Annotated in this window: 50 protein-coding genes (1 of these 50 running past the window's edge); 29 read left to right on the top strand and 21 right to left on the bottom strand. The window is 39.8% G+C overall.

What is annotated here, in order from left to right; translation table 11 throughout:
• From cysD to rpoS, 13 genes are all read left to right on the top strand, one after another.
• Positions 1-867: the 3' portion of a sulfate adenylyltransferase subunit CysD gene (cysD, locus tag ACPEH5_RS20290; RefSeq protein WP_042848936.1), read on the top strand. Its footprint begins 42 nt before the window's first position; only the last 867 of its 909 coding nucleotides appear in the window; the start codon falls outside the window, past its left edge; the stop codon is at positions 865-867.
• 61 nt (positions 868-928) lie between these two features.
• On the top strand, positions 929-2,371 hold the full coding sequence (gene cysN, locus ACPEH5_RS20285; RefSeq protein ID WP_042848935.1) for a sulfate adenylyltransferase subunit CysN: 1,443 nt from the start codon (positions 929-931) through the stop codon (positions 2,369-2,371).
• A 5-nt stretch (positions 2,372-2,376) separates the two neighbouring features.
• The gene (cysC, locus tag ACPEH5_RS20280; RefSeq protein WP_094301238.1) at positions 2,377-2,985 is read left to right on the top strand and encodes an adenylyl-sulfate kinase; all 609 of its coding nucleotides are present in this window, start codon (positions 2,377-2,379) and stop codon (positions 2,983-2,985) included.
• A 161-nt stretch (positions 2,986-3,146) separates the two neighbouring features.
• Positions 3,147-3,443: a cell division protein FtsB gene (gene ftsB / locus ACPEH5_RS20275; RefSeq protein WP_042848932.1), complete on the top strand. Its 297-nt coding sequence runs from the start codon at positions 3,147-3,149 to the stop codon at positions 3,441-3,443.
• Between the two features lie 59 nt (positions 3,444-3,502).
• The gene (gene ispD, locus ACPEH5_RS20270) at positions 3,503-4,255 is read left to right on the top strand and encodes a 2-C-methyl-D-erythritol 4-phosphate cytidylyltransferase (RefSeq protein ID WP_240133599.1); all 753 of its coding nucleotides are present in this window, start codon (positions 3,503-3,505) and stop codon (positions 4,253-4,255) included.
• 9 nt (positions 4,256-4,264) lie between these two features.
• A complete protein-coding gene (ispF, locus tag ACPEH5_RS20265; RefSeq protein WP_042848930.1) occupies positions 4,265-4,777 on the top strand; it encodes a 2-C-methyl-D-erythritol 2,4-cyclodiphosphate synthase in 513 nt (170 codons plus the stop codon).
• On the top strand, positions 4,743-5,801 hold the full coding sequence (gene truD / locus ACPEH5_RS20260) for a tRNA pseudouridine(13) synthase TruD (protein ID WP_071548560.1): 1,059 nt from the start codon (positions 4,743-4,745) through the stop codon (positions 5,799-5,801). The genes ispF and truD overlap by 35 nt, the downstream gene beginning before the upstream one ends.
• A 390-nt stretch (positions 5,802-6,191) precedes the next feature.
• Positions 6,192-6,530 carry a DUF1778 domain-containing protein gene (locus tag ACPEH5_RS20255; RefSeq protein WP_226619145.1) on the top strand — a complete coding sequence of 113 codons (339 nt, stop codon included), beginning with the start codon at positions 6,192-6,194 and terminating at the stop codon, positions 6,528-6,530.
• On the top strand, positions 6,511-7,014 hold the full coding sequence (locus tag ACPEH5_RS20250; RefSeq protein ID WP_166687241.1) for a GNAT family N-acetyltransferase: 504 nt from the start codon (positions 6,511-6,513) through the stop codon (positions 7,012-7,014). The genes ACPEH5_RS20255 and ACPEH5_RS20250 overlap by 20 nt, the downstream gene beginning before the upstream one ends.
• 548 nt (positions 7,015-7,562) lie before the next feature.
• Positions 7,563-8,324 (top strand): 5'/3'-nucleotidase SurE, encoded by a 762-nt coding sequence (surE, locus tag ACPEH5_RS20245; RefSeq protein WP_042848928.1) that lies wholly within the window; start codon positions 7,563-7,565, stop codon positions 8,322-8,324.
• Positions 8,321-8,947 (top strand): protein-L-isoaspartate(D-aspartate) O-methyltransferase, encoded by a 627-nt coding sequence (locus tag ACPEH5_RS20240; RefSeq protein WP_042848927.1) that lies wholly within the window; start codon positions 8,321-8,323, stop codon positions 8,945-8,947. The genes surE and ACPEH5_RS20240 overlap by 4 nt, the downstream gene beginning before the upstream one ends.
• 312 nt (positions 8,948-9,259) lie before the next feature.
• Positions 9,260-10,339, top strand: a complete 1,080-nt coding sequence (nlpD, locus tag ACPEH5_RS20235) for a murein hydrolase activator NlpD (protein WP_048608194.1) — start codon at positions 9,260-9,262, stop codon at positions 10,337-10,339.
• Between the two features lie 54 nt (positions 10,340-10,393).
• A complete protein-coding gene (rpoS, locus tag ACPEH5_RS20230) occupies positions 10,394-11,380 on the top strand; it encodes an RNA polymerase sigma factor RpoS (protein ID WP_129467095.1) in 987 nt (328 codons plus the stop codon).
• A 63-nt stretch (positions 11,381-11,443) separates the two neighbouring features.
• Here rpoS and miaE read toward each other — a convergent pair whose 3' ends face one another.
• On the bottom strand, positions 11,444-12,223 hold the full coding sequence (gene miaE / locus ACPEH5_RS20225) for a tRNA isopentenyl-2-thiomethyl-A-37 hydroxylase MiaE (RefSeq protein WP_042848923.1): 780 nt from the start codon (positions 12,221-12,223) through the stop codon (positions 11,444-11,446).
• Position 12,224: 1 nt separating this feature from the next.
• A complete protein-coding gene (gene mutS / locus ACPEH5_RS20220) occupies positions 12,225-14,792 on the bottom strand; it encodes a DNA mismatch repair protein MutS (protein ID WP_042848921.1) in 2,568 nt (855 codons plus the stop codon).
• Positions 14,793-15,332: 540 nt separating this feature from the next.
• Between mutS and umoC the strand changes: the two genes are divergently transcribed.
• Complete coding sequence (gene umoC, locus ACPEH5_RS20215; RefSeq protein WP_048608137.1) at positions 15,333-15,758, top strand: lysozyme inhibitor LprI family protein; 426 nt, start codon at positions 15,333-15,335, stop codon at positions 15,756-15,758.
• Between the two features lie 162 nt (positions 15,759-15,920).
• Here the strand turns inward: umoC and ACPEH5_RS20210 are convergent, their stop codons facing one another.
• The 6 genes from ACPEH5_RS20210 to ACPEH5_RS20185 form a co-directional block, all read right to left on the bottom strand.
• Positions 15,921-17,240, bottom strand: coding sequence for a cytochrome c (locus ACPEH5_RS20210; RefSeq protein ID WP_247603821.1), 1,320 nt, complete (start codon positions 17,238-17,240; stop codon positions 15,921-15,923).
• 11 nt (positions 17,241-17,251) lie between these two features.
• Complete coding sequence (locus tag ACPEH5_RS20205; RefSeq protein ID WP_042848919.1) at positions 17,252-17,818, bottom strand: (2Fe-2S)-binding protein; 567 nt, start codon at positions 17,816-17,818, stop codon at positions 17,252-17,254.
• Positions 17,815-20,733 carry a xanthine dehydrogenase family protein molybdopterin-binding subunit gene (locus ACPEH5_RS20200; protein ID WP_210814507.1) on the bottom strand — a complete coding sequence of 973 codons (2,919 nt, stop codon included), beginning with the start codon at positions 20,731-20,733 and terminating at the stop codon, positions 17,815-17,817. The genes ACPEH5_RS20205 and ACPEH5_RS20200 overlap by 4 nt, the downstream gene beginning before the upstream one ends.
• 438 nt (positions 20,734-21,171) lie before the next feature.
• Positions 21,172-22,407, bottom strand: coding sequence for a cytochrome c (locus tag ACPEH5_RS20195; protein WP_042848917.1), 1,236 nt, complete (start codon positions 22,405-22,407; stop codon positions 21,172-21,174).
• Entirely contained in the window at positions 22,404-22,955 is a 552-nt protein-coding gene (locus ACPEH5_RS20190) for a (2Fe-2S)-binding protein (protein ID WP_129467145.1), read from the bottom strand. Before ACPEH5_RS20190 ends, ACPEH5_RS20195 begins: the two co-directional genes overlap by 4 nt.
• Positions 22,952-25,747: a xanthine dehydrogenase family protein molybdopterin-binding subunit gene (locus tag ACPEH5_RS20185; protein ID WP_048608130.1), complete on the bottom strand. Its 2,796-nt coding sequence runs from the start codon at positions 25,745-25,747 to the stop codon at positions 22,952-22,954. Before ACPEH5_RS20185 ends, ACPEH5_RS20190 begins: the two co-directional genes overlap by 4 nt.
• Before the next feature lie 195 nt (positions 25,748-25,942).
• On the opposite strand from ACPEH5_RS20185, the gene ACPEH5_RS20180 reads away from it, so the two are divergent.
• Positions 25,943-26,506 (top strand): nucleotidyltransferase family protein, encoded by a 564-nt coding sequence (locus ACPEH5_RS20180; RefSeq protein ID WP_042848914.1) that lies wholly within the window; start codon positions 25,943-25,945, stop codon positions 26,504-26,506.
• Between the two features lie 9 nt (positions 26,507-26,515).
• Positions 26,516-27,526, top strand: coding sequence for an XdhC family protein (locus ACPEH5_RS20175; protein WP_206227348.1), 1,011 nt, complete (start codon positions 26,516-26,518; stop codon positions 27,524-27,526).
• A gap of 118 nt (positions 27,527-27,644) precedes the next feature.
• On the opposite strand, the gene ACPEH5_RS20170 is transcribed toward ACPEH5_RS20175, so the two are convergent.
• The 4 genes from ACPEH5_RS20170 to gltS all read right to left on the bottom strand — a co-directional run bounded on the left by ACPEH5_RS20170 (position 27,645) and on the right by gltS (position 31,660).
• The gene (locus tag ACPEH5_RS20170; RefSeq protein ID WP_042848912.1) at positions 27,645-27,998 is read right to left on the bottom strand and encodes a RidA family protein; all 354 of its coding nucleotides are present in this window, start codon (positions 27,996-27,998) and stop codon (positions 27,645-27,647) included.
• Between the two features lie 2 nt (positions 27,999-28,000).
• Entirely contained in the window at positions 28,001-29,242 is a 1,242-nt protein-coding gene (locus ACPEH5_RS20165; protein ID WP_042848911.1) for a D-amino acid dehydrogenase, read from the bottom strand.
• Positions 29,243-29,298: 56 nt separating this feature from the next.
• The gene (locus ACPEH5_RS20160; protein WP_129467147.1) at positions 29,299-30,207 is read right to left on the bottom strand and encodes a LysR family transcriptional regulator; all 909 of its coding nucleotides are present in this window, start codon (positions 30,205-30,207) and stop codon (positions 29,299-29,301) included.
• 247 nt (positions 30,208-30,454) lie between these two features.
• Positions 30,455-31,660 carry a sodium/glutamate symporter gene (gene gltS / locus ACPEH5_RS20155; RefSeq protein ID WP_042848909.1) on the bottom strand — a complete coding sequence of 402 codons (1,206 nt, stop codon included), beginning with the start codon at positions 31,658-31,660 and terminating at the stop codon, positions 30,455-30,457.
• A gap of 775 nt (positions 31,661-32,435) precedes the next feature.
• On the opposite strand from gltS, the gene mdlC reads away from it, so the two are divergent.
• The 3 genes from mdlC (at position 32,436) to ACPEH5_RS20140 (ending at position 35,478) form a co-directional block, all read left to right on the top strand.
• Positions 32,436-34,061 carry a benzoylformate decarboxylase gene (gene mdlC, locus ACPEH5_RS20150; RefSeq protein ID WP_071548554.1) on the top strand — a complete coding sequence of 542 codons (1,626 nt, stop codon included), beginning with the start codon at positions 32,436-32,438 and terminating at the stop codon, positions 34,059-34,061.
• A 118-nt stretch (positions 34,062-34,179) separates the two neighbouring features.
• Entirely contained in the window at positions 34,180-34,944 is a 765-nt protein-coding gene (locus ACPEH5_RS20145) for an aminoglycoside adenylyltransferase family protein (RefSeq protein WP_129467149.1), read from the top strand.
• A gap of 129 nt (positions 34,945-35,073) precedes the next feature.
• The gene (locus ACPEH5_RS20140; RefSeq protein ID WP_042848906.1) at positions 35,074-35,478 is read left to right on the top strand and encodes a RidA family protein; all 405 of its coding nucleotides are present in this window, start codon (positions 35,074-35,076) and stop codon (positions 35,476-35,478) included.
• A 115-nt stretch (positions 35,479-35,593) separates the two neighbouring features.
• Here ACPEH5_RS20140 and ACPEH5_RS20135 read toward each other — a convergent pair whose 3' ends face one another.
• Together ACPEH5_RS20135 and ACPEH5_RS20130 are read right to left on the bottom strand one after the other, a co-directional pair.
• A complete protein-coding gene (locus ACPEH5_RS20135; protein ID WP_042848905.1) occupies positions 35,594-36,937 on the bottom strand; it encodes an NCS2 family permease in 1,344 nt (447 codons plus the stop codon).
• A gap of 48 nt (positions 36,938-36,985) precedes the next feature.
• Positions 36,986-38,758 carry an adenine deaminase gene (locus ACPEH5_RS20130; protein ID WP_105880874.1) on the bottom strand — a complete coding sequence of 591 codons (1,773 nt, stop codon included), beginning with the start codon at positions 38,756-38,758 and terminating at the stop codon, positions 36,986-36,988.
• 145 nt (positions 38,759-38,903) lie between these two features.
• Between ACPEH5_RS20130 and ACPEH5_RS20125 the strand changes: the two genes are divergently transcribed.
• The 3 genes from ACPEH5_RS20125 (at position 38,904) to ACPEH5_RS20115 (ending at position 41,865) form a co-directional block, all read left to right on the top strand.
• Positions 38,904-39,830 (top strand): LysR family transcriptional regulator, encoded by a 927-nt coding sequence (locus tag ACPEH5_RS20125; protein WP_129467151.1) that lies wholly within the window; start codon positions 38,904-38,906, stop codon positions 39,828-39,830.
• 220 nt (positions 39,831-40,050) lie between these two features.
• The gene (locus ACPEH5_RS20120; RefSeq protein ID WP_166685847.1) at positions 40,051-40,944 is read left to right on the top strand and encodes a hypothetical protein; all 894 of its coding nucleotides are present in this window, start codon (positions 40,051-40,053) and stop codon (positions 40,942-40,944) included.
• A gap of 186 nt (positions 40,945-41,130) precedes the next feature.
• Positions 41,131-41,865: a vWA domain-containing protein gene (locus ACPEH5_RS20115; protein WP_131680838.1), complete on the top strand. Its 735-nt coding sequence runs from the start codon at positions 41,131-41,133 to the stop codon at positions 41,863-41,865.
• A gap of 163 nt (positions 41,866-42,028) precedes the next feature.
• On the opposite strand, the gene efeB is transcribed toward ACPEH5_RS20115, so the two are convergent.
• From efeB to ACPEH5_RS20090, 5 genes are all read right to left on the bottom strand, one after another.
• Positions 42,029-43,303, bottom strand: coding sequence for an iron uptake transporter deferrochelatase/peroxidase subunit (gene efeB, locus ACPEH5_RS20110; RefSeq protein WP_129467153.1), 1,275 nt, complete (start codon positions 43,301-43,303; stop codon positions 42,029-42,031).
• Between the two features lie 11 nt (positions 43,304-43,314).
• The gene (locus ACPEH5_RS20105; RefSeq protein ID WP_166696563.1) at positions 43,315-44,217 is read right to left on the bottom strand and encodes an EfeM/EfeO family lipoprotein; all 903 of its coding nucleotides are present in this window, start codon (positions 44,215-44,217) and stop codon (positions 43,315-43,317) included.
• Positions 44,195-45,043: an FTR1 family iron permease gene (locus ACPEH5_RS20100; RefSeq protein WP_042848952.1), complete on the bottom strand. Its 849-nt coding sequence runs from the start codon at positions 45,041-45,043 to the stop codon at positions 44,195-44,197. The genes ACPEH5_RS20105 and ACPEH5_RS20100 overlap by 23 nt, the downstream gene beginning before the upstream one ends.
• An 11-nt stretch (positions 45,044-45,054) precedes the next feature.
• Entirely contained in the window at positions 45,055-45,390 is a 336-nt protein-coding gene (locus tag ACPEH5_RS20095) for a cupredoxin domain-containing protein (RefSeq protein WP_042848900.1), read from the bottom strand.
• Between the two features lie 86 nt (positions 45,391-45,476).
• The gene (locus ACPEH5_RS20090) at positions 45,477-46,034 is read right to left on the bottom strand and encodes an iron transporter (protein WP_042848899.1); all 558 of its coding nucleotides are present in this window, start codon (positions 46,032-46,034) and stop codon (positions 45,477-45,479) included.
• Between the two features lie 287 nt (positions 46,035-46,321).
• On the opposite strand from ACPEH5_RS20090, the gene ACPEH5_RS20085 reads away from it, so the two are divergent.
• From ACPEH5_RS20085 to ACPEH5_RS20075, 3 genes are all read left to right on the top strand, one after another.
• Positions 46,322-47,251: a haloacid dehalogenase-like hydrolase gene (locus tag ACPEH5_RS20085; RefSeq protein ID WP_166696564.1), complete on the top strand. Its 930-nt coding sequence runs from the start codon at positions 46,322-46,324 to the stop codon at positions 47,249-47,251.
• 147 nt (positions 47,252-47,398) lie between these two features.
• Positions 47,399-48,733, top strand: coding sequence for a 30S ribosomal protein S12 methylthiotransferase RimO (gene rimO, locus ACPEH5_RS20080; protein ID WP_042848896.1), 1,335 nt, complete (start codon positions 47,399-47,401; stop codon positions 48,731-48,733).
• 211 nt (positions 48,734-48,944) lie between these two features.
• Positions 48,945-49,586, top strand: coding sequence for a helix-turn-helix domain-containing protein (locus ACPEH5_RS20075; RefSeq protein ID WP_166696565.1), 642 nt, complete (start codon positions 48,945-48,947; stop codon positions 49,584-49,586).
• A gap of 620 nt (positions 49,587-50,206) precedes the next feature.
• On the opposite strand, the gene ACPEH5_RS20070 is transcribed toward ACPEH5_RS20075, so the two are convergent.
• Positions 50,207-50,836 carry a response regulator transcription factor gene (locus tag ACPEH5_RS20070; protein ID WP_129467158.1) on the bottom strand — a complete coding sequence of 210 codons (630 nt, stop codon included), beginning with the start codon at positions 50,834-50,836 and terminating at the stop codon, positions 50,207-50,209.
• 469 nt (positions 50,837-51,305) lie between these two features.
• Between ACPEH5_RS20070 and ACPEH5_RS20065 the strand changes: the two genes are divergently transcribed.
• Positions 51,306-52,301 (top strand): LacI family DNA-binding transcriptional regulator, encoded by a 996-nt coding sequence (locus ACPEH5_RS20065; protein WP_042848894.1) that lies wholly within the window; start codon positions 51,306-51,308, stop codon positions 52,299-52,301.
• An 84-nt stretch (positions 52,302-52,385) separates the two neighbouring features.
• On the opposite strand, the gene ACPEH5_RS20060 is transcribed toward ACPEH5_RS20065, so the two are convergent.
• Entirely contained in the window at positions 52,386-53,840 is a 1,455-nt protein-coding gene (locus tag ACPEH5_RS20060) for a glycoside hydrolase family 32 protein (protein WP_071548548.1), read from the bottom strand.
• A 185-nt stretch (positions 53,841-54,025) separates the two neighbouring features.
• Here ACPEH5_RS20060 and ACPEH5_RS20055 point away from each other — a divergent pair, with 185 nt between their 5' ends.
• The 3 genes from ACPEH5_RS20055 to purT all read left to right on the top strand — a co-directional run bounded on the left by ACPEH5_RS20055 (position 54,026) and on the right by purT (position 57,351).
• The gene (locus ACPEH5_RS20055) at positions 54,026-54,973 is read left to right on the top strand and encodes an aminoimidazole riboside kinase (RefSeq protein WP_042848892.1); all 948 of its coding nucleotides are present in this window, start codon (positions 54,026-54,028) and stop codon (positions 54,971-54,973) included.
• Positions 54,974-55,143: 170 nt separating this feature from the next.
• Positions 55,144-56,070: an EamA family transporter RarD gene (gene rarD / locus ACPEH5_RS20050; RefSeq protein WP_042848890.1), complete on the top strand. Its 927-nt coding sequence runs from the start codon at positions 55,144-55,146 to the stop codon at positions 56,068-56,070.
• A gap of 102 nt (positions 56,071-56,172) precedes the next feature.
• Positions 56,173-57,351, top strand: a complete 1,179-nt coding sequence (gene purT, locus ACPEH5_RS20045; RefSeq protein WP_129467161.1) for a formate-dependent phosphoribosylglycinamide formyltransferase — start codon at positions 56,173-56,175, stop codon at positions 57,349-57,351.
• Positions 57,352-57,671 lie beyond the last annotated feature (320 nt).

Here is a 57,671-nt window from a genome sequence, read left to right as displayed (position 1 = left end):
GAAAGTATTCATATTATTCGAGAGGTTGCCGCCGAATTTGCTAACCCAGTGATGCTGTATTCTATTGGAAAAGATTCGTCTGTCATGCTGCATTTAGCTCGGAAAGCTTTTTACCCTGGGAAATTACCTTTTCCTTTGTTGCATGTAGATACAGGATGGAAATTTCGCGAAATGTATGAGTTTCGTGATGCAACAGCACAGAAATATGGTTTTGAATTATTGGTGTATCGTAACCCTGAAGGGGAAAGATTAGGGATTAACCCATTTGTACATGGCAGTGCAAAACATACCGATATCATGAAAACCGAGGGGCTAAAGCAGGCTTTAGATAAATATGGCTTTGATGCGGCATTTGGAGGGGCACGACGAGACGAGGAAAAATCCCGAGCAAAAGAGCGGATCTATTCTTTTCGTGACCGATCTCACCGTTGGGACCCGAAAAACCAACGCCCAGAACTTTGGCATAATTACAATGGGCAAATAAACAAAGGTGAAAGTATCCGTGTATTTCCACTGTCAAATTGGACTGAACTCGATATTTGGCAATATATCTATTTGGAAAATATCGATATTGTTCCATTGTATTTTGCAAAAGAGCGGCCTGTTATTCAACGAGAAGGGGCCTTGTTGATGGTTGATGATGACCGTATTGATTTACAAACGGGGGAAGTTATTCGCCAGCAAACAGTACGTTTTCGAACTCTTGGCTGCTGGCCTCTTACGGGAGCCGTACCATCAAATGCGCAAACCCTGCCTGAAATTATTGAAGAAATGTTGGTTTCTACTACCAGTGAACGGCAAGGGCGGTTAATCGATAGCGACCAGTCAGCATCGATGGAACTGAAAAAACGCCAAGGCTATTTTTAAGGCCTGTGGGGAAGGTTAATACATAACGTCAGGGTCAATACGCAAGGTCAGGAGAAAAATCATGGCACAGGCCGTTTATAACGAATCAATTGCACATCAAATTGAGCAGCAAGGTGGTGTGGAACCTTATTTACTGGCTCAGCAGCAAAAAGGGTTATTACGTTTTTTAACTTGTGGCAATGTAGATGATGGCAAAAGTACTTTAATTGGCCGTTTACTACATGATACCCGCCAAATTTATCAAGATCAGCTCTCAACACTGCAAAGTGATAGTAAGCGTATAGGTACGCAAGGCGAAAAACTGGATCTTGCGTTATTGGTTGATGGGCTCGCAGCAGAGCGTGAGCAAGGGATCACCATCGACGTTGCTTATCGCTATTTTTCTACGGAAAAACGCAAATTTATTATTGCCGATACACCTGGTCATGAGCAATACACGCGTAATATGGCGACAGGCGCATCAACATGTTCACTTTCTATTTTGTTGATCGATGCGAGAAAAGGGGTACAAGAGCAAACTCGACGCCATAGCTTTATCAGTACTTTGTTGGGGATACGCCATCTTGTTGTCGCCGTAAATAAAATGGATCTGGTGGGTTACAGCGAAGCTGTATTTGAGAAGATCAAACAGGATTATCAACAGTTTGCAACAGAATTACCCGTTGAATTGAATGTATGGTTTGTGCCAATTTCAGCGCTTGATGGCGACAATATTGTGAATAGCAGCCATCACTTACCTTGGTATCAAGGCGAAACACTATTATCGATTTTAGAAAATGTTCAAGTGGAACAAAAGGCCGTAGAACAGGCAATGCGTTTTCCAGTGCAGTATGTTAATCGTCCAAACTTAGATTTTCGAGGCTACAGTGGAACGTTATCGTCAGGTATTGTACGGGTAGGGCAAAACATTAAAGTCTTACCGTCGGGGGCGACATCTCAAATTAAACAGATTGTGACTTTTTCTGGTCCACAAGAGTTTGCTATTCCGGGGGAAGCTATCACGCTCGTTTTAGCGGACGAAATTGATATTAGCCGCGGTGATTTATTGGTTGCAGAAAATGAAACCTTACAAGCGACACAACATGCGTCAGTTGATGTTGTGTGGATGTCTGAGCAGCCTTTAGTCCAAGGGCAGCAACTCGATATAAAAGTGGCTGGTAAGCGTAGTCGAGCCAAGGTTGAAAATATTCAATATCAAGTTGATGTGAATAATTTAACGCAAAAAGTTGCCACAGAGTTACCTCTAAATGGAATAGGTTTAGTGGAGTTTTCTTTTGATGAGCCGCTATTGTTAGAAAATTATCAGCGTAATGCGGATACTGGCGGTATGATCCTGATTGACCGGTTAACTAATGTCACCGTAGGAGCAGGGCTAGTTCGCGAGACACAAGCCCCTATTTTTGAGCCAACTAGTGAATTTAGTGAATTTGAAATTGAATTAAATAAATTAGTTCGTCGTCATTTTCCGCATTGGGGCGCTCGTGATGTTCTTGGTGGAAAATAACTATGATGACAAAAGCAAATAATATAGTTTGGCATCAACATGCTGTGACTCGACAGCTACGGGAAAGCAATAATGGGCACAAAGGTGCAGTATTGTGGTTTACAGGGTTATCGGGTTCAGGGAAATCTACCCTTGCAGGGGCGATAGAACATCAATTAGCTTCAATGGGGAATAAAACCTATTTATTGGACGGTGATAATGTTCGCCACGGGTTATGTCGTGATTTAGGTTTTAGCGAAGCGGATCGGCAAGAAAATATCCGGCGGATCGGGGAAGTGGCTAAATTAATGGTAGATGCAGGCTTAATTGTTGCTACTGCATTTATTTCCCCGTTTCAACATGATCGGCAAAAGGTGCGCGATTTATTTGAGCCGAACCAATTTTTTGAATTGTATGTGGATACTCCTGTCAGTATTTGTGAACAGCGCGACCCAAAAGGTTTATATCAACAAGCCCGAGAAGGTAAAATCAAGCAGTTTACAGGGGTTGACTCCCCCTATGAAGCCCCGCAATATCCGGAGCTACAGCTTAATGGTCAACAACCGATTTCAGACTCCCTTTCTCAAATTATTGCGTTATTATTGCGCAATCAAATCATTCAAGTGGATTATTAATTGCCTTTAAATATCCCTCTTTTTTATTAAATGGTAAAATAAGAGGGAATATTTAGTGCATTTAAACCAGACTTATTCTGACTTTTTATCACTATTTTAGTATCACAGTAGCGTCATTCGTTGAGTTATGGGATGATTAGCAAATCATTTCAGGGGGCAAGATGGGTAAATTAACGCTACTATTAATCGCGATATTAGCATGGTTACAATATTCCTTATGGTTAGGTAAGAACGGCATACATGATTACGTACAGGTCAAAGATGATGTTGCTGCTCAGGAAATTGTTAACTCGCGCTTGAAAATGCGTAATGAACAGCTATTTGCGGAAATTAATGATTTAAATGATGGGCAGGATGCGATTGAAGAACGAGCTCGTAGTGAGCTTGGGATGATCAAGCCTGGGGAATCTTTTTATCGGGTGGTTAAAGAAAGTAATAACCAAAAATCCACACAATAATAACGATGCAAAAATGGTATGCCCATTAGCCTGATTATTTCTGATGTAAGAATCTAATAATGATAAATCCAGACAATACCCCACAAACCCGAGCCCTACAAAACAATGACCCTCAAATTGTTGCGCTAATTCCTGCGGCAGGGATAGGGAGCCGCATGAATGCCGATTGCCCCAAACAATATCTACGGGTGGCTGGCAAAACGATCATTGAACATACACTGAGTGCATTGCTAGCAAATAATAATGTTAAACATATTATCATTGCACTAAGCTCAGAAGATGAATATTTTCAGCAGCTAGCTATTTCAACAAACCCTCGAATTACTGCGGTTATTGGTGGAAAGGAACGTGCAGATTCGGTCCTTGCCGGTGTCAATTTTTTAGCGGCGCAACCTGAACTCTCAAATTGTTGGGTGTTAGTCCATGATGCTGCTCGTCCTTGCCTCCACCAGTCAGATTTAAATAAAATTATTCAATTAACAACAGAACAAAACTGCTGTGGTGGGATACTCGCGGCGCCTGTTCGTGACACCATGAAACGCAGTTTAAAAGCCAGCCAGTTAATCGACCATACTGTTGAACGTGAGGCTCTATGGCATGCGCTGACACCACAATTTTTCCCGCTATTATTATTACGGGAGTGTCTAAGTAAAGCCTTGAAAGAAAATGCAGTGATCACAGACGAAGCCTCTGCACTTGAATATTGCGGTTATCAACCGGTATTAGTTCCGGGGCGCGCAGATAATCTAAAAGTGACACGCCCAGAAGATCTCACCTTGGCGGAGTTTTATCTTTCAAGAATGAACAATTAAGGAAAAAAAATGAGAATCGGACACGGTTTTGACGTACACAAATTTGGTGGTGAAGGCCCTATCATCATTGGTGGCGTGCGCATCCCTTACGAGCAAGGCCTACTCGCGCACTCAGATGGTGATGTTGTATTGCATGCACTAACTGACGCAGTACTCGGTGCTGCTGCGTTAGGAGATATCGGTAAATTATTTCCAGATACTGACCCTGCATTTAAAGGGGCTGATAGCCGCGTGTTACTAAGGGAAGCCTTTTGTCATGTACGTGCTAAAGGTTATCGTATTGGTAATATTGATATTACCATTATGGCTCAAGCGCCTAAAATGTTGCCGCATATTGCTCAAATGCGGGTCAATATTGCTGAAGACCTTGAGTGTCATATGGATGATGTTAATGCGAAAGCCACGACGACGGAGCAGTTGGGGTTTGTGGGGCGTAAAGAAGGCATTGCCTGCGCCGCGGTTGTTCTTTTAGTCAAAGATAATAGTAATGAAAGCAATGAATGTTCAGTACCTGCATGGTAAGCCGTTGTCTTCTGGCACGCTAAAAAGTGTTCCTGAAGATTTTATTGTCAAAGAAGATTTAGGCTTTGAGCTCGATGGTGAAGGCGAACATGTCATGGTTCGTGTCGAAAAAACAGGGTGTAATACGCTGTTTGTTGCTGAGCAATTAGCAAAGTTTGCTAAAATTTCAGCTAGAGCTGTCAGCTATGCAGGTTTAAAAGATAGGCATGCGGTGACTGAGCAGTGGTTTTGCTTACAAATGCCGGGTAAGGAAACGCCAGATTTTTCTGCATGGCAGCTTGAAGGATGCCGCGTGCTTGCCACTACACGGCAAAAACGGAAATTACGTATTGGTTCCTTGAAAGGAAATCAATTTGAAATCACTTTGCGTGATATTTCAGATGCGAAAGATGTTGAACAACGCTTAGAAAAAGTCGCATTATCTGGAGTACCTAATTATTTTGGTGAGCAACGCTTTGGTCGTGGTGGGCAGAATCTGACCCAAGCATTACGTTGGGCAAACCAAGAGATTCATGTTCGTGAGCGGAATAAACGCAGTTTTTATCTTTCTGCGGCTCGCAGTGCAATGTTTAACCATATCGCGAGTGAACGTATTGCGAATAATACGGTACATCAAGTGCTATTAGGGGATGCATTACAACTAACGGGTCGGGGGAGTTGGTTTGTTGCAACTTCGGATGAGTTATTAACACTGCAAGAACGTGTGTTATCAACAGAGTTAAGTATTACTGCCCCTCTTCCTGGTGATGGCGAGTTAGGTTCGCAAGATGACGCATTAGGGTTTGAAATTCATTGCTTAGAAGATTATCAGCCATTTATGGCTTTAATGAAAAGTGAACGCGCATCTTTGGTGAGAAGAGCCGTTATTATCAAGCCTCAGGGATTGCAGTGGCAATGGTTAGATAACACGACAGTAAAGCTAACATTTTTCTTAAACTCAGGTAGTTTTGCGACAAGTGTAGTAAGAGAAATTATCAATCAAAATGGGCAGGATAATGCCGATGCTAAAGATTTTATTGAGTAATCTTTATCCATAGGTATCCATTGATAGCCATAAAAAACAGGACAACCTTAAGTTGTCCTGTTTTTTTATGGCTCGTACTGATATCTCATACGGATATAAAAATAAAATCCCACAAACCAAAAGACAAAGCGTATAACGTCACTGATAGCGATGGCCGCCTTGTATTTTATTGGTAATTTAGATTAGGGCGTATTGTAGGGTAAATTTAATTGTTATTTATTTGGGGGGCTCGCGTTTTTTAATTAAGTGATCGGCTTACTTTTTTGATGGCGTCATTTTGACGCCGGTAATTATTTGTGCTAATTTTAACCTATGAAGTGAATAAGACCGAAAAGGAAGGTGACAACGACTAATCGAAAAAAAATTTCTAATCCTACTGGAGTTAAAATAATGAATACTAAGGTAATGAAAAATCGAACTAATAAAATGATAAGTAAAGAAAAAATCGAAAACGAAAGAATCACAATAAGAATGCCTAAAGAAAATAAAGAGCTTTTAGATACGGCGTTAGCCCTATCTGGTTTTAGTTCGTTAAGCAGTTTTATAGCGATGGCCGCCGCTAATGAGGCCAAGAAACTAATAGCTGAAAATGCGCTATTAAAGTTGTGTCAACGCGATGCTATAGCATTCGTTGAATTACTTGATAAGCCAACAGAAATGAATGAGAAATTCATAAGGGCGGCTAAAAGACATAAGGAATTAATTAGTAATGGAAATAGTAAAGCTTGATAAGAACATTCATAATAGAGCTGCGTTTGATTGCGGAGAGTCTGACCTAAATAATTATTTAGGTCAGACGGCAAATCAACATGCTAAAAAAGAGGTGGCTCGAACTTTTGTGTTGAGTGACCCAACTCTACCAAACAAAGTAGTTGGGTTTTACGCTTTGGCTATCACCAAAGTTTCATTAACTGAATTGCCGCCTAAGCTTGCATCTTTATACCCAAATGAAGTTTATTGTGCTTTGATATCCCGTTTAGCGGTAGACTTAACTGAGCAAAATAAGGGGTATGGAGGAGTCGTCCTTATTGATGCTGTTAAAAGAATAATAGCGGCAGCTGAGGACATGCCTGTGCCGATGATCATCGTTGATGCAAAAAATACTAAAGCGAAAAAGTGGTACGAAGGGTATGGTTTTAAATCGTTGCCGAATCAGCCTAATCGACTGTTTATGCCTGTAAAGGCAGCGCGTGATATGTTAGGGGCTGGATAGCCCCGAGTATCAATATGTTGATGAGTTTTGGCCTGCTGCATTTTCTTTCCAGAACGTGTACATTTCCCTTATTCCTTCCGAAAAAGAGTAGTTCCCCGCCTTATTTACGCCATTTAATCAGTTCTAACGATTTAGCGTTAAAGTTTTTTGAAGCGCATTCAAATAGTATTTCCCCCTCTGCCCAATATCGTCATTTTAGATGCTAGGGTGCTGAGCAATTCACGCTGATTAATCAGATTATTTAGTTCTTGAATGACCTTATTTTTTCGTTAGGTCTGCAATAGTCACGTTAACAAAAACAGATACTGGCTGGTATTTGGATAGAGTCGCCAATACTAACTAATAACTGTGCCGAAATTGTGACGCAAAAATGAGAGGGGCTGATAAAATAGCAAACTAGCCTAATCACATAATAGTGTTATATCATAAACGTGATGCTGATGCTTTTCAGTGTCATTTTATTGGTCACTAAAAATTTTTAGGACAACAGGCAGGACAATATCCTTGACCTTAAAAATAAACTTCAATTACATCAAAGGATAATGTCGATGCTAAAGATTTTATTGAGTAATGACGATGGCGTAAATGCACCGGGTATCCAAACCCTAGCGGCTGCGCTACGCCAATATTATCATGTTCAAGTGATTGCCCCAGACCGCAATCGCAGTGGTGCGTCGAATGCACTAACATTAGATAAGCCTTTGAGAATTCAAACGTTAAGTAATGGTGACCTTTCGGTACAAGAAGGCACGCCAACAGATTGTGTGTATATCGGGGTAAATAAAGTGGTGCGCCCACGGCCTGATATTGTGGTCTCAGGTATCAATTGTGGGCCGAACTTGGGGGATGACGTGATTTACTCAGGTACAGTCGCTGCGGCTACTGAGGGGCGTCACTTAGGCTTACCGTCGATTGCCGTGTCATTAGATGGAGATACTCATTATGAAAGTGCGGCAAGGGTAACATGTGATATCTTGATGTTGCTGCAAAAGAGCCCTCTGCGTGCGGGTAATATTTTAAATATCAACGTACCTGATATTCCTTATGAGGATATTAAAGGTATCAAAGTGACTCGCTGTGGAAGCCGGCATGCTGCATCTGAGGTATATAGCTTAGAAGACCCGAAAGGTAATATGTTGTATTGGCTAGGCCCTGTTGGTGAAATTCGAGATGCTGGTCCGGGGACCGATTTTGAAGCTGTACAACATGGCTATGTTTCGATAACCCCATTGCAAGTTGACTTAACAGCCTATAAAACGCACACGTTAGTGGAAGAATGGCTAGAAAAATCAGGAGTGCTAGTAAAATGATAACAGGGCTCATGAAAGATCTTTTGGCTCAATTACGCCAACAGGGAATTCACGATGAGCGCCTATTAGACGCAATTTCACTCGTGCCTCGAGAACGCTTTGTGGATGAAGCTCTTTCACATAAAGCCTACGATAATATTCCATTGCCGATAGGCTATGGTCAGACTATTTCGCAACCATACATAGTGGCTAAAATGACCGCCTTGCTGTCTTTGTCACCGAATGACAAGGTGCTTGAAATAGGGACAGGGTCTGGCTATCAAACGGCAGTACTTGCTCATTTAGTTGAGCATGTTTTCTCTGTTGAACGAGTGAAAAGTTTGCAATGGTCCGCAAAGCGGCGTTTAAAACAGCTTGATTTACATAATGTGTCAACTCGCCATGGTGATGGTTGGGAAGGGTGGCAATCAAAGGGCCCTTTCGATGCTATCATTGTGACAGCTGCGCCGACTGAAGTGCCAACCATGTTACTGGAGCAATTGAAAGATGGTGGGCGGATGGTTTTACCTGTTGGAGATAAAGAACAATCTTTAAAGCTCATTACCCGTCGTGGTAATGATTACCATGCTAATGTCATCGAGAAAGTGCGTTTTGTTCCATTAGTTGCGGGTGACCTTCTTTAATCTATTTGCAATGGTATTTATCCATCACCGCACTGGGTAATTTTGTATCATTAGTCTACATAAATACTATTGCGAATACTTCATTAACTCAAATAGCAGTAAAACTATTCTAAATATGATAGTTTAACCCTCTTAAATTGGATAATAGGCTCAAACTATTGAGTCATAATCTCAAATTGTTATATTTTTGATATATTTAACTTGTTCACTATTTTGTATTTCTGTTTTAATAAGTGAAATATTTTATGGTATCTCTATTACTGACATTATTTTGCATTGTCACGTCAGATTTTTCTTCACGGGAGAAGAAGCATGAAAATTGTTAGCCCTATAAGCAGAATTCGATGGGCAGTCATCTTTTCATTTAGCGGAGCACTATTGGCAGGCTGTTCCACGCCTTATCATACGGCAGCACCTATTTCCAGTGTGAATGATAGCCAATCTCGCCAGCCAACGACGCAAAGAGTGGCACCCGTATCGTCATCAAATACGGGGGTGAGTACGGCAATGCCGTCTGCACGCCCAAATTTATCAAGTAATACCAATACACAACCGGTTAGTCGTACTTCATCTTCAGGGCCTGTTACGACCAATGGAGAAGGGCGTATTGTGTATAACCGTGACTACGGCAATATACCAAAAGGCAGTTATAGCGGTAATAGTTATACTGTTCAGCGCGGTGATACGCTATTTTACATTGCTTATATAACGGGTAATGATTTCCGTGAGTTAGCATCTCGAAACAATATTCCTGAGCCATACAGCTTAAATGTAGGGCAAGTTATTAATATTGGTAACACAAATGTGAACTCGAGCACTCAATTAGCCTCAAATTCATCAAATAGTCATCAGCAACCGGTTGATCTTCGAACAACTAATGCGTATCCTGAAAATAGTGGTGGTCAAACTACAGGTAAGATGTTGCCTAATAATAAGAAACCTGCAACGCAAGTTTCAACGACGACAACAGCTCCGACGACCACAACTGCTTCAACCGCAGCTAGTAGTACAAATAATTCGTCAATAAAATGGCGTTGGCCGGCAGATGGGAAAATGATTGAAAGTTTCTCAGATGCTCAAGGCGGGAACAAAGGGATAGATATTGCAGGTTCTCGTGGTCAAGCTGTACTTGCTGCTGCTCCAGGAAAAGTCGTTTACGCAGGTAATGCTTTGCGTGGATATGGAAATCTAATAATTATAAAACATAACGATGACTACTTGAGTGCCTATGCACACAACGATACGTTGCTTGTGCGTGATCAACAGGATGTCACTGAAGGTCAAAAAATAGCCACCATGGGTAGTACTGGAACAAGTTCGGTTAGATTACACTTTGAAATTCGTTACAAGGGAAAATCAGTAAACCCGTTGCGCTATTTGCCGCAGCGATAAACTGGGCGGAATGCTTTGACATTCTGTCCGCATTATCAAGGGTAGGAGTCACTGATGAGCCAAAGTTCGCTGAAAGTTAACGAGTTATATAATGACCTCGACGAAAGCAATTTAGATGATGCATTTGATGAGAGTCAGTTTAAAGAAGAGGATCTAGTTTCAGAGCAGGATGAAGAAATGGATTTACTCCAGAACACAAACCAACGTGTTCTGGATGCCACCCAAATTTATCTCAGTGAAATTGGATTCTCACCGCTCCTTACAGCTGAAGAAGAAGTCTTTTATGCAAGGCGTGCATTGCGCGGTGATGTTGCGTCGCGTCAACGCATGATTGAAAGTAATCTTCGTTTAGTTGTAAAAATATCTCGCCGTTATAATAATCGAGGTCTTGCTTTACTCGACTTGATCGAGGAAGGGAATCTTGGGTTGATCCGTGCTGTTGAGAAATTCGATCCTGAAAAAGGGTTTCGATTTTCGACGTATGCAACATGGTGGATACGTCAAACGATAGAACGTGCTATCATGAACCAAACTCGTACAATTCGCCTTCCTATTCATATCGTTAAAGAACTCAATATTTACCTTCGTACTGCACGTGAATTAGCCCAAAAGCTGGACCATGAGCCAAGCCCTGAAGAAATCGCTGAACAGTTAGATAAACCTGTCGAAGATGTCAGCCGGATGTTGCGCTTAAATGAACGTATTACGTCTGTTGACACTCCAATTGCAGGGGATTCAGAAAAATCTTTGCTTGAGGTATTGTCTGATGATAATGATTCAGGTCCAGAAAATACAATTCAAGATAATGATTTAAAAGAGAATATTGTTAAATGGTTATTTGAATTGAACCCAAAACAAAGGGAGGTTTTAGCACGACGTTTTGGGCTTTTAGGTTATGAAGCAGAAACTCTGGAAGAGGTTGGGCGCGAAATTGGGCTCACTCGAGAAAGGGTTCGTCAGATCCAAGTCGAAGGTTTAAGGCGGTTAAAAGATATTTTACATGGTGAAGAGCTGACATTAGAAGCATTATTCAACATGTAGAGCACTAACTAGGTTAGTTATTCAAAATCCCTATAGATGAAAGTTTATAGGGATTTTTTTATATCAATATGCACGAGTTAAAGTGATTGGTACACCACTATGAAACTTAAAATCATCATCAGGGGTAGAAATTAGTTCAGCTTCAATAATACCAAAGTAATTAATACGTTCAGTGATATCCTGTTTGCTAATTAATTGCGCTAAGTGTAAATAATCTTGGTAATGACGTGCCTCAGAACGCAATAATGAAATATAAAAGTTAGCCAGTTGCTCATCTAAATAAGGTGCCAGTTTCGCAAAGCGTTCACATGAACGGGCTTCAATATAAGCACCAATAATGAGTTTATCAACCAAGGTTTTAGGGTCATGAGGGCTAATATAGCTAAATAAGCTTTTTGCATAACGCCCTGCGGTTATCCCATCATAGGGAATATTCCTTTGGTGCATAATTTCAAGAACTTGATAAAAATGGTGAAGCTCTTCTTTGATAAGCAATACCATTTTATCAATTAAGTCTTGGCTATAAGGCGATTGTTTTTTCGCGAGTATTTGCTTGGAAATTTGGTTTTTATTTTTTAACGTATATATATCGCCAATTCGATCATAAGCGAATGCTTCATAGGGTTTAAACCATTCAAGTAATACAGTAGCACTTTGCTTATCTACCGCATATTTGCGAATTAAAAACATGGCACTTTGCGCGGCTTTTAGTTCGCATAATAGGTGGTCTTTTAAAATAATGGGTAAGCTTTCAGGTAAACATGCTTTTTGCACCCAAGCATCGGGTGTTTCACATTGCAAAAACTGGCGGATTGGCGCCAGTAATTGTTGATACTCATTCATGTTATATATTCATGTCCTTTAAACGATAAATCCAATCAAGGGCTTGGCGAGGTGTGAGTTTATCCGGGTCAATACTGTCTAATGCCGCTAGTGCGGGTGAGGGCTCGGCTTCTTCTGTGGTTAAGAAGCTAAGTTGCGCACTATCAACATGGCTGGTATTGGCATTATTGGAGATAACCTCAAGTTCTTTCAATTTCTGTTTAGCTCGCTTGATGACATCCTTAGGGACACCAGCAAGAGAGGCTACTGCTAGGCCATAACTTTTACTGGCGGCACCATCTTGGACATTATGCATAAAGGCAATAGTATCACCGTGTTCAATGGCATCAAGGTGGATGTTGACAGCACCTTCGAGCTTTTCTGGCAGTGTAGTTAACTCAAAATAGTGGGTAGCAAATAATGTCATTGCTTTGATTTTATTCACTAAGTTTTCAGCACAAGCCCAAGCGAGTGAAAGCCCATCATAGGTGGAAGTCCCTCGTCCTATTTCATCCATTAATACTAAACTATGTTCAGTTGCATTATGGAGAATATTCGCTGTTTCAGTCATTTCAACCATGAAGGTTGAGCGGCCAGAAGCAAGGTCATCAGAAGCCCCAACACGGGTAAAGATCCGGTCAATTGGACCAATAACCGCTTTACTCGCAGGCACAAAGCTACCGATATAGGCTAGCAATGTGATCAATGCAGTTTGGCGCATATAAGTACTTTTACCACCCATATTTGGCCCTGTGATGATCAGTAGGCGACGCTGCGGTGACAGTGATAGAGGGTTAGATATAAAGGGTTCACTCAGTACTTGCTCAACAACTGGGTGGCGGCCTTCAGTAATCTGAATACCTGCTTTTTCAGTGAGTTGTGGGCAAGCATAGCCTAAAGTATCTGCGCGTTCAGCAAGGTTTGCTAATACGTCTAGCTCAGCTAGTGCTTCTGCACTGGTTTGTAATTCAGCAAGATGAGGAAGTAACATATCAAATAGCTCATCATATAATGCTTTTTCAATTGCTAACGCTTTCCCTTTTGATGTCAGTACTTTATCTTCATATTCTTTTAATTCAGGAATAATATAGCGTTCTGCATTTTTTAGGGTTTGACGACGAACATAGTGGATTGGAGTTAGGTGGCTTTGACCTCGGCTGACTTGGATATAGTACCCGTGCACCGCGTTATAACCAACTTTAAGTGTGTCTATCCCCAGTTTTTCCCTTTCGCGAATTTCCAGTTTATCTAGGTAATCTGTAGCACCATCTGCGAGTGCACGCCATTCATCGAGTTCACTGTTATACCCTGGGGCGATGACGCCGCCATCACGAACTAAGACTGGCGGAGCATCGATAATGGCTCTTTCAAGTAACGCTTGTAGTTCGTCAAATTGGCCAATCCGTTGTTGTAAATCTTGCAAGTAGGCGCTATTGGATTGCCCCAAGATTTGATGAATATCTTGGTATTGTTGGAAAGCATGGCGCATGCGCGTTAAGTCACGAGGCCGTGCAGAACGTAACGCAAGACGGGCCAATACACGTTCTAAATCCCCAATTTGACGTAAAAAAGGTTGCAGTTCAAAACCACATTCCTGTAGAGCCCCAATAGCTTGCTGGCGGTTATTCAAGACTTGAATGTTTCTTAAAGGTGTATGCAGCCAGCGTTTTAACATGCGGCTACCCATTGGGGTGACACACATATCTAAAATTGCGGCAAGGGTATTTTCTGTACCGCCGGCTAGGTTTTGTGTGATCTCTAAATTTCGACGAGTTGCTGCATCCAAAATGACATTATCATTTTGTTTTTCCATCACAATACTGCGAATGTGGGGTAACGAAGTACGTTGTGTATCTTTCACATATTGCAGTAAACAGCCTGCTGCACGAAGGGCTTTGTGGGCATTTTCGACGCCAAACCCGACTAAGTCTTTGGTACCAAACTGTAAGCCAAGCTGCTGTTTTGCCGTATCGAGTTCATATTCCCATAATGGGCGACGACGTAACCCTTTATTATGTTCAATAAGTGACATGCTAGCGAAGTCTTCTGGGTACAGTAACTCAGCAGGGCGAGTGCGCTGAAGTTCAGCTTGCAGTGCTTCTTCGTCGGCAATTTCGCTAATAATAAAACGCCCAGAGGTAATATCTAAAGTGGCATAACCAAAACCTTGTGGGTCTTGCCAAACCGCGGCCAGTAAGTTGTCTTGCCGCTCATTTAAAAGAGCTTCATCAGTAATGGTGCCGGGGGTGACAATGCGTACGACTTGGCGCTCTACCGGCCCTTTGCTTGTTGCTGGGTCGCCAATTTGTTCGCAAATTGCGACAGACTCACCCATTTGCACCAATTTGGCTAAGTAGCCTTCGGCGGCATGGTGAGGAACCCCAGCCATTGGTATAGGTTGCCCCGCAGATTGCCCGCGTTTAGTGAGCGAGATGTCCAATAATTGAGAGGCTTTTTTTGCATCATCGAAGAAGAGTTCGTAAAAATCACCCATACGATAAAACAGCAGTATGTCTGAATGTTGTGCTTTTAGTTTTAAATACTGCTGCATCATGGGGGTGTGGGATTCGAAACTTTGCTTATCAGTCATAATATTGTCTGTTCTAACGTATTGAGTTAACTAAATTCTGTGAGTTTATTCGAAGATTGTATTCAGGTAATAAAATACCACAGATCGTAATAAATGAGTGTAGATAAAAGTACATGTCGCATAATTCGCTATAGTATGACGTGGTTATGAGCAGGGGCAACAGTATTGGGAAATAAAAGCTCTGAAATGTGTGTATTCTCTCGGGATGTTGAGCCGGTGAATATCTTATGATTGTTTTATATTCAAGAACAATTTAGTTTAGAATTATATTAGAGGAAGGAGTTAGCTTTGCTAGCTAAATTAATTTAATGTATATGGTTATTTGTAGACGATAAATCTCAGCTAATATTTTTTTATTAATGTTAATCAACTGGTTATGGATGGGCGCTGACCTTTATCCAGAATGGATTTATTACGAAGAATCGCTTAAATATAGGTTCACAAAAATAACTAAGACTAATCCATAAATCAGGTACTTGTGTAGACCTTAATATTAGAATGGGTTAAAAAGTTAATTCATATACGAATTGAGAGGTTTTCATGAAATTTAGCACATCAAAAGCGCTAATTATCGCTACGGCAATTGCTATACCGGCATTCTCTTATGCTGATGCTACCCCAGATACTAAAGTCACAGAGGGCCCTCTCAAAGAATGCTATGAGCAAATTGCAGATGCTCCACGAACTGCGGTTCAAGCTTGTTTGCAAAGTAAATTAGATAAAGCCGATGAGCTAATGAAGCAAGCACTTACCGACAATGAAACACATCTAAAACAGTTGAATTCATCTGCGACGACACAGGCGATTACATCATTAAAAAAATCGCAGGATGATTTCCTTGCATTTAGAGTTAGTGAGTGCCAACGTCAGGCAGATGCATTACTCGGTGGAACCGGAATGGGGGATGTAATGCTAGCGTGTAAAGTGCAGCTAACTTACTCACGAATTGAAGCGCTTAACCCATAAAAGTTGTTCTTATCGGGGTGCCTTAAGTTTTTTATGCATATGGCAGTAAATTGCTTTCGTCATGGTTGCGATAAACAAGATAAGAAATGTATCCAATATGGGAATTCACCCTTATGACTGGCAATTTGAGCCCCTTAAGTTCGTATTAAGGGGCTTTGTTGGTTATTGCGCTGCCTTTTTCAGCTTTTCAACTTGCTCAACGGTAACAGGGGTACTTTGTCCTCCCCATTCGGCTCGCGCCCATGAAATTAAATCGGCTATCTCTTGTGATGTTAAATCATCTGCAAAACTTGGCATGGCGTACATACGTTGGCCATTAGGGAACGTTGTTGTCGGGATACCGGTTAATACCACACTTATAAAAGTCTCGGGGCTATCCATTGCTAAAATAGCGTTACCTTTTAAGGCTGGAATGCCATTAGGAACGCCTTCCCCTGTGATGCCGTGACAGCCTGCGCAGCTCGACATATACATCAGACGCCCTTGCTCCATAGTCCCTGCGGTATCAGCCATTTGTTGGCTATTAGCTTCAGGAAGTGGAGCTGGCGGCTCTTTTTTGCCAAGTACTTTTCCTTGTTTATCGGTCATTAAATAAATAGCCATATCATCGACATCACTTTTTTTCATCTGACTAGTGGAAAAGTGTGTGACAGTGCTCATATCTGCAAAAGCAGAGCCTTGTGGTGCGTTACCTGTGAGTAAAAATTGGCTTAGTGAGGCAGTATCATAACCATGCTTAGACAGTGCTGCGGCAGTAATATTAGGAATTGCCAAACCTGCTTCCTCTCCACCTTGAAGTGAACGTGAAAACTCTACGCCCATCATAAGGTTACGTGGTGAATGACAGGCGCCACAGTGAGCTAACCCTTCGACAAGATAAGCACCGCGGTTCCATTCGGCAGAACGTTGCGGGTCATGTGGTGCATTTCGTTTCGGGAAGTTCAGTAGTGTCCAAAAGTTCATAAACGGACGAACTGGGAGGACAAAAACCCCCGTATTTTCTTTGTTTGGCACCGCCATGGGAGGAAGTGACATCACATAAGCATATAAGGCATCAATATCTTCTGATGTTGTCATATGTGTAAAGACAAAAGGCATCGCAGGATAGAGGTTCCCTCTTTCTTTGCCAATACCGTCTTTTAATGCTCGATGGAAATCGGCACGCGTATAGTTACCGATGCCGAATTGTTTGTCGGGGGTGATATTGGTGGAATAAATGGTCCCAAATGGCGTTTCAATGGCTCGTCCTCCTGCCGCTAGCGGCCCCTCAGGCAAAGAATGACAACCAAAACAGTCTCCTGCTGTTGCCAATTCTTGGCCTCTAGGCAGTAATTTTGCGATTTCTTCTGAGGTCAGTGGTTTATCGATATTAGTTGCGATACTTGAGGTTCGAAATGCACCGAATAGGATAGCAAGCATAAGCGCTATGAATATTACGATGATGATATAGAACGTTTTACGTATGGAGCTAGATTTAGTCATTGTCTTTCCCCTTAGTCTATTACACAGCCGGGGGTGTCGAGAGCAACTTTTCTCACCGCTTCATAATAACGTACATAGCCGGTACAACGGCAAATATGTTCGTTGAGAGCTTCTTCTATTGCATGTTCTAGCTCTGCGCGTTTAATTGGGTGTTTCTTGAGCTTATCAAGAAATACCGTCGCGCCAGTGACAAAACCAGGGGCACAATACCCACATTGGAAAGAGAAGTTTTCGATAAAGGCTTGCTGGATTGGTGTTAATTCAATGACGTTGCCTTGTTCATCAAGTTTAGCTTGCCCCTCGATGGTGACAATATTTTTATGATTAAAGTAATGAGCACCAAAGATGCAGGTGCGGCTTTCAATCGTTGAGCCATCGGGTTGAATTTCCATGATGGTGCAAGCGTGGCAGATCCCTTGCCCACAGCCGAAGTGAGTACCAGTGAGGTCTAAATATTCATGTAAAAATTCAATCATTGGCATACCAACAGGGACATCAATAGGACCAATTTTTTTGCCGTTAATGGTCAGTGTTAATGGCTTGCGCTCAATAATCGGAACGGCATTTTTGATATTCATGAGAGGGCCTTTTTAATTTTATCAACCGTAATCGGGAATTCGTAGAAACGCTTGCCTGTAGCGTGGGTTAATGCATTACTAGTCGCTGGTAAGATGGGGATCATTCCAAGTTCAGCCATACCTTTTGGTGGTGAGGTCTCAGAAAGGGGCGGTAAGTAATCAATGGTTTGCTGCCATACGGCGACATCTTTAGCTCGAGGCAGAACATAGCGGTTAAAATTCCATGTTCCATTACCGGGGCCATCTTCATATAACGGGAGCTCTTCCATTAATGCGTGACCAATCCCCATTGCGGTGCCACCTTGGATTTGCCCAGATACTAATTCAGGTACAATCATAGTGCCGGGGTCCATAATCATATGGTGACGCATGATCTCGACTTCGCCAGTCATGGTATTGACATTGAGCTCAACTAAACAGGATGCGGGCGTCACTGTAGTCGGGTCGGCTTTTGCGCGCTGTGTCGGCGGGTAGTAGGCAATATTACGTTTAATGAAATGATAACCGCCTGTTGTCATTTGTTTTTTCAATTTTTGTGATGCACCATCACCATAACGTACAGATATCGCATCAAGAGGGAGGTTTTTTAAGCCAACAGTAGGAATATCAAATTCTGCACGAGCCCATTGCCAGCTTGAGTATCCATGTACGGCGACGCCTGTAATTAACCCCATTTCATGAGCTCTTTTTGCAAGTTTGTCGAAGGGAATTGGTTTCATGCCTCCGCCGCCAATACCTTCAGGCCCTACTCGGATATCTGCGAATTCGACATTTAAGCCATTGAAAGCTCCACCACCAGGACCTTCACTCCAAATACTTTTTGCGGCAGGCCAGAGTGTGTTTTCCAATAGAAAATGCCCGGCTTGGCGAGTACCGAAACCAATGTAGTAAACGCCACTAGATGAGCTCATATCAGGGATAAGAGCGGGCGTCCAATAAGGATCAGTTTTAGATAACTCATCTTGTTTTTTCTGGTCTGCCCAACTGGTTTTAAGGGGTAACTCCTCAAATTCAGTGACGCCAAACTCGACAACATCAGGGGCTTTACTCAGCGCCTGCCATACCATCACTTGTTGTGCGGTTGTGCCGCCAGTACCAATTTCTTGCATACAATGGCGCATGGTGAGTTTGCCATTGGCGTCAAATTCTAGGGAGAGGATAGTAGGAACGCCACTTGAGCCGTAAACTTGTTGTACTTGAGCAAAACCAACACCGTAGAGTTTCCCCGGGTTTTTTGCTTCATATTCTGCTTTATTTTTATTACGTTCGACCCAAATTGGGTGGTTTTCTGCTAGGTTTAACATTTCTACATTGCGAGGATCGCCTGCAATAACACCACCTTGAGTATTTGGATAACCTTCTAAAATAGCGTTACGGCGGCGTAACTCGATAGGGTCAATGTTAAGATCATGGGCGATTTCATCGACCATTAACTCGGTGACCGCCATAGATTGTAATGACCCAAAACCACGCATAGAGCCGGCTTCAACTGCAGGGGTCGCCATTGCTAAGGCTGTTAAGTCCGATTTAGGGAAATAATAAATCGATTGGGCTCCACGGACAGCAACGTGAGATACGGCAACGGAAAGGTTTTCACGACCTCCGCCATTACAGTTATAAGTACCTTTTAATACATCAAATTTACCCGTTTTTTTATCACCCACAATGGTGACATCCATTTCAATGGAATGGCGTTTCATCCCCATTTGAAATTGTTCATAGCGGTCGTTTGCCATACGTACTGGTAGCCCATCGGCATAGAAACTTGCCACCATAGAATAGAACGGGAAAACCGAATAGTCTTTTGAGCCATAACCTACCGTAGAGCCAGTTAATAGCACAATATTCTCGACTGAAAAGTGTTTATTGTATTTAGATAACTCTGCTGCTGCATTTACTACACCAGCAGGTGATTGTGTCGCGGTTAAAATATGCAGTGTTTTGGTTTGTGCATCATACCAAGTGTTACAGTTATCTGGCTCCATAGCACAGGGGTCGATAGACTGAGAAAAACCGTGGCGTTCAATGACAAATTTATTGGGGTCCTGTTTTGCAGCTTCGACCTCTTGCTCAATTTGCCGTGCGTAATCCATGGCTTTTTCTTGTTTATCGGGGTGTTTTTCTGCTTGGTGTAAGGCTTGAATAAAACCACCCCCGCGATCTTTTCGAATGACAGGTGGAATGGTTAGTGCATGTTTAGGGTCATAAGGGGGCCAAATGGGGGTATTACCATCAAAACCGCCTTTAATTCCTGAATCTTGGTAAGGAGAAAAAATGGAAGGGGAAAGTGGTGTTTCACCCCCAATGCGAACGTAACGGGCTGCTCCATAGTTAGCTGGCGGTTTGGGGCCGGTGACGGCACCGTATTTTACCGTGTTCGTTGCAAACCGTAGCATTCGTTGTGCAGCACTAAAATGATCAAAATCCTGATAAATTAAGATGGCAACAGGGTGGCCGATAATAGGGGGCGTCTCACCAAGAGGGACTAAAATATTGGTGCCATAGAACCCTTTTCCCATACTAGTATCTTGAGGAATATTTAAACCATCTCGTATAAGGTCTTCTTGCAAAACAATTTTATCGGGTTGTAGATTTGGCCCTAGCATTGAAATGTCGATGCCTTCAAAGGTTTTATTCGCTTCTGTTGCTTTTAACATAAAGGCATAACTTTGTTTTTTAGGCCAGCCAGGAATATCTTTTGCTCGGTAATCGCGTGCAAAGTTTTTGCGTCCTGTTACCTTCTCCACACCGTCCCAACGAAAACGAGCTTTACCATTTTGACCGATCCAATCTGTTGGGGGTGAATCTGAATCAAGCTCCATTGCACTAGCAAAAGGTAATTTACCGACCATAACAGCAATACCTGCAATGGTTCCGAGTTTGATAAAATTGCGTCTAGAAATTTGTCCCGACATTTAGTGCTCCCTGATTATATTCTTAGGAGATTTTATTAGTGATGGAGATAAATAATTCATCTTAATTGTTAATAGTAATATTATTTTGTTTCGATGATATCTATTCTAAAATTGATGATTAATATCAGATTGCTCAGTAAGTTAGATAAGAAATTATGTAAATAGTAAGGTTATCTATAGAGGTATATCAAGAATGAGTAAAGGGATTTATTCAAGAAAGTGAATAATATTGTTAGAGTCATCTTAATATGACAGTGTTGAATAAAGTCACTGAGTTTTATCGGGGTATGATTTAATTAAATCAAATGAAATATTATTAATAAATACATAAAATCAACATGTATTTAATGATATAGAATCGGTTGTTATGCGCTGATTTGGTGGCGAACTATCGAGCTTGTTAATATTGCTACAAGCTCGATAGCTGCTTTTTAGTTGTTACTGACGTAATGCTTTAATTTTATCTGGGGTGACATCTGCGGGTTGTCCCCCCCATTGGACCCGAAGGAAATTTACCAAATCACTGATTTGCTCATCTGTAAGTTGGCCTGCAAATCCAGGCATACTTTGCATGTTTTGGTTATTTGGGAATGGTTGTTCAGGTAAACCATCCAAAATGGTATTAATTAAATTAGTACTATCTACATCACGAAGCGTTGAATTACCTTTTAGCGCAACAGCGACATTAGGTTTTCCTTCCCCATCGTATGAATGGCAGCCAGAGCAAGTTTCCAAGTAAATTTGGTGGCCCTGTGGAGAACCCTCACCTATATTTAATGGTGAAGTTGCGGGTGGGTTGTCGCCCATTAAATAGGTCGCAATGGCTTTGTTATCTTCAGGTGTGAGATGTTGTGAGCTAAGATAAATCACCGGGTGCATATCACTGAAAGCAGACCCTTGCGGAGCGATACCGGTCATAAAAAATTGTTGCAAGTCCTTTGTTGTCCAACCGCGAGCTGCGAGAGCTTCAGGTGTAATATCTGGCGCCATAAAACGGCCTAAAGACCCACCTTTCATAAAGTTATCTAAATCCATTTCACCAAGTTTTCCTCTTGGAGTATGACATTCAGCGCAGTGCTCTAACACATTGACTAAATACTTTCCTCGCAACCATTCAGGAGAGCTACCTTGTGAACTATTTGGTAGGGGCTTATCGTTAAAAAACAATAAATTCCAGCCAATCATTGCCATACGTTGGTTTAGTGGAAAGGGCAGTTCGTTCTCAGGAGGGGCGACATCGACAGCAGGTTGGCTCATGAGGTAGCTGTAAATAGCATCAGAATCTTCACGCGTTATTCCTTTATAAGAGGTATAAGGCATGGCCGGATAAAGGTGCTTGCTAGGGGGAGAAATACCCTGAGTCAAAGCGGTATAGAACTCGTCTTTTGTCCAACGACCAATACCGAAATCAGCGGATGGCGTTAAGTTACTGCTGTAAATTGTCCCGAATGGCGTATCCAGAGGGAAACCGCCTGCCAGTGGTGCGCCATTGGCACTTGTATGGCATGCAGCGCAGTCACTCGCAAGGGTAAGGTAATGGCCTCGTTCGATTTCTTGTGCTGTCGCGGTAACTTTTTGCACTGGGCCATCTAATGTACGGCTTTCGTACCAATACAGCACAGCCCAAACGATAACAATGATGGCTATAAGCCATAATAGAATGCGTTTAATCATTTTATGGCCTCCTTGAGTAACCCTGGAGTACTGAGGACCACATCGCGTACGGCTTCGTAATAACGCACATAACCGGTACAGCGGCAGATATGATTATTAAGGGCTTGTTTAATCGCTTCTTCTAAATCTTCTTCGGCAATTGGGTTTTTCTGCAGTTGCTCAATAAAAATAGTTGCAGCATTAACAAAGCCGGGGGTGCAATAACCGCATTGAAAACTAAAGTGTTCAACAAAAGCTTGTTGCACTGGGGATAAAGTAATGTCGCCGTTTTCTTCTTTAGTTGCAGCGCCTTCAATAGTGCGAATACTTTTATTATTAAAAAAATGAGCCCCTGTGATGCAGGTTCGTATTTCTTCACTTGTACCGGATGGGTTGTCTAATATCACGACACAAGCGTGACAAATACCTTGCCCACAGCCGAGCCTTGAGCCCGTTAGGTCTAGGTATTCATGTAAGAAATCAATCATCATTAGGCCAGCAGGGACATCTATCGGTCCATAGGATTGGCCATTGATAGTTAGGGTGAGAGGAAGGAAATTTATGCTCATGATATTACCTCTATGATGTCTTCAGGGCGAACTGGCAGGCGCAGGAAGTGATGTCCTGTTGCGTCAGCAATGGCGTTAACGATGGATGAAACGACAGGGATCATTACGACCTCTGCGACACCTTTAGGGGGATCTGTTTCTGAAAGCCCCGGTAGGATTTCATTTGTCTGCTTCCAGACGGCAACATCACTGGCTAACGGCATATGATAACGGTTGAAATTCCATGTTCCGTTACCCGGTCCATCTTCATAGAGAGGTAAATATTCGTGTAATGCGTGGCCTATCCCCATCGCGAGTCCACCTTGGATCTGCCCTGAGACAAGCTGAGGTACAATAAGGTTGCCACATTCAACAACAGTATGATGATCTAGAAGTTCAACATGTCCCGTTGCCTTATCAATTGAGAGCTCAGAAAGTGTAGCAACAGCACTGTAGTAGGTGACACCTGCATTATTACGTTGTGTGTCAGGATAATAGGCTTTTTCACGATGCCAAACTTGGTAATCTTGATCTGCAAAGCGTAAAGAAAGACCATCAATGTATAAACGACGTGTCTCACCATTAATTTTGAAGTCAGCTTCAGCCCATTGCCAGCGGTTAAATACGTGGCAAACGGCGCCTGTAACCCCACCCATTTGGAAAGTTCGTTCAACTAAGCGAGATAAACTCAGTACTTCTAATCCATTAGCGGTTAAGCCATTTTCAACCCAACGCGCATCTTCACGTCGAACAACGAGAGGAGCGGCTTGTCCATTACCAATACCTTCTTGCCAAATAGACATCGCAGCAGGCCATAAACCATATTCGAATATTAATCGAGCGGCTTCATTCGTACTTTGAGTGAAGTAATAAGCGGAATTACTCGCACTTGCTGGTGAACAATAATTAGGTGTCCAAAGAGGGTTCTGTGCTAAGCGTTCCTGTTCTTCTTGTGACATAGCGAATGGATTACCACTCGAAACCATCGGCAATACAGACCAATCAACGACAGAAAAATGAGCTTCTTCTGCAGGTTTACCTAGCCATTTAGCGCAAACCACCGACTGAGAGGTTGACATACCTGTGCCAATTTCCGCTCCACTGTGATAGATAGCAATTTTACCTTCAGGAGTTAGCTCGACGCGGGCAAATGAAGATTCAGCTCCTGTACCAAAGTCTTTTTGTACGCATGAAATACCTGTGCCAAATAGTTTTCCACTATTTTTTGCTTCAAAGTCGGCTTTACGTTTGGCTCTTTCTAGCCACATGGGGTGCTCAGCGCAACGGGATAGCACTTCATCGGCACGAATTGCGCCGCCAGGGATAGCGCCTTGGGTATTTTTCATACCTGATTTAATCAGGTTTTTCATTCGAAACTCTATAGGGTCTGCATTCAGTAATTTTGCGGCTTCTTCCATCAACATATCGGTGGCAGCCATTGCTTGCAAAGTCCCATAGCCACGAGCTGAGCCAGCATCTACAGCCCTTGACGCAATCCCGACTGCTGAGAGATCACTACGAGGGACGTAGTAGATTGCTTGGGCGCCAGTTGCCCCGACCATAACAACCGAAGGGGTAAAGTTACAGCGCCCGCCACCATCGCCAATGAATGATGCAGAAAGCGCTTCGATTTTGTGGGTTTTTTTATTAACGGCTAACGTGTAATCCATATCAAAAGCATGGCGTTTAATACTGGATTGAAATTGCTCATAGCGGTCATTGGCTAACCGAATTGGTACACCATCACCATAGAGTGTTGCCATAGCACCATAGTATGGAAATGGTGCATGGTCTTTGGAACCATAACCCACGGTAAAACAAGGATGTAAGAAAATTTGTTTAATCGGAAATTTTGATTTTGCCAACATCTCAGGTAGCGAAGCTGCGACTTCTTGAGGAGATTGAGTTGGAATAACTAAATGGAATGATTGGTTTTTTGCATCATACCAACCATTAGCATTATCAGGCTCAAGTGCTGCGGTATCAATAGATTGTGAGAAATAGTTACGTTTAATAATTAGCCAATCTTCAGGTGGGTTTTCTAACTGCTTGGCGAGTTCATCAGCATAAAACATGCCTTCTTCGTCCAGTTTTCCGCCTTCACGCCCTTCGGGCCAAACTGGTAGATGTTTTTTCATCCCGATAGGGGAAATTGGCATGTCTTTTAGACTAGAGTATACATCTGGTGAATAAGGCGTTTCTCCGCCAATTCTTACACCGCGGTAAGTTCCCCAAGGATTGCGTTCGAGAGGGCCAGTATAAGCGCCATATTGAATGATATCATCACGGAATTTTAGCGTTTCTTTCGCGAAGTTAAATCTAGCGAAGTCATGATAAATCAATAAAGCGACCGCTTGACCTAGATATGCGGGGGTTTTCCCTGTAGGTAACAACATGTCATCACCATAAAAGTCAGGGAAGGCGACACCATCTTTTTCTAAATCTGCTGCCGTCACAAGGCGATCAGGCATTAACCCATCTTTAAGACGACTGAGGTCAAAACCTTGATAGATTTTATCGGCTTGAGTAACTCGAAGTAGAAATGCATGACCCTGTTTTTTGGGCCAGTGAGGGATATCGCGAGCGCGTATATCTCGAGCAAATACTTTTTCTCCTTGAACTTTGGAAAAGCCATCAATTCGAAATTTTATTTGCTTATCTACGGGATTCCAATCTGGAGATTGAAGGATTTTTTCCTCGAATAGCACGTCAAAGGCACGGCTATACAAAGGCGCTAAATAAACAGATATCCCAGCAATAACGGCACATTTTAGAAAGTGTCTGCGGGAGAGTTCGACATTGCTTTTGCTCATAATACACCCTTACACTTATTTTTACTGTATCAGTGTTTTTATTTTTATAATTGCATTGATATTTATTCTATATCCATTTAACTATTGTTCAACTACTAATAATTAGCAAATTAATGAAAACTAAAGCTTGTTATCTTATTGAATATACCTTATCTATGAGATACGCAATAAATATATATACACATAACGTAACCTATGAATATTGGTATTTTAATATTAGCAGCAGGAAAAAGTGAACGTTTTCAAAAGGCTGGAGGTAAAGGAAGTAAATTAAATCTCGTGCTTGATAAGCAAACAGTTTTTGAGAAAACTTTATATAATTCAATGGGTAGTGGGCTTCCGATTCATGTGGTTACTCGCCCAAATAATGTTGATGTTATTAATAATTGCTTACAATTTAACATTTCATTTTCATTGTTAAATAGTGATGGGCTGGGTGATTCTATCGCATTAGGTGTTAAAGAAACATGGCACTTAGATGGGTGGTTGATTCATTTGGCGGATATGCCATATATAAATAGTGAGTTATTTGTATGTGTAGCTAATGAATTAAAATATCATTCATTAGTAAGACCTATATATCAGGGGTGCCCTGGTCATCCTGTGGGGATATCTGCTAAATACTATTTAGATTTAATTAGATTGACGGGGGATGAAGGTGCAAAATCGCTATTACACCATAATGTTGTTTATGAAATGGATATAAATGATAAAAATGTTATTAAGGACATTGACTATCCAAGTTTTGATAACAAATAGGGAGCAAATATGTTGCGTGAAGATGTTTCTGTTATCTCTCAAGCGGTTGTTTGGATAAAAGAAGGGCCTATCTGGCTATGTACCGTATTGAATACTTATGGCTCTTCACCTAGAAGCCCTGGCTCTCTTTTGGTTGCAAGAAGTGATGGTCAGTATTTAGGCTCGCTTTCTGGAGGTTGTATTGAGGAAGACTTTATTCAACGAATTAAACAGACTGAATATACGGATAGCAGCCAAGTCGTACGTTATGGGCGAGGTGGCATCGAAGCCAAAGTAAATTTACCCTGTGAGGGGAGTTTAGATGTTTTAATAGAATATTTACCAAATAATGAAAAATCACTTAATTATCTAATCGAAATTCAAAATGCATTATTGGGTTATTCTGCAATTATCAAAAAAGTGACATTGCCGCAGCCCGGAATGATTAATACGGTAAAGGATATTGAGTTTTCAACACAGATAGAACGAGATGGTCACGATATTCAATTATACATTGCAGCTCCCCCAAAACTGATTATTGCTGGCATTTCAACAGTTGGCGCTTATTGTGCTAATTTTGCACTCACTTTAGGCTTTGAAGTGATTATTTGTGATCATAGAAATGATGAGTTATCACGTTTTTCGCAGCAGATTCCCTCTCAGATAGAAATCATACCTGTATTTCCTGCCCGTTATTTAGAAGAAAAGGGGTGTTCCCCTAATAGTGCAATAGTTTCATTAACTCATGACCCGCGGATCGATGATTTGACATTAATGGAAGCGGTAAATACAGATGCATTCTATATTGGTGCAATGGGCTCTGTAAGAACAAGCGCTCGTCGAAGAGAGCGTTTAGTTGAGACGGGCGGTATGTCAGTCGATGAAATTAAGCGTATTCATGCACCTATTGGTATTCCTATTGGGAGCAAAACCCCCCCTGAGATAGCATTAGCTATTATGGCGGATATTGTTGCTTATAAAAATGGGGTGAATTTGTCTAATCAGGTATGTGATAAGAAAAAGTTGATGACGACAGCTTAAATAGCATGTGATATTGAAAACTAAAGTTTCCTAACCATGGCTTGGATGAAAAAACAGTGAGCCTTTAATTTTAGGCCTCACTGTTTTTATTGATAGCGAGGTATACAGTTAAAGTATATTAGGACTGGGAAGCAATAACCATAATCTCAACAAGTACTTGGTCACGAGCCATATTAGCTTCAACCGCTGCACGCGCAGGGCTATTTTCTACAGGCATCCAATTTTCCCATGCTGCATTAAAGGCGGAAAAGTCTCTCGCCATATTTTTAATCCAAACTTGAGCAGATAAAATACGGGTTTTATCACTGTTGCTTGCTGCTAATAAAGCATCTATTTTCGCAAAAACTTCTTCAGTTTGTTGCGTAATATCGCCAGTTAAATCATTCGGTACCTGCCCTGATAAATAAACAATGCCTGCATGTTCAACACTATCAGCTAAGCGTGGTTTTGGGTTATTACGTTTAATGGGCATAGTTACCTCGTGAATCCAGTTAAAGAAATAGGTGATTTTTGTTCTGTAATAAGTTTAGTTAATATTTCTGCACTACCAGCAGCGAGTGTGAAACCTAAACTGCCGTGACCAATATTTAGCCACAAATTGTGGTATGCAGTTTTTCCTAAAATTGGGGGTCCTTTAGGTGTTGATGGACGTAAACCAAACCAACTTTCGGCGCTATCAACTTGTGGTAGCTCAGGAAAGGTTTTTTTTATGATTTTTTTGAGCGCTTTTATTCTATTTTCGCGTAAGCCAGCCGTGTCATATCCAATATCGACCATGGCAGCAATACGGAGTTGGTCATTAAGTTTGGCATAGACAATCTTATTTCCGTAATCAGTCACGTTAATTTTAGGTACTGTATTTTCTGTTTGTGGATATTTCACACTTAAGCTATACCCTTTAAGACCTAATATTGGCACATTAATTTTGAGCGACTTCAATAATTCACGACTGCCGTTACCTGCACAAACAATAAAATCATCGGCTTGAATTATTCCCTGGTGTGTCGCTACGCCTGTAATACGGTTATCTTGTTTAATGAAATATTGGACTGATTGTTGTAAACAAAGATTAAATTGCGGTTGAGTTTGCAAATATTGCAAGAGATTTTTACAGAACAAATAACAATCAGCACTTTCATCATCAGGGGCATAGATGGCACCGACTAATTGGGACTGTATATGTTTTAAAGAGGGTTCCAGTTCGATGATTTCAGCGGGTGTTAATGTTTTTTGGAATTGTTTATCGGCGGTTTCGCTGGCTTTTAGAAAGCTTTTCGAATCACGGTGGATAATCAGTTTGCCTGATTTTTCCCACGCAAAATCGCCTAAATCACCTTTTTGACGCCATAAATTCATCATATTTTGGCTTAATAATGATAAGCGTAAAAGATGGTCTCCGTTGATTCTATTGGTTTTTCGGTTACAAGCTAATGTGAATTGTGCTAACCAAGACCATTGGTGCACAGACGGGGTTATCTTTAAATTTAAAGGCGAGTCGTTTTTCCCCATCCAACGCAAACCTTGTAAAGGCACACCAGCATCGGCGAGTGGGGACACATAGCGATAACTAAGCTGACCACCATTTGCAAAACTGGTGTGCATTCCAACATCTGTTTCAGACTCAATTAACGTGACAGTTTGCCCCGCTTTAATTAATGCATATGCGGTACTTAGTCCAATCACACCGGCACCGATAATCACCACATGTTTAGCCATAATATTCTATAACCAATAATCACTAAGGAGTTATTATTTAACGGTGAATAGGTTAACTAAACAATTGAGTTTTCATTACCAGAGTATAACTTTTGGTTAACTGTTTTATTCCTTTTTTCCAAAGTTAACGCCAATGTATTGACGTAATTTTGTGCCGCTTTCGTTAATGGTCTATCCGCACGATGAAAGACGGAGACTGCGAGCTGTAAATCTTCTTTGAGAGGGTAAATCATTGATTCGGGTAAGGTATGCTCAGCTGAAAAAATATCGGTGATGCTACACCCCAACCCAGCTTGGACGAATTCAGCTGCCATATGATAAGTATGAACGCTAATGTTTGACTCTAAAAACTCATGGCGTTCTTGTAATAATTGGGCCAATGAATCTGAGCCAGGGTGTATCCAACGCTGTTGATCAATATCGATAAGAGAAACAGGTGAGTGTGATGGTGGTTTACTGTCTACATAGACCAACGGAATATTAGCAATCGGCAGCATTGTGATCCCACCTTCAATACTTAGGTTGAAGCCTATGCCAATATCTAAGTCTTGCTGAGTTAATAACTGCATAATATCTGTTGTGTGATGTGTTCCTATGGTCAGTTTAATATTGGGATGTTTTTTTATAAACAGAGCCGTTACTTCGGGAACGAGGTTTAACCCCAAGCTGGGGAGACACCCTACAGCAAGTTTACCTTGAGGGTTACGTGATAAGTTTTGTGCTAAAATTCTTAGCTTTTCTAAGTTGTGATAAACTTCTTTGGCTTCTTCAAACAGCAAATTGGCTTCATCAGTAGGGAGCAATTTCCCTCTTATCCGCTGAAATAACACTAGCCCAAGTTGTTGCTCTGCATGTTTTAAGGCTTTACTGGCTGCTGGTTGTGAAATATGTAAAACTTCTGCTGCACGAGTTAAAGACCCACAGGTCATGACTGCATAAAAAATATCAAGATGCCTTAATTTCATTGTATAAAACCTACTATTTTTCGCTATATCACTATGTTAGCGAAATCATTTAAATTAATCCGGATAAGTCATCACGTTGTTACGATGAATGTGAGCGATTACTCTGTTTTTCGCTAATCAAGTTTTTCTTAGCGCAAAGGAACCAGTAAAGTTCAATAGTCTTTGAGGGGAAACGTGGGTAACTGAAAAGAAACAGAGAAGCGAGCCTATAGCTTTTTGTTATAGGCTCGCAAGTTATACTATCGTGTTAAGTAAAGTAAGTACCGATTTCAATAAAGATCTTAATTATGATGCTATTTGCAATATCAACAATAAAGGCTCCAACCATTGGAACAACTAAAAAGGCTTTATGTGATGGGCTAAAAGCTTTGGTAACTGTTTGCATATTGGCAATAGCTGTAGGGGTTGCCCCCATACCAAAGCCACAATGCCCTGCACTAATAACGACAGCATCATAATCTTTACCCATCATCTTAAAGGTAACAAAACAAGCGAATAGCACCATAACCATAGTTTGTACGGCAACGATGATTAAAACAGGCCCAGCCATACTCGCTAATTGACCAAATTTGAGTGACATTAATGCCATGGCTAAAAATAGTGATAATGCGACACTGCCTAATACATCAACGGTTGGCTCAAAAACCTCATGCTTAAATACATGGGTTAATACATTACGGATAATAATACCAACAAATAAACACCACACAAAAGTAGGTAAATGCAACACGGTATCTTTAAATAATTCACTGATATATCCACCAGCGACGATGCAGATAATTAACATCGAAATGGTCTCAATCACATTATTTGCATTAATTTTCCGCTTAACGCTAGGTTGTTCAAAAGCCTCAATAATTGTTTCTTTTTCAAGTTCAGTGGCTTTTGGAATAGTGACTTTTTTCAATAAGTGACGAGCAACAGGACCACCAATTAACCCACCTAAGACTAAACCGAGGGTAGCGCAAGCCATCGCTAATTCAACTGCACCTGTGACACCGTATTTATCAGCCAGTATTGGCCCCCAAGCTCCTGCATTACCATGCCCACCGGTTAACGTCACTGACCCCGCAATTAAACCAATAAATGGGCTTTCATTTAATAAAACCGCCATTCCCATTCCTACTGTATTTTGAATGGTAATCAAAATGGTTACTGCGATGGTTAATAAAACGAGAGGTTTCCCTCCTTTTATTAATCGAGAAAAATCTGAACTTAACCCAATTGATGAGAAGAAGGTGATCATTAGAATGCTTTGTAGTGAAGCATCGAAAGTAAATGAATAACCTACTGTTTTATCAACGATTAATAAAATTATGGCAACAATAAACCCACCGACAACGGCTTCAGGAATATGGTTTTTTTGAAGAAATGGTGTGTATTTAACGACAAACATACCAATCAATAGCGCCAAACAAGCGACTAATAAAGTGTAGCTGGCATCTAGGATCATTATTTTACCTCAAGTTAGTTTACCAGAACTTTCACTGTTGTTATTTAACATTAGCGACAAATTAAATTACTTTGCTTAACTTTTGTTTAACAATGAGTTTTGTTTGGGTATCTATAACTTTTAGTTAACCATGATCTATAACACTATTTAGATATTGTTTTTTTCGTCGTTGAGTATTTTTGTGAGAATATCACTAATTATTTGTTTTTATGGTTTTTTTTGTTTTTGTGCCGTTTTTATATCGTAATGATAATGGTGTAAATGAGGTGTTTTTTTATCTGAGAAAGGTAAAGAGATAATCGAAAGGAATGATAAGAAGTGTGATGTGTGACATAAAAGAAAACCGCCACTAGTAAGAAAACAAAATAGTAATCTGTATGAATAATATAAGGTTTGTATCAAAAAATTAGCATTTTAAATAGTGACAATACCGATTTTAAATTTATGGCTTAGAATTAAATAAATAACATTATTATTAACAAAAATCACAGTTTAATTTTGTTTGTATATTGTTATTTAGTGTTTTTCAGCATCTTTTTATTATTATCATAATAGGTTAATAATTTAACTATTTGTTTTTTTAAGGTTAATAAGAGATTATTGACACTCATTTTTATTTTAAAGTCTTATTTTTCCTTAATATAGTGAGAATAAAATTTTTGCTATGATGTATTACTATAGCTTATGTAAATCAATGGGGAATGTAGTTTGATCAAGGCTTATAAGATTACTCGGTAGCCCACTTAGTTATGATGATTTTTATGGAGTGTTTTAAATGAAAAAAACTATTCGGCAAGTAACATTCGAATTATTACGTAAATTAGGTGTAACAACCGTTTTTGGTAATCCAGGCTCAACAGAAGAAACATTTTTAAAAGATTTCCCGAGTGATTTTCGTTACATCCAAACTTTACATGAGTCTTCGGCTGTTGCCGCAGCTGATGGTTATGCTCAAGGTATGCGTAAGGTTGCTATGGTGAATGTACATACATCAGCAGGTTTAAGTAATGCGATGAGTAATATATTAACCGCCTATATGAACCGGACACCATTGATTATTACTGCCGGCAACCAAACGAGAGAAATGTTATTAATGGAACCTTGGCTGACAAATATCGAACCCGAAACACTTCCGAAACCGTGGGTGAAATGGAGCTATCAGCCTGTACGTGCTGAAGATGTCCCTGCTGCATTTATGCGGGCTTATGCTATGGCGTTGCAACCACCCGCAGGGCCTGTGTTTTTATCAATTCCGCTGGATGACTGGGATAAAGAGACACAAATGACCATGCCAACTGTTCGTTCAGTTTCGGAGCGTATTGGTTATGATCCTCTTCGTTTACAGGAATTTGCAACTGCTTTATCTAACGCTGAAAACCCCGTTTTGATTTACGGTTCAGCAATTGCAAGGGGACAAGGGTGGGATGTGGCTATTCAATTGGCTGAAAAAATCAATGTACCAGTCTGGTCTGCTCCTGCATCCGAACGGCCTCCATTTCCTGAGGATCATCCTTTATATGCTGGTGGATTGCCTTTTGCGACAAAGCCATTATCAGAAAAACTGAAAGGTCATGATTTAGCTATTGTGGTCGGTGCACCCGTTTTTCGCTACTACCCTTATGTTGCGGGAAGCTATATCCCTGATGGTATGCGCTTATTGCATATTACAGATGACCCTATTGAGGCGGGGAGAGCCCCTGTTGGTGATAGTTTATTAAGTGATGCCGTTTTAGCGCTGGAAGGGTTGCACCAATTGGTGATGCCAAGAAAAATGGCTAAAACAGTGGTTAAGCAACCGCATGGTATGGCTCCTCATTCTACAGCAGAGACTCAGAACACTTCGGAAATATTAAGTGCCTCTCAGTTATTCCGCGCTCTGAGAGAGGTTTCCCCAGAAGATACTGTACTTGTTGAAGAATCCCCGTCTAATTTAGGCGAGTTACACCAAGAATGGCCGATAACGTTACCCGACTCTTTTTATACATTTGCGAGTGGTTCGTTAGGTTGGAATTTACCCGCGAGTGTTGGTATTGCACTAGCAGAGAGAGACAGTGGGCGGCATCGTCCTGTGATGGCAATTATTGGTGATGGTTCAATGCAATATTCTATTCAGGGTTTATGGAGCGCAGCTCAACATAATTTACCGATTGTTTTTGTGATACCTAAAAATAATGAGTATGCGATTTTAAAATCATTTGCGGTACTCGAGAAAACACCGGGGGTACCGGGGCTTGATATTCCAAACCTGGATATAGTTGCATTGGGTAAAGGATACGGTTGCAGCGCGGTAAGGGCTCAAACCGTTGATGAAGTCAAAAAAGCCTGCCAAGAAGCATTCAATCGTAATGGACCCACGGTGATTGAAGTTCCTATTTTACCGTCTATTCCTCCACTTATCTAATTAACAAAAATAGTCCCTAGAATGGGGCTATTTTTGCCTATCTTTTATTGCAATAATAGCTAAATTAGCGTCACTCATGTGGAGTTAGAAAACATTATAAAAAGGTTTTTAGAGCGTTATGAAAAATTCATATCAGGTAGCGCAAACATTGTCGATTTTACAACGGCATCTTTGCGATTCATTGATTGCCGTTTATCTTCATGGTTCAGGCGTGTCTGGCGGTTTAAAGCCAGCAAGTGATATTGATATATTAGTTGTCATTGATAAAGAAATGACTCATGACCAGAGAACGCTACTGGTTTCTGATTTTATGGTAATTTCTGGGCTTTATCCTAGCGATCCTCAAGGGCGTCGGCCATTAGAAATAGCTGTTTTTGTTTCAGGCGAGTTAGCCTCTCTTTCATACCCAGCAAAATGTGAACTAATGTATGGGGAATGGTTACGGCAAAGTATTGAGCAAGGGCAGTTGGAAGGTCAAGTTTACGATCCTGAATTTACTTTGATGTTAGCGCAAGCACAGCAAGAAGCTGTTAGTTTATGGCAATCAAAAGAATATCAACTCCCTGTTGTTAATGAACAGCAAATAAAGCAAGCGATGTTAGATTCTCTCCCTAATTTATTGTCATCTTTAGACAGTGATGAGAGAAATGTTTTACTGACATTGGCTAGAATGTGGAAAACCATGGAAACTGGGCAGTTTGTGACAAAAGATAAAGCCGTTGATTGGGTCATAAACCGGGTTCCGGATGAACTACAACCCATCCTAATAGGTGCCAAAATGGCTTACTTAAATGGCATCCCAACTGATTGGATAAAGAAAAAAATTGAAATACAGAAGCTAGCAAAGTTTATGGAACTCGGTGTCATGAATAGTTTTAAATAAACTTTATCAATATATGTAGCTTTAAATGCGTTATTTGTTTCAACAGATAGAATTTGTCTGATACTTAGATACTTCAATAGAATTTTCTTTATAATTTACAGTTGGTTGATATTTTAAAACGGATAAAAAATGACAAAAAAATTAATTAACCCTAAAACGGTATTTAACTCTTTGCAGTATGGCTTTAGCCAAGCAATAGAAACGAGTGGAACACGCCAATTATTTTTATCGGGGCAGGTTGGTGTAAATGCTGAACAAGAGACTGTAACTGGTGGGATGTATGAACAAACAGTTCAGTCACTGATTAATATTGAGCATGTATTACGTGAAGCGGGTGGGGATTTATCCCATGTCGTGATGTTACGTATCTATATTAAAGCAGGTTATGATAGTGACGAAGAGCAGCTTGCTATTACAAATGCATTAAAAGAAAAGTTTGGTGAAATGCCTCCCGCCTCTTCTTGGATTATTGTGACAGGCCTTTCATTGCCAGAATGGCTAATAGAAATAGAAGCACAAGCGGTATTAAATTAGTGTTAGCTTAATTAAAAAAGGCCGCTGATTATGAGCTGACCCCAGTCATTGGGTAACCAATTTCTGGGGGGCACGTCATTATTTAAACTCTGGCCTTTTTATCATTCAGTGAGTATTAGTGTTTTACTAGTGTTGAGAAATAATACACGAGAGGGACTGCTAGAATCCATAAACTGATAGGGATCTCGCGCCATTTACCAGCAACAGCTTTAATTAAAATATAGAATAACAACCCGCCAGCAATCCCTGTTCCAAAGCTATTGGCAATTAAGGTGATCATCACCATCATTAAAACAGGTAACCCATCAGTAAAGTTGCCTAAATCAACTTTACGTAGACCACTAAACATATTTAGACCAATCAAAATTAATGCGGGCGCGGTGGCTTGTGCTGGGATCATTAATGCAATAGGGGTAAATAATAACATTAATAAAAACATAAATGCTGCGGCAAGAGCTGTCATTCCTGTTTTACCACCCGCTTCAGCGGCTGCCGACGACTCTATTAATGCTGTTGCAGCTGGAATGCCGACCATTGGTCCTAATGCTGCTGCGATTGAGTCAACGATAAATGGGCGGTTTATATTCGGCATATTACCTTCTTTATCTAATAGACCTGCTTCGCCGCCAACGGCTAATGTTGTTCCCATGGTAGAGAAAAATTCAGCAGCAAAAAAGACAAATAAGAAGGGTAAAAATGCAATATTCAACGCACCAATTAAATCAACTTGCCCAAGAACTGGTGCGATAGAATGAGGAACACCAATAAAACTTTCAGGTAGTTTTGTGACACCAAATGGAATACCTAAAATAGTCGCAAATAAAATGGCCCATAATATTCCACCGGGAATTTTACGCGCTTGTAATGCGATAGCGACAAAAAAACCTGCAAGGGCAACTAAAGCACCCGGTGAAAGGAAATCACCTAACATTAATGCATTAGTTTTTGGATTGGCTAATACTAGCCCAGCATTGCGAAAGCCTAATACAGCAACAAAAAGCCCAATTGATGCAGTTAATCCGAGTTTAATTGATTGGGGTACTGAACGAGTTACTACTTCACGTAAGCCGAATTTGGTTAACAGAAAAAATAAAATACCAGACCAGCACGCAATACCTAACCCTATTTGCCAATCTATTCCTTCGCTGCCCGCTAGGGTAATACCAACGAGTACCGACCCGCCAATTCCAGGACCCACAATAAAAGGTAAATTTGCATAAAAAGCCATTAATAAGCTGGCAAGCACAAAGACAATAATGGTCCCTGTTGTTGCAGCGCCTTTATCCATTCCACCCGCGGCTAATAAACCAGGAATTACCACCAATAGATAAGCGGCAGCTAAAAAGCCCGTGATACCCGATAAACACTCAGTTTTAATTGAACTTCCGCGTTCTTTTAATGCGAAGCGTTTTTCTAACCAACTCCCTGATGTTGGCGTATTTATTGAATTTTCAGCCATTAATAGGCTCTCCTGTCATTATTTTTGGTATATTCGTATTTTTAGTCATTAGTGCTCGGAAAAATGAAGAACGGCATCAACAAGTTGACGTGTTGTTCCATCTGTTAATCCTAAGTCGGTTAAATGAGGCCCTGCATTACAGGCTAGACAAGTTCCTTCTATCGCTTTGAAAACACGATAAGGCGGTTCCCAGTCAGCAATTTTATGGCTTAACTCACGTAATTGACGGAACTGCTCGGCGAGTTCTGAGGCGGGTAAATCCGATAACATGCCCGCAATTGGCATAGCTACATGGGCTAAAATTTGTCCATTTTGGACTAAGGCCATGCCTCCACCGCTTTCTATCAATAAATTGGCGGCAATCGCCATATCCTGTGGGTCACGACCGAGCACGACAAGGTTATGAGAGTCATGTGAATAGCTAGTAGCGATGGCGCCGCGTAATTCACCCCAACCTTCGAGCAGGGCAATCTGTGGTCGTGCATCATGACGCCCATGGCGGTGCTGAACGCGAATAAAACTAAAATTATCAGGAAGTTGTACTATGCCATTAGTAACTTGCACATCAACTTCTCCCCATTGAGTAAAGCGGGCGCCATGGATATGCCGCAATCTAGCTATTCCATTATTCACTCCATCAATTTTAAGTTGGCAATCATCCGCGGTAATTGGGGAAAGATGCATAGTATCTCGAGGTGGTAAAATATCTGATGGAGAACTAATGGCATGTATTAATTTGCCTTTTTCTGCAATTTTTTTACCTGCTACATAAACGGCTTGTGCTTTTAACGTTGTCAGTGAGTCAAAGAGTACGAAGTTAGCTTTTCTGCCTGCGGCAATTAAACCAAGGTCATTACGTTGTAAGCGAATAGCCGCATTGAGTGTTGCAAAGCGCAGTGCATCAGTTGCTGGCATGCCATATTCAATCAATAGGTTGAGTAAAGCGATAATACCACCTTTTTCTATCAGCATATCGGGTGGAACATCGTCGGTACAGACTGTGATTTGCGATGATAAATGGGGCAATGATCTCAGTGCATTCACAATGTCAGGGAGTAAGTAGGGATGGGAGCCTCGAATTTCTAAAGTAAGGCCCGCTCTGAGTTTTTCCAGCGCGTCATCTGCGGAAGTTAACTCATGGTCTGAAGTAACGCCTGCCGCGAGGTAAGCCTGTAATTCGGCACCTTTTAACCCTCGAGCATGCCCTTCTATTAATTTACCGGATTGGAGCCCTGCATTCAGCACTTCCTCCATTTTTTCGCTGCCATTGAGTACGCCATGCATATCCATAACCTCGGCGACCCCCCGCACTTCAGGCCAACTAAGCATAGTTGACATTTCTTTGCCTGCGAAATCTGCCCCCGACATTTCCAACCCTGGCGTAGATGGGACGGATGATGGTGCAGCAACCATAACGTCTAAAGGTAAATTACGACTAGAGTCAATTGCATAGCGGACTCCCTCTAATCCTAATACATTAGCAAGTTCATGGGGGTCCCAAAAGACGGCAGTTGTCCCTTGAGTTAGAACGATTTCTGCATAACGAGCTGGTGGAAGGTGAGAACTTTCTAAATGGACGTGAGTGTCAATTAACCCAGGTGAAATAAAATAACCCGATAAATCATGAACTTCTTTTGCATCAGTGCGTGAACCTGTTGGGTGGACACTTGCAATCAAATTATCTACGATACCGATATCTGCGGAGCGTATCTCGCCTGTTACCATATCAACGATATTGGCTTGTGTGAGTAAAAGGTCAAAAGGAATATTGCCTTTTGCGGCTTGAATAGCATTACGCCGAGTTTGCTCTGTTATGTTCATAAAAATACCATTTATATGATTTATGGTTGCTACTTTATGAGCAAGGCAAACGTTTGCCAAGATGATAAAATTTATCAGGCTATAAGAGAAGGTTATGATAGGATGAATATTCCATGATTATTCAATCTGCAGACAATTAACGATTATGACAGAACCTTGGCAACGGCTGCCGGCACTGACGCTCAAACAATTACAGTATTTTGTCACTTTGGCAAAGCTGCGTCATTTTACTGAAACAGCTAATCGTTTAGCTGTAAGTCAGCCTGCACTTAGTAGTGCTTTACGGCAAATTGAATCTGTTTTAGGTGGAAAGCTAATTAATCGAACGGCATCATCAGTCACATTAACGGAACTAGGTGCTGCTATTTTACCTCATGCACAGCAAATCCTCAGTGTGTCGCATCGTGCATTTAGTGATATTCAAAAAATCATCGAGGATGGTGGTGATGGTATAGTGCGTATAGGGCTTGTTCCTTCTGTGAGTTCATTAGTATTTCCATCTGTTCCTGAACAATTAAACCAATTATTTCCTAGATTAAAAACCGAGTTTTATGATCAAACTAATGACTCACTCGTGAACCAGATAATTAATCATGAAGTTGATTTTGGCATAGGGGTTCTAGACAGTTCAGTTCCACAAGAGCTGAGTATTTCCCCATTACAAGATGACCCTTTTGTTGCTGTTATTCATCATGATGACAGGTTAGCGAACAATGAATTTCATTTACCTTGGAAATTACTGAATAATCGCGACATTGCTGTATTTTCTAAAGGGAATATTCAACGTTTAGTTGCTGCAACAGTAGAAAGCCATCGGCTCAAATTAAATATTCGTTATCAAGTTGATTATATTGAAACTCTATATGGTTTAGTTCGTTCTAAACTAGCTATTGCCATCCTACCTCAACTTTATACTGTTCATTTACGTGACCCTGAACTGAAAGTATTACAACTTCAGCAACCTGAATTAACTCGTACAGTCGCTTTAATATGTAATAATCAGCCTCTTACACCAATGATGGAGGATGTTTATCAAGTATTATTAAAAGTATTACGTGGTCATAATGGATAATATTTAAACTATTTTAGAGTGTTGATTGCAACAAAATAGATAGTTAACAGTAAATTAGTTAGTTAAAGCACTTATCGTAAAGTTATTTTTATCAATATCAATTAATAATATACTGTTAGCATTGCTGGTAATATTTAAAGTGAGAGATAACCCCCCTCATTCAGGTGTAACATTCTGATTATTTAGAATAACTATAAAATTATCATTTGGAAATAATATTATGAAAATCATCCTAAAAATTATTTGGTTTATTGCCGCAGTCATATCTATTTCTGCTTGTGATGATTTTCAGGCGTTAGATGGAAAAGGTAAATTCTATTACACTAACCCTAGTACAGATACAATGACCTTTAAGTTAGATGGTAAAGCTTATGATATTTTACCGGATGGGAAAGGGGTTATTCTAATTTCTAGTGGGTTACATCACTTAGAAGATGAAAAAGGGCATATAACTGACTTTTTTGTTTTTGAAAATAATTCAGGTGGGATTATTAACCCAAATCAGTTTGTTTATTATACTTTATCTGAAGTGTATGCGGTTGATGGTAAAGAAAATAGGTTTCAGCCTGCTAGTTACCCTGTTACCATTAATGGTCATGAGTTAGAAATGCCTATTCGAAGCTCAAATGCCACGATCATTGATGCAAATATATTTAGATGTAGTTACCCTGTAGGGGAAGCATTTCCTGAGTCAATTACCCTTTATGACGATAATTTAGATGGGAATATTAAATCTAAGTGCTTTGATAAGCTTGAATTAATTCAATATATAAAAAATGAATATAACAAAAACCTATTACCTCAGAAAAATCATCATGGTTTTTTAGATTCCGTGAATATAGATTTTATGTATGTAGAACCCACCGCTGATTTTGCTAATGCTAATGTGCAATTAAAAGCAGAAAAACTAGTAAAATTGGTTACAAAGCTGAAAGATTCTGATGATGCTGATATACATAAAAAGCTGAATGAAGAATTCTATCAAGCGACAACTGAATTAGTTCATGAATATGCGCAGAGTTCTGCATCTAATACCGTTTCTGAAAATGTGAAATATAATGAATTTATCCAACAAATTAATTTACTCAGGGAAAATGGTATTTGGGTAAGGTAAATTTAACTTATTCTAATTACAGTGATATTTCTACACATAAGAGCTAATTATTTAGTAATGGTTCGTCTCATTCTTAATTAAGAAAATGCTTATTAAGTAAGCAGAGTAATCTTATTTGAAATAATAGTAGGAAAAGAGACATTGGATATGGAAGTCTTTATATCAACCATACCAAGGAACTCGGCAATGAACCTATCAAAGCAATCTGTTTTTGCTGTTATATCAGCAGCATTTTTATTGTTGTTCACTACTGTTGCAAGTAGCAAATCAGTTGTCGAAATTAAGAAAGAACCTGATGTTTTAGATCTCGTTTTTATTCTCGATAAAAGTGGATCAATGTCTGGTTTCGAATCAGATACTATTGGCGGCTATAACAGTGTTCTTGCTGAAAATAGAGACAAAAAAGCCAAAACTTACATTACGACACTGCTATTTAATGATAAAACAAGCCTGCTCTACAATAGGGAACCTATTGATAAAGTAGCTAATTTAACGCTGGATGATTACCCAGTTGGCGGTTATACCGCACTATTAGACGCAATTGGGGAAGGCATCGAAAAAATGCGTGAAAATAGAAAAGTGACTAAAAATAATAATGTTCTATTTATCATTATTACGGATGGTCAAGAAAATAGCAGTCGTAAATATTCTCAAGCTAAAATTAAAGCGATGATTAAATCAGCGGAAACGGAAGATAAATGGGATTTTATTTTCTTAGGTGCAAATATTGACGCAATTTCTGAAGCTGAAAACATTGGCATTAAAGGTGCTAATGCGACGGGGTATGTCCAAGATGGTACGGGATATGATAAAGCTTATCGTGCTGTCAATAAAGCGGTTGAATCAAAGCAGATGTCTGCACCAATATCAGAGGATTGGAAACAGGAAGTTGAAGCGGATGTGAAGGAACGCCAAAAATAATAAATGCAGTAAAGCCTAAACAACAGTGATGAATAGATAATATTTAGGTGATATAGCCAATGGCTAGTGATTAAGAATATTAATTGTAAATGGTAAAAGCCCCTCAGTAATTGATTGTCTAACTACTGAGGGGCTTTTTGCATGATAGGAGAGTTAAATCACTTTATTTGGTTTGTTTTAATGCTGTAAACATTTTTTCAGCAAGATAACCTTGTGAATTTTTTACCCCCGGCAAGACGAAGTAGTACCCACCACCGAAAGGCTTTATGTATCTCTCTAGGGGTTCACCATTGAGACGTTTTTGAGTATCAATAAAACCCGTTTTTAAATTTTGTTGAAAAGATACAAAGATTAGCCCCATATCTAGAGCACCAGACTCTGTTAAGCCTAAAGAATAGCTGTAACTTCTGCGCCTAAGCTTGGCAGTATAACGTTCAGGATTACGAGGCTCAGCACGGCGCATATGAGAGTCAAACAATATACGATCGCCATGTGGGTCTTTTTCAAAGGCTGGGTCATCATGTTCATTTTTCATCCCTATTGGTGCTCCGGAGTCTTTATGACGTCCAAAATCGTTTTCTTGATCTTCTAATGGCGTTCTATCCCAAAATTCAAGATTGAAGCGTATTAAGCGCACGGCTTGGTATGTACCGCCATCACACCAAGAAGGTTCTTTACTTCCATCTGTTATCCAAATCAGTTTATTCATCAATGATGTGTCAGAAGAGGGGGCATTGCCCGTTCCATCCTTAAAACCGAACAAGTTAATTGGAGTCGAGTGATTGTCGATATCTCGTGCAGGTAAGAAACCGTCAATTTTCCATAATGGGAAGCAATAGGGAGATACATGGCGTAAAATATCCCTTAATGCATAAATAACACTTTCTTGGCTGTTGGCACATATTTGTAGTAAAAAGTCCCCACCACACCATTTTTTCTCTAGCCTATCGTTAGGGAAACTCGTCATTTCACTGAGGTATTTAGGTTTAATTTTGTTGAGACCAAATCGGTTATCAAAAAGGGAGTTTCCTAGTGCCACAGTGATAGTGAGTAGGTCAGGTTGCAAATGTGTCCCGAGAATACCGGACTCAGCTGGAGGCATTTTATCATTTTCTGTTGAAGGCATTGTTTGTGGTTGGGTAAGGTATGCAATGCGCTCGGTTAACAAAGCGAAAATAGTTTGTAGTTCTTCAACAGTATTCGACGTAATATTGAAAGCGATAAATGAGGCATTTTTAGGCTCGGGTGTTAATACACCAGCTTGGTGTTCTCCAAGATAATTAACCGCTTTATTGTAAGTGGGTTGGCAATCAGCGAATTTTTCTTTAGCTTTTAAAGTTGGAATAGTTAAAACCGCGCTACCAATAGCGAAAGCTTTTAATGCATTTCTTCGTGACATTCCTGTTGCTTGCAAAATACTTCTAGGTTTAGCTTGCATAAATTTATGCCTTAATATTTATAGTAAACATCAACATCGAGCTGAGCCCGTAACTTTGCTAAAGTTTCGGCTTGTTGAGTGAGTAATGAATAAAGTGCCATTTTGTCTTGTTGTTTTAGCTGGCTATAAGGTTGATATGTGCTATCAGCCATATAATATGGCTGCATGATTTTATTGATCCGTAGAGTATTTTCTTGTAATTGCTTAAGTGTATTCTTTTCAATAAAAGGTTGAATAACGTTGATGATTTCTTGCGAACCTTTTAAGTTAGCAGCAATATCGGTTAAATCAGATAAGCTGTAGATATTTTCTTTACCCTCTAATTTTGTTTCTAGGATCATTTCAATAAAGTCAGCGGAAGCCTGTACTAATTTAGGGATCTCAATAGTTTCTGTTGTGACTCGTTTATGCAAATCGCGCCCTTTAATGAGTAACTCTTCATTAGCCGCTAATGCTTGCGTTGGATTTTTTGCAGCAAATAATTGGTATTCAACAAGATGAAACCCAGTAAAGCGATAGTCTTTTTCTTTATCGAGAAAATAATCTGCCCTAGGGTTAATGGTTCTATCTGTGTTACCGAATAACACTATAATTGGACGAACAGTCTCGTAGTGTTGATGGGCTATGATGTAAGCGTGTTGAGCTGCCGATAGCTTCCCTTGTTGTAAATTTTGCTGTAGTAACTCTAGCTGGATAACCATTTCTGCTAATTCAGCAGTGATAAAATTCATGTAGGTATGGATTGAATCTTGGTATTTCTCTGGAGTGGGGATATCCCCTTTAGCAATAATGATGTTATCCCCAGTCTGTACTGGGGACCTTAGTGCTTTGCCATAACTTAATGAAGGAACAACGACCCCTAATATTAAGCTAAAAAATAAGCATTTGAATTTATACCTTAGCAAGCTGCACATTTTTTTTGCTCCTTGCAAATAGCGGTATCACAATTACCCAATAGAGAATAAAGGTTATTACACTTAGCCATATCGGTTGTGAGCGATAGGCAAAGAAAGAGGAAATAAAATTCCCCGCAATACCTGAATCATCCAGTAAAGCGGTAGTATCCCAAGCGGGATAAATTAAAAACTCGGGGATAGCAAAATCATACTCAATCAGCAGGTTAGCACTTTCTTCCACCCCTTTTAGTAGAAGTGATAATGCAAGGAAAAGTAGGATCACCCCTGTAACTTTGAAAAATATAGCCCAAGAGATTAAGCGATTGGTCAATAAAAAAGCGTAAAGGGTCAGGGCAGCAATTGCTATTCCGCCAGCGACTTCGATAAAGAATTCAGATGCATTATTGGTTGTTAATGACATAATAAAACTAGAAAGGAATACCACAATTTCACTCCCTTCACGGGCAATTGCGATGGCGATAATGAGTGAAGCTCCCCACCAGTTATGGTGTGCAGCATTGCGGTTAATCCCCGACTCAATTTCTGCTTTCATAGAACTACCGTGTTTATTCATCCAATAAACCATTTGGACGATAAGAACACAGGCAAGTAATTCCATAAAGATCATAAACAATGATTGGCCTGTATCATCGAGGACGTTAAATACGCCATAGATAAGCAGTGCAAGCAATATGGACATTGCTAGCCCAAGGGCAACGCCCCCCCATAGGTATTTCATGCCATTACGAGCATCAGGGTGACGTTTTATCCACGCATAGATGATACCGATAACTAAAAGCGCTTCAAAACTTTCTCGCCACACAACAAAGAGAACTTGCCCCATGTTACATCCTTTTATTTAGCAATGATCTCGCCTTTCGGGTGAGAAAGGTGAAAGTCATCGAAGAAGCTATAAGTACCTGGTTTTAGCGGCGCAATGACAACAACAGAACTTGCGCCTGGCGCTAAAACTTTTTCTTTTCTCAATTGAATACTTTCAAATTCAGCAGGTTCTGTACCCGTATTTGTGATTTTAATGCGAATAATTGTTTTGGCGGGGACTTCGAGCACTCGAGGAATGAGGTCTCCATTTTTCATTTCTAATTCGACTGTGAATTTTTCTGCCGCAAGTGAATATTGTGGCGTAATAGTGCAAGCAATAAGCAGTATAAAGCTCAGTATTGTTTTCATCTCGGCTTATCCATTTTAAGCGCAAATAAAAAAGGGCTTGCGTGGAAAGATTCCCCGGTTAAGCCCTTAACTAATTTGGTGAGAAATTAGTAACTACCTTTACGACCAATACCCGCGTAGTCAAAGTCCCAAGAGACTTCAAAAGGCTGGAACCAAGGAGCGACACCTGTTTCTTTATCAATATGGCGACCAAAGGCAACATCTTTATTGTGTGAAGGTGGATAAATTTTGTAGACCACACGATATTTACCATTACCGTCTAATTTGATGTTTTCCCCATAGTGAGGGCCATCACTCGCTACCATTGGCATAAACGTACCTGTTTGCGTTTGTGGTTTATCACCAAGTTTTGTAACGGAATATTCGATTGTTAGGTAAGGGACCCAATCGCCTTCGGCGAAGCCATTCGGATTATCTTCAACAGCATGGATATCAGCTTCTAAATGAACATCTGCTTTGTCTGCGGGTAAATGAGACATTGCATGGTGACCTTCTTCAGTATCCATTGTGATGGGTTGTAAATAGACCCCTTGGATTTCCATTCCATTTTTGATCACTGGGTGGCCAAGTGGATATTCTTGAGCGAATGCAGCGATTGAAAATAGCGTGAGACCCGAAACAGCAGCTTTGTATGCGAGTTTCATTATTTCGTCCTTACCATAAGTAATATTGAGTCGTAATGATAATCATTACTATTGGTAAAAAACAAGCAGTAATTTTTAATGGAATAGGCATTAAAAGGGTAAAAATACACTTTTTTTATAAAAATCTATATGTTAGAAAAAGTTATTATTCTTAAAAAAATAACTTATTCATAATGTGTTCTATTAGGCAGTTTATAATTTTATACATGATATATTTCGCTGATTGTTATGAAATTAGTTAAAGTTCTTTTAATAAATTCTTTTGATTGATAAAGAAAGGGACAACTATGCAAAAACGTTATCTTGATTGTTCAGCCTCAGAGATTGCCAAGCTAAGTAAAAAGACGCTATTAGAGTCAATTAAGGCCAGTGAGGGGCGGCTATTGGTTTCTGAAACCATTGGCACTATTCAACCCGTATTAATGACAGTCACGAATGCGGAGTTAGCCGCGAGCCAAGGTGCCGATATTTTGCTGTTAAATGTTTTTGATGTTAATCAACCTATCCTACAAGGGTTACCAGAAGGAACGGCTCCTGAGGAGGTGATTCGCACTCTTAAGCATTTAACGGGTCGGGCGATCGGTGTGAACCTCGAACCAGTTCCAGCAGGGTTTAATAACCCAACGCAAGATGCACAGTGGAAAATATCGGAAGGGCGCTTGGCAACAATAAAAAATGCACTGAAATTAAAAGAAATGGGGGCTGATATTATTGTTCTAACGGGCAACCCCGGGAACGGTGTTACTAATGAAGAAATTAACCAAAGCCTTAAAGAGCTTAAAGCCGTGGTAGGCGAAGATATTGTTCTTATTACAGGGAAAATGCATGCAGCGGGTGTTTTGAATGCTTCTGCTGAACAATTAATTACGGAAGATGATATTCGGGCATTTATTGCCAGTGGTGCTGACATTATTTTATTACCAGCGCCCGGTACCGTCCCTGGGATTTCATTAGAATTTGTACAAAAAATGGTTGGTTATTGTCATTCTCAAGGGGTTATGACAATGACAGCAATTGGAACCTCCCAAGAGGGAGCTGACTTACAAACGATTAGGCAAATTGCGTTAATGTGTAAAATGGCAGGGACTGATTTACATCATATTGGCGATTCGGGCTACAACGGAATTGCATTACCAGAAAATATTTTAAATTATGGTATTGTGATCCGTGGTGTTAGGCATACTTACTCGCGAATTGCCCGTTCAATCAATCGTTAGTGCAATTTATTTTCTAGTTAAAAGGGCTATTCTGATTGGCTCTTTTAGCTTTAAAAATTCATTATTATCGCTAAAAATTTATACAATTCCTTTTCTTCTTCAGGTAAAATTTCGCCCATTTTTCTAAAATAATAAAAGAAGTGAGTTATGTCGCAAAATACTAATTCGGTGCCTAAAATTGGCTTCGTTTCCCTTGGTTGCCCGAAAAACCTAGTTGATTCAGAACGTATTTTGACTGAGTTACGCACAGATGGCTATCAAGTGGTGCCAAGTTACGATGATGCAGATTTAGTCATCGTCAATACCTGTGGTTTTATCGATAGCGCAGTACAAGAATCGTTAGAGGCGATTGGTGAGGCGTTAAACGAAAACGGCAAAGTTATAGTGACTGGGTGCCTCGGCGCAAAAGAAAATCAAATTCGTGAAGTTCATCCAAAAGTCTTAGAAATCACAGGCCCACATAGCTATGAACAAGTACTAAACCATGTTCATCACTATGTCCCTAAACCAGAACATGACCCTTTCTTTAGCTTAGTTCCCGAACAAGGGGTTAAACTAACGCCTAAACATTATGCTTATTTAAAAATTTCGGAAGGGTGCAATCATCGCTGTACTTTTTGTATTATTCCTTCAATGAGAGGGGATTTAGATAGTCGTCCAATTGGTGATGTATTAAATGAAGCGAAGCGTTTAGTTGCATCTGGCGTAAAAGAATTACTCGTGATTTCACAAGATACTTCTGCGTACGGTGTTGATGTTAAACATAGAACGGGGTTTTGGGATGGGCAGCCAGTAAAAACCAGCATGGTTGGTTTATGTGAACAACTTGCTTCTATGGGGGTATGGGTGCGTTTACATTATGTGTATCCATATCCACATGTTGATGACGTGATCCCATTGATGGCTGAAGGAAAAGTATTACCTTATTTGGATATACCTTTGCAACATGCTAGTCCAAAAATCCTCAAATTAATGAAACGTCCTGGGGCAGTGGAAAGGACATTGGAACGGATTAAGCGTTGGCGAGAAGTTTGCCCTGAGTTAACGTTGCGTTCGACTTTTATTGTTGGCTTTCCAGGGGAAACCGAGGAAGATTTCCAAATGCTATTGGATTTCTTAGCTGAAGCTAAGCTAGATAGAGTCGGGTGCTTTAAATATAGCCCAGTAGAAGGTGCGAAAGCGAATGAGCTTGAGGATCAAGTACCTGAAGAAATTAAAGAAGAGCGCTACCATCGTTTTATGCAATTACAACAACAAATTTCAACGCAGCGTTTACAAGATAAAATTGACAGTACAATTTTAGTGATTATTGACGAAGTTGATGATGAAGGGGCTGTTGGGCGTAGTATGGCAGATGCACCTGAAATCGATGGTATGGTTTATCTAAATGGTGAGTTTAATGTTAAGGCCGGTGATATTGTTAAAGTTAAGGTCGAACATGCTGATGAATATGATTTATGGGGCTCGATAGTTACCGATTAATAACTTATTGATTAGTACATTTTATAGCCTGCTTAAAGATAAAAAAAGCAGGCTATTTTTATTCATTGATGGCGAACTATTCGATTGCGGGTGGTAAATTGATGTAGATCAATGGTGAAAAAACTATCAATAAATAACTTGATCTAGAATATAAAAATTAAATGGGAAATTGACATAATCAAATAACTCTTATCGAAGAATAAGGATGACTATGTCGGCTCATTTAATATTTCCAACAGCAATATCGAATAAATTTAATCATTATAATTCAATTGATTATGATTTTATGATGGACCTTGTTAGTGGGACCATCATGGATGGATTATCGCCATTATATAATTTCAACATCGATGTTTCATGCATTAGTACGCGGGGCGAAACGCTATGGCTAAGTAATGAATCGAAAGGCGCTTTTGAAATTGCAAACCTATTATTAGGGGATATGACTGAAGGTGCGAGAACAAGGTTATTTGCCAGCCCAATTGAGTTACATGGTACATTCTATTATTTAGCCCCTGTATATTGGCCTACCGATGAACTATTCCTGATCGTGGCTTTTTCAACCGTTGGAGATAACGGTAATCTTCTGCTCGCGCTAGCTCAATCTCTTGCTAGAGAAGCAAGTGAAAAACTAAAGTGTCACTATTATTTGCAGAAAATACCGTATGAAGCGAAAGGGGAACAACGTTTTGCTAACATGGATATTCAATCTGTTGAAAAAGAATTGATTATTGAAGTCGCGCAAGCCTGTAAAGGTAAAATCCAACAGATGCATCAGGTGCTCAATATGGGGAGAACAACGCTGTGGCGTAAGCTAAAACAATATGAGATCAATATTAAAGAATATAAGTAATCTATAGCCTAGTTGTATCATTGCATAAAGCCAAAAAGAGTGCGCTTCTGACTACTCTTATAGCCAGTCATGAGCCATAAAAATAGTGAAGCGCAAAAGAATTAGCCAATATTGTGATCGGTCGTATGGAAAGGCAGATTTGGCTTACCTCTCTGTACTGCTATCAGATGTATTGGGATAAAGAGAAATGAAAAAGTAAGCTCATTATGACGAAGTAGATGAAGTATGTATGTTGTAAAAAGCCTTATTTTTTTATATTTTCGCTCGAAGGAATTGTTAGCAAAAAGCAACAGATTTCATAAAAATATGTTATATAAAATATTTTTGAACAGTAGCTTAATAAAGCTTAATTCTATCATCTTATTAGATAAATTCGGAAGGTTATCATTACGACTGAAATTATTAATTAACTTAAGTGGCTCTTTAGTCAAATATAGTGTATTTATATTTTTTCTGTAATTTATGAATTTTAGTTATTATTTTTAAACATACAGGATTTTAATCTATATTTATCTTAGATTATATAGATTAATCATTTTTAAGAGAGAGAATTTCTGATGGTTTAATATTAAACCATCAGAAATAATAATTTACATAAGAAAGGAAACATATCATATAGATTAAATATGTTTAGGATAGGTATTGATATAGTCGTATTCTTGAATAAGCTGAGGAAGTGATTTAATACCTAGTTTTGTATAAATATTAGAGCGATGAACCTCTACAGTTCTAGGTGATAAAGAGAGTTTTTCTGCCGTTTCTTTACTCGTATTACCTTCTAATATCATATCCATGATTTCTCTTTCTCTAGTCGAGAGGCGAGCAAACTTATCAGATAGGTAGGTATATTTTTTGTGCTCTTCATGCATAGAGACGAACAGTTCTGTTGCATTACTAATAGCATTCAAAATTTCAATATCTTTGAAAGGACAAGGGAAAAAATCAAAAGCTCCAGATTTAAAGCTTTCGCGACACAGATTGATAGAAGGCTCTTCAGCAAGAACAATAAATGGCACAATACCGAAATTGCTACTTATATTGTTTAATCTATTAATACGGTTCTCATCATTATTTAAGAATAATAAAATACATTCTTTCACATTGCTCTCGAAAGGGTAGGTATAATTACTCATAAATGTTTCTTCGTTATTATAAAATTTAAAGATAAAACCAAAAGATTCCATCATTAATTTCAGCTTATTCTTAAAGACATTATCACTATCTATGATTACGTGAATGGTGTTATTCATCACCATACTCCTGTTAAACTGATTTGATATTCATATTAATTTGATAAAATACGTAGATAAATAAACCGAAAAATGAATTTGACGGTAATATTTTCTACTGATCGTTGTTCTTTTTATTAATGTATTACTGACCTTAATTTATATTAAAAATATCATCTAGTTAAATTTAATATAAAAATAGAAACAATGGTTAAAGTTTGTGTCAATGCGTAAGATTCGATTAATGTTATGTAACATATTAGGTGGTTTTACTTGTTTAACGAGTTTTTTCCCTAACAAAATATATAAAAAATTTATAAGTTCTTCCAATAATATCGCAAATAGCTAATCATAAAAAGTCTAAAATGTGGGGCTGAGCGAAGTTTTGTTAAGTATTTATACTTGTTTTAGATTGATTAACAGTGGGTGCTTTTTATATCTAACATGCTAAAATTTATCCTCGACCTTTTTTAATGAGTGAATATACTTAATGGCTTCTTTAAAAGATGTAGCGCGACTAGCAAATGTTTCATTGATGACGGTATCAAGGGCAATTAATAGCCCTGGCTTGCTCAAACCTGAAACATTGAAACAGGTTCAGCAAGCTATTGAGTCACTTAATTATGTCCCAGATTTTTCTGCACGGAAGATAAGGGGGAAAAGTTCAAAAATTTCTACAGTAGGTGTTTTAGCGCTCGACACAGCGACAACTCCATTTTCAGTAGAAATGATCCTTTCAATAGAACAAACAGCAAGGCAATTTGGTTGGAGCAGTTTTGTTGTCAATATCACATCAAGTGAAGACAGCGAAAGAGCGGTTCGCCAACTATTGTCCCAACGTCCTGATGGTATTATTTATACCACAATGGGGCTTCGAGAAGTCTCTATTCCAGAAACGCTACATAATAACCGTCTTGTTTTAGCTAATTGTGTAGATAAAGAAAATAAATTTCCGGCCTACATACCAGATGATTTTAATGGCCAATATAATGCAGTTGAACGTTTAATTGATAAGGGATATCGCCATCCATTGTGTCTTTATATCCCACAAGAAACATTGGCTGGGAAAATTCGCAGTGAAGCAGTTGAGGCGGCGTGGAATAATGCTAATTTACCTAAACAATCTTTAAAACAATATCATTTAGAACTAGGTGATGAACATTATTTGGATGTTATAAATTTAATCAATCGTCACTTTAAAAATAAGAAACCAGATTTTGATGTCGTCATTTGTGGAAACGACCGCATTGCATTCTTAGCATATCAAGTGTTGCTTAGCCATGGATTACGCATCCCTCAAGATATTGCGGTGCTTGGTTATGATAATATGATTGGTGTTGGGGAATTATTTTACCCACCATTAAGCACTGTGGTATTACCGCATTATCAATTGGGGCAACAAGCCGCTTTACATATTATAGAAGAACGCCAGTTAGATGGGGTTCAATACGTTGCATGCGACTTGTTAGAACGTAACTCATTTTAATATATGAATATTTAATTATTTCAAGAGGTTGTTGGCCACTGGTGTAGTAACAGCTTCTTAATATTCCCAACAGAACTTCTCTACTTATACGATAGCTTTTTCGAGATGCCAATAGGTTGCTTTTTCTAACTTTGCTTGGTTATTTATTGCAAATAGTTTTAAATCTCGCTCCCCCTCATGTGGGTAGATACGGCAACTAAAATTAACGTCACCATCGTTAATGAATATTTCAAGACTGGAGCGATCAACAAAAGCATGTATTTTTAGCTGCTGGGTTTCAGGTAATGGAACACTGCGGCTATCACTAATTGTATATTCAGGATAATGGCGCATTAAGGTTAATCGTTGGTTTTGGTTATCAATATAAAATTGCACTCCGTAACCAATCCAAAAACCAAATTTCTCCGCGGGGCTCTGTTGTAAATCCCAAATAAGTTCTAGTTCACAACTGGAGGCATCTTCATTCACTAAAACCGTTGTGTTCTTTTCTAAATTTATTGTGGGTAAGTGCGTAGTGGATTGCCGTAAAGACTTTAATTCTTCAATAGGTCTAGAAATAATTTTGCCTTGTTCATTAAGAGTAAGCTCTCTGGGTAAAGTAAAACAACCTGACCACCCATCTTTTTGGGATGGCATATGACTTTCCCACATATCCATCCAAGCTATTGCAATACGGCGACCATCTTTCGATAAAAAAGTTTGTGGTGCGTAAAAATCCTGCCCAAAATCTAATTCGGTAAATTGGTGAGTAATTGTATAAGGGGAGTTTGGTGACCAATTCCCGACTAAATAACCATTTTGAAAAAGATTACGATATTGGTACTTTTCAGCTTTTTTCCCTTGAGGTGAAAATAAAGCAATAAAATGTTTCCCTAGAGGAAAAAAATCAGGGCATTCCCACATATAAACACCCTTATCATCAGTTTTAGCCAGCACTTGGTAGTTTTGATCCCAATTTAATAAGTCTGAAGTGCTAAATAAGAGTATTTGACCATGATTATGGGGATCTCTTGCACCGACCACCATCCACCACTTATTGTTTTGCTGCCAAACTTTTGGATCACGGAAATGCATAAACCCTTCAATTGGCGGAATGACAACTCCTTTTTTTTCAAAATGAATACCATCTGTACTAATCGCAACGCATTGAGACTGAATAATTTGGCTGTCATCACCTTGATTACCCAACCAAATATGACCCGTGTAGAACAGATAGAGTTCACCGTTATGGCTAACTGCGGAACCCGAAAAACAGCCATCACGGTCATACTCTTCACTAGGTGCTAATGCAATAGGTTGGTGCTGCCAGTGGACCATATCAGTACTTGTTGCATGCCCCCAATGCATAGGCCCCCAGCTAGCGCTAAATGGATGATGTTGATAAAAAGCATGATATTGACCTTGGTGATAAATCAACCCATTTGGGTCATTCATCCAGCCAGCAAAAGGAGCGAGATGATATTGAGGATAGAATTGAAAATCTAGGTTTTTTCTTGATGTTTGAATGGTGTTATTCGCTAATTCAAGTTGATTTTTCATTGTGCTTCCTTAGTTATTTCCCCATACCGAAATGGATAAATAAGATGAGATAACTCGTGCGTTTCTTTAATGATGTATTTATACTAATGTTAACGTTAACAGTTTGCTAGTGAAAATTTCATTAGTAGGTAATGTATATATTCATTAATAGATAATAAAAACACGTAGTCAGTAAAGGAGATATGATGAAAGTCTGGGCTTTAGGCGATGCAGTAATTGATTTGCTCCCCCTTAAAGGGATGCAATATGAAGCTTGTGCTGGTGGAGCCCCCGTTAATGTCGCCGCTGGCGTTGCACGTTTAGGGCAAAACAGTGGTTTTATTGGCAGGGTAGGGGAAGAGGCTTTTGGGCATTTTATGCAGAAAACCTTATTTGAACTAGGAGTGGATACCAGTGCGATGGAGTTTGATGACAAATATAAAACGAGTACCGTTTTAGTCTCATTACATGAAAATGGTGAACGTGAATTTTCTTTTTTAGTTTCCCCTTCAGCAGATCAATTTTTAACTGCAAAAAACTTACCTAAATTTGGTAATGATATTTTGCACTTTTGCTCATTAGCATTGGTACATGAAACCTGTCGGGCATCGTTATCAACAGCAATAAAAAATATACAGCAAACAGGGGGATTACTGAGTTTTGATATCAATATTCGCCCACAAATGTGGGCTGATCCCGATGAAATGCATTGTGTTATCGATACTTTTGCAACGCAAGCAGATATTTTAAAACTATCGGATGATGAATTATTGTGGCTAACAAAGGAGAGCTGTTTTGATGATGCGATTTCTAAATTACAAAAGTATCCTGCCAGTTTAAAAATAGTCACTCAAGGCGCTAAAGGTTGCCAAGTATTTACGTCCTACACATCTATAGCAGTTAGTGCCTATTTAGTTGATAGCATTGATACAACAGGGGCTGGCGATGCTTTTATGGCGGGTTTACTTGCGGGAGTTTCTCAATATGGTTTGTCAAATACTGGCGACAGCTTAATGAAAATTATTTCTCAAGCGTCAGCTTGTGGAGCTTTGGCAACGACTAAAAAAGGGGCGATTTCAGCAGCGCCAACGCAACAAGAATTAATCGAATTTATACAACAGCAACCACTATTATCCCAAAGAGAAATCCTTTGAAAAGTATCTATATGGAAGGTAAATAGAAGATGGTTGTCTAATCCACTTTTATTTATATTTACTTCGATATAAATCGACCAATATTGGAGGTGCAATCAGTTTTATTTTCTATATTTTGGCGTATGATACGAAGCTAATTTCACTTAATTAGTTTTTATTGCGGGTAAACTATGTTGCTGCGTTCAGGAGTGGCTCTTGCCATTTTTTCTTATATTCTATGGGGTATAACACCGTTATTTTACCGTTTACTTCCTGGCGCCGAACCTTTAGAACTACTTGCTGAACGTCTTATTTGGTCAGTACCAATACTTTTTTTTATTCGTTTAATTATTAAGAATAAATCTTTATGGGGCCAAGTCTGGGCTGACAAAAAATCAATTGTTTTATGTTTCTTTAGCTCATCGATTATGGCTATTTCATGGACTGCATTCACTTATGCGTTAACTCATGGGCAAGTTCTAGCGGCAAGTTTGGGCTATTTTATTAACCCTTTATTTTCAATTTTACTCGGGGTTATCTTTCTCAGAGAGCGACTTGTATTTTCTGAAAAAATGGCCGTTATTTTTATATGTGCTGGTGTCGGTTATCAAATATGGCAGTATGGCGAACTACCTATTCTAGCGTTAGTGATGGGGAGCGCATTTGCGATATATGGATTAATACGTAAATTTATTCGGTTTGATGTCATTACTTCTTTATTTTTAGAAGCTCTTTGGTTATTGCCAATAGCAATAGGAATAACTTGGTGGTTAAACTCAAATGGTTTAAGTGCGGTAGCAGAAGGGGATTGGCAAGTTAAAATTCTTTATATGCTAGCGGCTCCGGTAACGATTATCCCATTGCTATTTTTCACGGCTGCAATTAAAAGAACTTCATTGACTGTAATTGGTTTAGCACAGTATATAGAACCCACAATCCAATTTTTACTTGCGGTATTTTTATTTAATGAGCTATTTGATTGGGTAAAAGGTGTCAGCTTCTCATTAATATGGATTGGTTTGATGTTCTGTATTTTAGCGATTTTGCGCAAGCAATATACTAAGTTCTCTCATAAAGATCCCTTTATTACTGGGCGTGATAAGACACCATTAGGCTAGATACTAGACTTTGCATTCATGAACTTTGTTTCCTTTGATAGTAAAAGCAAACGATTGCGTATATAATCACATTTATTATTTTTGCGGATAAGGTCATTAATCATGAATCAATTGGGTACTGCGCTGTGCGCTTCAGCAACCAAAGTCATGTTGCTTGGGGCGGGTGAACTGGGTAAGGAAGTCGCTATTGAATGCCAACGTTTAGGCATTGAGGTGATTGCTGTTGATAGATACGATAATGCGCCAGCTATGCACATTGCTCACCGCAGTTACACAATTAACATGCTTAATGGCGAAGCATTAAAACAGCTTGTTGCCTTAGAAAAACCTGATTTTATTGTCCCTGAAATTGAAGCTATTGCGACAAAAACCTTAGTTGAACTGGAAGAACAAGGGCAAAGAGTCGTGCCATCTGCGAAAGCCGTTTTTCTTACCATGGACAGAGAAGGGATACGTCGCTTGGCAGCGGAAACGCTTCATTTACCGACCTCTGATTACCGATTTGTTGAAAATAAAGCGGATTTTATTACTGCAGCAGAGAAAATCGGTTTTCCTTGTATTGTAAAACCAGTCATGAGTTCGTCAGGAAAAGGGCAGAGTGTTATCCGCTCGGCAGCAGAATTAGAACAAGCATGGGAATATTCTCAACAAGGTGGGCGCACGGGACAGGGCCGCGTTATTGTTGAAAAAATGGTTAATTTTGATTTTGAGATCACCTTGTTAACAGTCAGTGCAGTTGATGGCATTCATTTTTGTGCTCCTGTTGGTCATCGCCAAGAGAAAGGGGATTATCGTGAGTCTTGGCAACCGCAACAAATGAGTGATATTGCATTGAGGAAAGCACAAGAGGTTGCCCAAAAAATAGTTAGCGCATTGGGAGGCTATGGGGTATTTGGTGTTGAGTTATTTGTGTGCGCAGATGAGATCATTTTTAATGAAGTCTCACCTCGCCCTCACGATACAGGAATGGTGACGTTAATTTCACAAAATTTATCTGAATTTGCCTTACATGTTCGGGCTTTCCTAGGGTACCCAATAGGCGCAATTCGTCAATATGGGCCAAGTGCTTCTGCGGTTATTTTACCTGAATTGCATAGCAGCGATGTAGTATTTGGTCATATTGATACTGCATTTGGGTCGGATATCCAGTTACGTTTATTTGGTAAACCTGAAATAGCAGGAACTCGTCGACTCGGGGTTGCTTTAGCTGTTGCTGATTCTATTGAACAAGCATTGGAAATGGCTAAGACTGCGGCTGATAAAGTTAAAGTATCAGGTTGATTTCTAATAAAAAGAGCTCATTCACATTATATGAATGAGCTTTTAACTATTAAGAATTAAAATGATAACGAAGGGTTATTCAAGGAAAAATTTTGTTGTAAAGCAGCAGTGGTTATCTCTCTGATAAATGGTATAAGTCATAAGCTTGCACTAATATGACGGTACCTGAATAATTTTAAAAAAGAATTTAATTGTTGCATTAGGTTATACTTTTTTATTTTAGGCGACTACTGGCATTCCGCCGTTAAAGTTCTTACTGGCGAATCTGCAGTAACTGCAATCGTGTCTAATGCAGAATAGTTAATGGTACACTGACCCGA

Source organism: Providencia sp. NPDC089933 (assembly GCF_049545585.1).
Classification (GTDB): domain Bacteria; phylum Pseudomonadota; class Gammaproteobacteria; order Enterobacterales; family Enterobacteriaceae; genus Providencia; species Providencia huashanensis.
This window is presented reverse-complemented; position numbering and strand designations above follow the sequence as displayed.

Excerpts from the sequence above, each read along its gene's own strand:
- gltS (WP_042848909.1), bottom strand. The coding sequence starts at position 31,660 with ATGATCCTAGATGCCAGCTACACTTTATTAGTCGCTTGTTTGGCGCTA.
- ACPEH5_RS20115 (WP_131680838.1), top strand. The coding sequence starts at position 41,131 with ATGAACCTATCAAAGCAATCTGTTTTTGCTGTTATATCAGCAGCATTT.
- ACPEH5_RS20240 (WP_042848927.1), top strand. The coding sequence starts at position 8,321 with ATGATAACAGGGCTCATGAAAGATCTTTTGGCTCAATTACGCCAACAG.
- ACPEH5_RS20055 (WP_042848892.1), top strand. The coding sequence starts at position 54,026 with ATGAAAGTCTGGGCTTTAGGCGATGCAGTAATTGATTTGCTCCCCCTT.
- ACPEH5_RS20130 (WP_105880874.1), bottom strand. The coding sequence starts at position 38,758 with ATGAACATAACAGAGCAAACTCGGCGTAATGCTATTCAAGCCGCAAAA.
- rpoS (WP_129467095.1), top strand. The coding sequence starts at position 10,394 with ATGAGCCAAAGTTCGCTGAAAGTTAACGAGTTATATAATGACCTCGAC.
- umoC (WP_048608137.1), top strand. The coding sequence starts at position 15,333 with ATGAAATTTAGCACATCAAAAGCGCTAATTATCGCTACGGCAATTGCT.
- cysN (WP_042848935.1), top strand. The coding sequence starts at position 929 with ATGGCACAGGCCGTTTATAACGAATCAATTGCACATCAAATTGAGCAG.
- ispF (WP_042848930.1), top strand. The coding sequence starts at position 4,265 with ATGAGAATCGGACACGGTTTTGACGTACACAAATTTGGTGGTGAAGGC.
- rarD (WP_042848890.1), top strand. The coding sequence starts at position 55,144 with ATGTTGCTGCGTTCAGGAGTGGCTCTTGCCATTTTTTCTTATATTCTA.
- ispD (WP_240133599.1), top strand. The coding sequence starts at position 3,503 with ATGATAAATCCAGACAATACCCCACAAACCCGAGCCCTACAAAACAAT.
- ACPEH5_RS20200 (WP_210814507.1), bottom strand. The coding sequence starts at position 20,733 with ATGTCGGGACAAATTTCTAGACGCAATTTTATCAAACTCGGAACCATT.
- surE (WP_042848928.1), top strand. The coding sequence starts at position 7,563 with ATGCTAAAGATTTTATTGAGTAATGACGATGGCGTAAATGCACCGGGT.
- ACPEH5_RS20140 (WP_042848906.1), top strand. The coding sequence starts at position 35,074 with ATGACAAAAAAATTAATTAACCCTAAAACGGTATTTAACTCTTTGCAG.
- ACPEH5_RS20165 (WP_042848911.1), bottom strand. The coding sequence starts at position 29,242 with ATGGCTAAACATGTGGTGATTATCGGTGCCGGTGTGATTGGACTAAGT.
- rimO (WP_042848896.1), top strand. The coding sequence starts at position 47,399 with ATGTCGCAAAATACTAATTCGGTGCCTAAAATTGGCTTCGTTTCCCTT.
- ACPEH5_RS20205 (WP_042848919.1), bottom strand. The coding sequence starts at position 17,818 with ATGAATATCAAAAATGCCGTTCCGATTATTGAGCGCAAGCCATTAACA.
- ACPEH5_RS20125 (WP_129467151.1), top strand. The coding sequence starts at position 38,904 with ATGACAGAACCTTGGCAACGGCTGCCGGCACTGACGCTCAAACAATTA.
- ACPEH5_RS20100 (WP_042848952.1), bottom strand. The coding sequence starts at position 45,043 with ATGGGGCAAGTTCTCTTTGTTGTGTGGCGAGAAAGTTTTGAAGCGCTT.
- mutS (WP_042848921.1), bottom strand. The coding sequence starts at position 14,792 with ATGACTGATAAGCAAAGTTTCGAATCCCACACCCCCATGATGCAGCAG.
- ACPEH5_RS20170 (WP_042848912.1), bottom strand. The coding sequence starts at position 27,998 with ATGCCCATTAAACGTAATAACCCAAAACCACGCTTAGCTGATAGTGTT.
- ACPEH5_RS20085 (WP_166696564.1), top strand. The coding sequence starts at position 46,322 with ATGCAAAAACGTTATCTTGATTGTTCAGCCTCAGAGATTGCCAAGCTA.
- ACPEH5_RS20210 (WP_247603821.1), bottom strand. The coding sequence starts at position 17,240 with ATGACTAAATCTAGCTCCATACGTAAAACGTTCTATATCATCATCGTA.
- ACPEH5_RS20145 (WP_129467149.1), top strand. The coding sequence starts at position 34,180 with ATGAAAAATTCATATCAGGTAGCGCAAACATTGTCGATTTTACAACGG.
- ACPEH5_RS20135 (WP_042848905.1), bottom strand. The coding sequence starts at position 36,937 with ATGGCTGAAAATTCAATAAATACGCCAACATCAGGGAGTTGGTTAGAA.
- ACPEH5_RS20180 (WP_042848914.1), top strand. The coding sequence starts at position 25,943 with ATGAATATTGGTATTTTAATATTAGCAGCAGGAAAAAGTGAACGTTTT.
- mdlC (WP_071548554.1), top strand. The coding sequence starts at position 32,436 with ATGAAAAAAACTATTCGGCAAGTAACATTCGAATTATTACGTAAATTA.
- ACPEH5_RS20095 (WP_042848900.1), bottom strand. The coding sequence starts at position 45,390 with ATGAAAACAATACTGAGCTTTATACTGCTTATTGCTTGCACTATTACG.
- ACPEH5_RS20255 (WP_226619145.1), top strand. The coding sequence starts at position 6,192 with ATGAATACTAAGGTAATGAAAAATCGAACTAATAAAATGATAAGTAAA.
- ACPEH5_RS20060 (WP_071548548.1), bottom strand. The coding sequence starts at position 53,840 with ATGAAAAATCAACTTGAATTAGCGAATAACACCATTCAAACATCAAGA.
- purT (WP_129467161.1), top strand. The coding sequence starts at position 56,173 with ATGAATCAATTGGGTACTGCGCTGTGCGCTTCAGCAACCAAAGTCATG.
- nlpD (WP_048608194.1), top strand. The coding sequence starts at position 9,260 with ATGAAAATTGTTAGCCCTATAAGCAGAATTCGATGGGCAGTCATCTTT.
- cysC (WP_094301238.1), top strand. The coding sequence starts at position 2,377 with ATGACAAAAGCAAATAATATAGTTTGGCATCAACATGCTGTGACTCGA.
- ftsB (WP_042848932.1), top strand. The coding sequence starts at position 3,147 with ATGGGTAAATTAACGCTACTATTAATCGCGATATTAGCATGGTTACAA.
- truD (WP_071548560.1), top strand. The coding sequence starts at position 4,743 with ATGAAAGCAATGAATGTTCAGTACCTGCATGGTAAGCCGTTGTCTTCT.
- ACPEH5_RS20175 (WP_206227348.1), top strand. The coding sequence starts at position 26,516 with ATGTTGCGTGAAGATGTTTCTGTTATCTCTCAAGCGGTTGTTTGGATA.
- ACPEH5_RS20120 (WP_166685847.1), top strand. The coding sequence starts at position 40,051 with ATGAAAATCATCCTAAAAATTATTTGGTTTATTGCCGCAGTCATATCT.
- ACPEH5_RS20190 (WP_129467145.1), bottom strand. The coding sequence starts at position 22,955 with ATGAGCATAAATTTCCTTCCTCTCACCCTAACTATCAATGGCCAATCC.
- ACPEH5_RS20195 (WP_042848917.1), bottom strand. The coding sequence starts at position 22,407 with ATGATTAAACGCATTCTATTATGGCTTATAGCCATCATTGTTATCGTT.
- ACPEH5_RS20070 (WP_129467158.1), bottom strand. The coding sequence starts at position 50,836 with ATGAATAACACCATTCACGTAATCATAGATAGTGATAATGTCTTTAAG.
- efeB (WP_129467153.1), bottom strand. The coding sequence starts at position 43,303 with ATGCAAGCTAAACCTAGAAGTATTTTGCAAGCAACAGGAATGTCACGA.
- ACPEH5_RS20250 (WP_166687241.1), top strand. The coding sequence starts at position 6,511 with ATGGAAATAGTAAAGCTTGATAAGAACATTCATAATAGAGCTGCGTTT.
- miaE (WP_042848923.1), bottom strand. The coding sequence starts at position 12,223 with ATGAATGAGTATCAACAATTACTGGCGCCAATCCGCCAGTTTTTGCAA.
- ACPEH5_RS20090 (WP_042848899.1), bottom strand. The coding sequence starts at position 46,034 with ATGAAACTCGCATACAAAGCTGCTGTTTCGGGTCTCACGCTATTTTCA.
- ACPEH5_RS20160 (WP_129467147.1), bottom strand. The coding sequence starts at position 30,207 with ATGAAATTAAGGCATCTTGATATTTTTTATGCAGTCATGACCTGTGGG.
- ACPEH5_RS20185 (WP_048608130.1), bottom strand. The coding sequence starts at position 25,747 with ATGAGCAAAAGCAATGTCGAACTCTCCCGCAGACACTTTCTAAAATGT.
- ACPEH5_RS20065 (WP_042848894.1), top strand. The coding sequence starts at position 51,306 with ATGGCTTCTTTAAAAGATGTAGCGCGACTAGCAAATGTTTCATTGATG.
- ACPEH5_RS20105 (WP_166696563.1), bottom strand. The coding sequence starts at position 44,217 with ATGTGCAGCTTGCTAAGGTATAAATTCAAATGCTTATTTTTTAGCTTA.
- ACPEH5_RS20075 (WP_166696565.1), top strand. The coding sequence starts at position 48,945 with ATGTCGGCTCATTTAATATTTCCAACAGCAATATCGAATAAATTTAAT.